Source organism: Ruminococcus sp. J1101004sp1_RTP21198st1_B9_RTP21198_201120 (assembly GCF_040924245.1).
GTDB classification, from domain to species: Bacteria; Bacillota; Clostridia; order Lachnospirales; family Lachnospiraceae; genus Blautia_A; species Blautia_A faecis.
In genome coordinates this window covers 1-57,671 of the sequence record NZ_JBCOMI010000020.1, presented here as the reverse complement: position 1 = coordinate 57,671, position 57,671 = coordinate 1, and the positions used below count along the sequence as shown (strand labels likewise).

Genomic DNA, 57,671 nt, shown 5'->3' with positions numbered 1-57,671 from the left:
TGCCCAAAGGCCGCTTTTGCGCCCGCGCATAAGCCCCATGGATACACAGAAAACCAGCATCAGATTAGGAGTTACAGAGCCAATAGAAATCAGATCCATAACCGTACACTGCAGAAGAAAACATATTACGATCGTAAGAAAATAGACAATCTTACCCTTCATCTGCGCCCTCCTGTCCGTCTGCCGCACTGCTGTCAGTACTGCCGCTACTCTCCTGACTGCTGTCGCCAGAAGTACTGTCAGAACTGCCGCTGTCAGAATTGCCTTCCACCTGCGCAGTTCCGTCTACCAGATCCTGCTTATTCACAGTAATAACAAATACATCTTTCAAATGAAGGAAATCCACAGGTGTTACAATGGTTCCTGTCTTAGTCAGATTATTGCTGTCTACCTGCACTTCGCTTACATATCCGATAAACAATCCTTCTACAAATTTCTCACTGATATTGGAAGTAACAATACGTTCCCCGACAGTCACCTTGTTCTCCTGATCATAAAGCTGCTCAAAGCGAAGCTTTCCTTCATCAATCAGTTCCAGGTCTCCGTTTACAATACAGTTATCAGAAGTGCTTACAGTCATTGCACTTACGCTGCTGCTGTCATCAATAATGGAGCGGACAGTAGCCCAGGAGGAACCAACTTCTGTGACAATTCCAACAAGCCCCTTGCCTGCGATCACATTATTATCGACCCTTATCCCATCATCAGAACCTTTGTTGATCATAAAGGTATCGTACCAGTTTCCAGGATCTTTGGAAATGATAGTCGCAGCCACCTTCGGATAGTCCTCATAGGTCTGATCCAGATTGTAAAGTTCTTTCAGTCTCTGATATTCCCCCTGATCCTGGATCAGTTTGTTATTCTGTGTAGTCAGACTGTCCAGTTCTGCCTTCAGCTCTTCATTTTCAAAAAGCAGATCCTGTTTGTCCTTGAAACTGTCCCTAATAGAACGGACCATACTGCCGATCTTTTCAATGCTTTTTTCAAAAGGGACTATGACAATTCCCGCTGTTTCCTGCAAAGGAGCTGTGGAAATACCTGAAGCAAATGTAGCCACAATACAGCTCAGACAGAAAAGTGTCATAATCGCCAGCAAATGTTTACTTTTCAGATTTATGCGAAATCGAAATTTTTTCTTAAGGTTTTTCATAAAATGGCACCCCTAAAAATTTATGATTTATAACTGTTCAGTACCTTCACAGTTACTATAATTTTCTTTGTGTGATGGGCTGAGCCCATTTACGAAGTTCTCTGTCGTGGATGATCTTCTCCAGACCTTTTACAGCTGAAGTTTCGTAAAGATCTGACAGGTTAAAAGAATAGCCTGTGTAACTTGCCAGATATGTATCTATATGAGGGATTCTGGTGCTCCCTCCGGTAAGGAAAATGCCTTCTTTCGCAATGTGGTAGGATATCTGCGGCGGGATACGTTCCAGAAAAACCTTCATCTGGGCACCGATCTCATTGACACAGTTCATGATTCCCGCATTGACTACATAGGCAGAAATAACCTCTTCCCTTGGAAGACCGGAAACACTGTCAATTCCTACAACCTTACGTGCCTGCTTATGCTGGTCTGCAAGCCGTCCCATTACCAGCTTCAGCCGCTTCCCGGTACGGGTACCGATCTGAAGATTATAACGCTTGCGTACTTCGCTGCACACGGCCTCATTCATCTGACGTCCGCCAATTGGAATCTTCTTGTTTATGATAATACGGCCTCCCGTAATAATGGAAAAATTCGTACTCTGGGCACCAATATTTACGATCATGCTTCCTGCATTGTTCTCCAGATCCACACCCATAGCTATGGCATCTGCAATAGGAGCCTCTACCATGTAAACCCTGTTCTTCCGCAGCCAATGTCCATTCGCCACCTGATAATAAGCTCTTTTTTCAATAGCAGTCATGTCCAGAGGAACTGCAAAGTACATGACAGAGCCTATTCCCAGAATTTTATCAATTTTTTTCATCATACTGTAAAGTACAATTTCCTGCAGTTCCAGATTGGCTATCATACCAAAAGCCATCGGCGAACTTACGGAAATATCAGAGGGTGCTTTCTCAAACATTTCATACGCTTCGTTGCCCACGGCTATGATTTTGCGGCCCTTGGCCGCAATCATGTTCTTCTCAATGTAGCTTTTATTTCGAATCATGGAATAGACCTTGACGGAACTGCTTCCAAGGTCTATTCCATATGTTTTTTCAAACAGCATATATCTGTCCCTTCATCCTTACTATGCCCTGCAAAAACAAATACCCGCCACTGGTTTACAGACGGCGTCAGCACTTCCGGCGGATCATTCCTCCGGCATCATTCCCTGTTCTTTAAAGCTAATGTATCTCTGGTCACCGATCACAACGTGATCCAGAAGCTTCACCCCAAGAATCTCCCCAGACCGGTAAATACGCTCTGTAATTTTCTTATCACATTCACTGGGCGTAGGATCTCCGCTTGGATGGTTATGAACCAGGATCACACTTACAGCGTGAAACTTCAATGCTTCCATAAAAACCTCCCTTGGAGTGATCAGAGTTGAATTCACGGTTCCCCGGGAAAGCATCTGCTCACCAAGAAAATGGTTTTTTCCATCCAGCAGCATAACGATCAATACTTCCTGCTCTTCGTGCCGGAGACGTTCCATATAGTATTTTGCTATCGTGATGGGTTCGTTAAAAGAAAGTCTTGGTCTGGCAACAGCAGACGCCATCCGCTTGGAAAGCTCCCCGATACATTTCAGCTGGACGGCCTTGACTTTCCCGATTCCGTTCACCTTCATCAGATCCGGAATGGACATATGTAAAAGTCCCAGAAGTCCCGGATAGGAGGTATCTTTCGTAAGACTTAAGATTTGATTGGCGAGTACAAGAGAATTGCAGCCTTGTACACCGCTTCTCAGGATCACTGCCAGAAGCTCGCTGTCGCTGAGCACGGATGGTCCCCACTGCAGACATTTCTCATAAGGACGTGACGACTCCGGCAGTTCTCTGATGGTCTGTTTCATTTCATTCATATCTTTCACCTGCAGTTCTCCAGGACTGACAGGATACTGCTCACACCATACCCAAAGCATACTTCGCGCAGCTTTGCCAATGAACAGTAATGGGACTGTTCTTCATGCCATAATAAGCAGATTCTTCTTATTCCCCGAGACACAAAGACAGTTTTCCCCGCATTGTGTTTCACAATGCAGACTCATTTTAGCATAAAAAAGGAGAGATGTACACTCTCTCCTAAAAATTTCTAAACTTTTTAGAAACAGCTTCCGCTACTTTTATGCCATCCATAGCAGCAGAAGTAATCCCGCCTGCATATCCAGCGCCTTCCCCACATGGGTAAATCCCCTCATAGTTTGCTTCCAGGGAATCCTTATCACGGACAATACGCACCGGAGATGATGTTCTGCTTTCCACGCCGGACAACACTGCATCAGGACGGTCAAAGCCTTTGATTTTTTTTCCAAAGGCAAGAACACCCTCTTCTATGGAATCACCGATCTCTTTTGGAAAAATACTGCGCACATCACCTGGAACACAGTCACCCTTAATACAAGGTTCTACATCTTTAAGTCTTGTACTTGGCTTATGATTCTGATAATCTTCAAACAACTGTACCGGAACCTTACCATTTCCAGCTTTCCACGCTGCGCGTTCCAGACTGCGCTGGAATGCTACACCGCCCAGTGGACCCTCTTCTGGAAAATCAGCCGGAGTCACCGATACGATCAGCGCACTGTTTGCATTGCGGCTGTCCCTGGCCTGATAGCTCATACCATTTACAGCAAGCATCTCCGGTTCCGAAGAAGCGTTCACCACATAACCTCCCGGACACATGCAAAAGGAATAAACACCACGGCCATTTTCACATGTGTGAGTGACTTTATAAGCAGCTGCTCCAAGTTTCTCGTTTTCCTCTTCCCCATAAAGAGCTAGATTGATCATGGACTGTGGATGTTCCATACGTACACCTACTGCAAAAGATTTTGGTTCCATATAGATTCCTTTTTTCTCAAACATGAAAAAGGAATCTCTTGCGCTGTGTCCAACTGCCAGCACACATACCTGGGCCGGAATCCTTTTTTCCCCATTTATCTCAATTTCTTTTAACTGACTGTTTTCAAAAAAAAGATCTGTCACTTTGGAACGGAACTGGAATTTGCCGCCCATTTCCTCAATTTCATGGCGAAGAGTCTCCACCACGCCAACCAGCACGTCTGTACCAAGATGTGGTTTCTGCTGATAGATAATTTCCGACGGTGCACCCGCCTGCACGAAACGCTTCAGTACTTCATGATTTCTTCCTGAAGGATCTTTTACCAGAGTATTTAATTTTCCGTCAGAAAAAGTACCAGCACCACCTTCCCCAAACTGCACATTGGAATCCGGATCCAGTACGCCATTTTTCCAGAAATTCTCGACCGTCTTCTGACGGACATGCGCTTCCTCTCCTCGTTCCAGAACCAGGGGGCGATAACCGGCCTTCGCCAGATACCAGGCACAAAAAATTCCGGCAGGTCCGCTTCCTACAATGACCGGCGGATATTTCAGTTTCTCTTCACCAGGAGATGGAAATGTATATTCTTTTTTCTGAGTTAACATAATGTTATTATTGTGAATTCTTCGAAAGATCTTGCTTTCCTGGTTTTTATCCTGCAAAAACACATCTACCGTATAAACAAATTTTTTATCCTCTTTATGACGGCAATCCAGTGACTGCTTCACTATTTCGTAAGTGAAGCCTTCATTTTTCAGACGAAGCTCCTTACGGATCTTTTGGCTTAACTCTTCCGGGGTATGATTAATTGAAAGTTTCAGCTGGGTAATTCGAATCATGTTATTCTCCTTTTTCAAACACGCTCTGACATTTTGCTGGCATTCACTCCTGCAACATAACCGCTGGACCAGGCCCACTGCAGATTGTAACCGCCACATTTCCCATCAATGTCCAATAGTTCTCCTGCGAAATATAAGCCTGAATTTCGTGTGGATTCCAAGGTTTGGGCGTTAACCTGTGTAGTATCAACGCCGCCTGAGCACACCTGTGCCTGTTCAAAAGACTGATAACCAGTCACTTTAAGCGGATAGCTGCTGATTGCTTCTTCCAGATCATTTGCTGACAAAAGCACTTTTGCAAGCTTATCCGGGAAAAGTCCGGTCAAAAAGTCTTTTTTTCCTTTATAGGGGCAGTTTTCCTTTCGTATTTTCAGAAAAGCTTTCAACTGTTCCCGGGAAAATTCTGGCAGAAAGTTTAAAATCAGAGTCACATTTTTTCCCTGTTTCAGTGCACGGATTCCGTATCGGCTGACCTGAAACACCGGAATTCCGGATACGCCATAATCAGTAAGCTGTAGTTCTCCTGTTTCCTCTGTGACTTTTTTCCCATCCACAAGCAGCGTAATTCTGCCTTCTGTGCGGACACCTGCCCAGCCGGAAAAGCCTGTATTCTTGCATTTCAGGGCAGTTAAAGCCGGGAGAGGCTCTATGAGCCTGTGTCCCAGTGCTGCGGCAAGCTCATAACCGCTGCCATCGGAACCGGAAATTGCAGAAGCTTTGGAACCATTGGAAAGAATAACTGCTTCACCCTCGTATATCCAGCCTTCTACCTGAACCTTCCAGATATCCTGTTCCTTAAAAACACGTTGTACTTTTTGGTTGGTCTTGATCTTTACCCCAAGATTCCGTGCTTCCATACACAATACCTCAGCAACGCTTGCTGCCTGTCCGCTATGCGGATAGAGATAGCCGCCGTTTTTATTCACAGGATAAATTCCAAGCCGAGTAAAAAATTTCACCGTGTCTGCTACCGGAAACTGGTTCAGAACTGCCTGTTCAAAGCCTGGATTTTCGCTTCGATATGCATCAGACGGCACCTGGATATTGGTAAAATTACATTTGCCGTTTCCTGTAGCGCAGATCTTTTTGCCTGGTTTTTCATTTTGTTCCAATATGGTTACAGCGGCCCCGTTTTCTGCAGCTGCAATGGCAGCCATCAACCCGGACGCCCCGCCGCCTGTAACGATAACACGTTTTTTCTCCATATAAACTCCCGTTTTTTACATCTGTTTTAAAGAACTTATGGTAACGGTTCAGCGCTTCACAGTTACACGCCTGGCATTGCACGAAAATTCATGTTTTTCATGATTTCACTGTAATTTTACCAAATCCTGCTCCACAAGTTTCTGCAAGGACATCATAACGCCAAGTTTTGCATGCTCCCAGGTAAGTCCTCCCTGGAAATATACGGCATATGGCTCTTTCACAGGTCCATCTGCGGAAAGCTCAATAGAAGAGCCCTGTACAAATGCGCCAGCCGCCATAATGACCTGACTGTCATAACCTGGCATATCCCATGGCTCCGGATCAACATAACTGTCAACCGGGGCAGCAGCCTGAATCCCCTTACAGAATGCGATCAGACGCTCCGGACTTTTTAAAGTCACTGCCTGAATAATATCCTGCCTTGGCTCTGTGGAATTTGGAACCACGTCAAATCCAAGCTTTTCATAAATATTGGCTGCAAAAACAGCGCCCTTTAACGCACCCTTTGTCACCATCGGTGCAAGGAAAAATCCCTGATAGAAGGAACGGTTTACGCCAAGTGAAGCTCCCACCTCAGCACCAAGTCCCGGACAGGTCATACGGTAAGAAGCATTTTCCACGCACTCTTTGGTTCCCGCAATGTAACCGCCAATTGGAGCAAGTCCGCCGCCCGGGTTTTTGATCAAAGAACCAACCACCATATCTGCACCAACATCACTGGGCTCAATCGTGTCAACAAATTCGCCGTAGCAATTGTCTACCATACAGATCACATCAGGCTTAATGCTCTTTACAAATGCAATCAGCTCACCAATCTGCTTTACTGAAAAAGAGGGGCGTGTCATATAGCCTTTGGAGCGCTGAATCTCAACCAGTTTTGTCTTCTCATTGATTGCTTTGCGGATATTTTCATAATCGAAAGTTCCATCCTCAAGAAGATCCACCTGACGATAAGTTACTCCGTATTCTGCCAGGGAGCCCTTGGATGGACGGATACCGATCACCTCTTCAAGAGTATCATATGGCTTTCCGGCTGGTGCCAGCATTTCGTCGCCTGGACGCAGGTTTCCAAAAAGAGCAATGGCCAGGGCATGTGTTCCACACGCAATCTGCGGACGCACCAGACATGCTTCTGTGTGGAAGGTATCCGCATAAACCTTTTCCAGAGTATCACGGCCGTAATCGTTGTAGCCGTAACCGGAAGAAGAGCCGAAGCACTCCTCGCTGACGCGGTTTTTCTGCATAGCCAGAAGAACTTTCATCTGGTTATATTCTGCTGTTTTGTCAAAATGTTCAAAACGCTCCTTTAAGGATTCTTCTATTTCATGGCAAAAATCGTAAACCTGGGAAGAAATTCCCAGCTGCTCGTATAATTCTTTCATAATAATTCTTTCCGTCTGTCTGACGGTATTCCTCCATTTTTTGTTATTTTCAAGGCGGGCGATCCCCCCTGGGAAAAATCTGATTATTGAAGTAACTATTCTCCAGTTATTCCTCTTTCATGGCAAACGCTCAGCATATACTCCAGCATTTTATCCTCGTTATACCCGAACTCATCTTTATTCACCCACACTGTTTCCGGCTCTCTGCGGAACCAGGTGAGCTGGCGTTTGGCAAAGTGCCGGGTGTCGCGCTTCAAGATCCGCACAGCCTCTTCCAGCGGCATTTCTCCATCCAGATAGGCCAGGATTTCTTTATATCCAAGACCCTGCATGGAAACCATACCTCTGTGATAGCCCATGTCCTTCAGCTTCTGGACTTCTGCCACAAGACCGCTGGTCATCATTTCATCCACCCGCTTATCAATGCGTTTATATAAAAGCTCCCGTGGTGCATTCAGCACAAAGTATGCCAGATTATAGGGGCTGGTTCGTTCCTGCTGCTCCTCATTGTGTGCGGAAATAGGGCTATGGTTCTGATGATAAAATTCCAGTGCGCGGATTACACGCTTCGTGTTGTTTTCGTGGATCACTTCGGCGCTTTTGGGATCCACCTCTGCCAGCATCTGATGAAGATATGCAGCACCTTTTTCCTGGACAATCGCCTCCAGACCGGCCCGGTATCCATCGTCCTGCTCAGCCTGGGTAAAATCAATGTCTCTGGTCACCGCCTGAATATAAAAGCCGGTTCCCCCCACCAGAATGGGAATATGTCCCCTGGTGTAAATCTTTTCCATGGCATCCTTTGCCATCTGTTGGAAACGCACAATGTGAAATTCTTCCTCTGGCATCAGCTCATCCACCAGGTAATGGGGAACTCCCTGCATTTCTTCTGGCATGATCTTCGCAGAGCCAATATCCATATATTTATAAACCTGCATGGAATCTGCAGATATGATCTCGCCGCCAATGGCTTTTGCCAGAGAAATAGACAGCCTGGTTTTTCCAACTGCAGTGGGACCGGTAAGGACAATAAGAGGTTTTTTCATAATCTCTCCTGTTTATACAATTCGCTTAAATTTCTTTTCAATTTCTGTCTTTGTCATCGCAATGATAGTGGGACGGCCATGAGGACAATTATATGGATTGTCCAGAGTAAGAAGCTCGTCGATCAGCTTATCTGCCTCCAGAGCAGACATCTGATGATTTCCTTTGACAGCAGATTTGCATGCCATTGTGGCAAGTCTTGCTGTGAAAAGGTCAAAAGCATCCTTTGCACCTTCTCCTCCCAGATTGTCAAGCATTTCCAGAAAGAGTTCTTCTTCATGGAATCCGTACAAATTTGTCGGAACTGCACTGATACAGTATTCCCTTCCACCAAAGGGTTCAATCTCAAAACCGTATTTCCTGAAATATTCTTCGTTGGCTTTTAATTTCGCCTGTTCATCCATGTTCAAGGTCACCACAAGCGGAGGATTCAGATATTGCGATTCAATGGACTGTTCTTTAAAACGTTTTACAAAGCGCTCATAATTTACCTTTTCGTGAGCTGCATGCTGGTCGATAATGTAAAACTGGTTTTCAAATTCCACCAGCCAGTAGGTGTCAAACAACTGGCCAATCAGCTTATGGCGGCTTCGGGATTCTGGTGCCAGAAGTTTCTCCTGAAAAAGCTCAAGCTGCTTTCCCCCAACGGATGGATATTCTGAGCCTGGATCACTCTGTCCAGGCTCAGATTTATCTGGTATCTCATAGTTTACGGATACAGCAGTCTCTGCCTGATTATCGGCTTCATTCATTCTCTCAACCGATATGTTATCTTCTGCCGCTTTTTCATCTGCACTTTTATCCGCTTTTTCTTCTGCTTTTTCATCCGCTCTTTTATCTGCCTCCGCAGCCTCTTTTAAAGTTCCTGCAAAAAGAGCTTCCTCTTCCTTGCTAAATGGCTTCGCCTGATAAATTGCCTGCTCACGAAGCACACTGCTGGCCTGACAGCCAGAGCTGTTTACAAGGCTTCCAGATGAATTTATTTTTCCAGTTGGAGCTGTTTTTTCAGTTAGAGCTGTTTTTCCAGTTAGAACTGTTTTTTCAGCAGCCTGTGAATAGCAGCTTTCATTATTCCCTGCGCTGCTTCGACCAGCTTTTTCAGCAGCACCTTCACAATGAAGTTCCGTCCTGCGGCTTTTCTCAAATGGCTCCGGAACTGCTCCGCGGCTTACTGCTGCCACCTTTGATTCCCGCTCCTCTTTTCCCACTGGAACAACCGGTATCAGTTCTCTGTGAAGAAGCGCATTGTGAACAGCCTCGTAAATGGCATCATACACCTCCGCCCCTCTTGCAAAACGAACCTCCAGTTTCCGGGGATGAACATTTACATCCAGATCATTTCCTGTCATCTGGATCTGCAATGACACAAAAGGAAATTTATGCTGCATGACAAAGCCCTTATATGCATCCTCAATGGCCTTCGTAATAATATTGTTTTTCACAAATCTGCCATTTACATAGTAGTTCTCAAAGCTTCGGTTTCCTCTGGAAACCTCCGGTTTGCCGGCGTATCCCTCAATTTTCATAAAATCATTTTCGTAGAAGACTTCCAGAAGTGCTTTCGCCATATCCCGGCCATATACATTATAAATAACATCCTTCACATTATAATTGCCGGAAGTATGCAGTTTCACCTGTTTGTTCTGAATATATTTAAAAGAAATCTCCGGATGGGAAAGAGCAAGCTGTTCCATCATAGTTCCAATATAATTTGCTTCTGAAGAATCAGATTTCAGGAACTTGCTCCGGGCCGGTGTGTTGTAAAAAAGATTCCGAACCAGGAAAGTAGTTCCATCTGGAGCTCCCATTTCCTCAAGGCTTTGTTCTACGCCGCCTTCGATCACATAACGCACGCCGCTGATAGCAGAAGGAGTTTTTGTGATCAGCTCCACCTGGGAAACTGCGGCAATACTGGATAAAGCCTCACCACGGAATCCCAGTGAGGCTATGTTTTCCAGATCTTCTACTTTTTCAATTTTGCTGGTAGCATGACTTAAGAATGCCGTAGGTACCTGAGCAGCCTCAATTCCCCCTCCGTTGTCTGTAATACGGATCAGCTTCTTTCCTCCATCTGTAATCTCTACTGTTACAGCAGTAGCACCAGCATCAATGGAATTTTCTACAAGCTCCTTTACAACAGAAGAAGGGCGCTCTACCACCTCACCTGCTGCAATTTTATCAATGGTATGTTTATCTAAAACTGCTATTTTTCTCAAGTTTTTCTCTCCATATAAAAGCAGGTTGACCGCTTCGGTTCACAATACGGACATGTCGCCTGCCGGTGACAGCACCATATATGAAAGTCAGCTGTCAGTTACCATCTGTTCTTTATCTTATTCTGAAGATTGTATAACGTATTTAAGGCTTCCATGGGAGTCAGATTTCCAATGTCAATGCCTTTTAATTCTTCAATAATGTCATTGTCCTGTACAGTGTCAAATAATGACATCTGCGCCATATCCATTTCTACCTTCGGCTTCTTCTTCGGTGAAGCCAGATCTTTTACAGCAGCAGTAATGTCTGCATCGCTTAATTCCTCAACCAGCTCTTTTGCACGGTTAATAACAGAATCCGGAACACCTGCCAGCTTGGCGACCTGAATTCCATAGCTCTTATCTGCGCCGCCTTTTACAATCTTGCGGAGAAAAACAATATCGTCACCTTTTTCCTTAACTGCAATGCAGTAGTTGGTAACGCCAGATAGTTTTCCTTCCAGTTCAGTCAGTTCATGATAATGTGTGGCAAATAATGTCTTGGCTCCACAAAGCTTTGTATTACTGATATGTTCAATCACTGCCCAGGCAATGGCAAGACCATCAAAGGTACTGGTTCCACGGCCGATCTCATCCAGGATCAGAAGGCTCTTGGCAGTGGCATTTCTAAGGATATTGGCAACCTCAGTCATTTCTACCATGAAAGTACTCTGTCCGCTGGCAAGGTCATCTGATGCACCTACACGAGTAAAGATTCTGTCTACAATTCCAACCACAGCCTTATCTGCCGGAACAAAGCTTCCAATCTGCGCCATAAGTACGATCAACGCAGTCTGACGCATGTATGTAGATTTACCTGCCATATTGGGGCCTGTAATAATGGAAATTCTTTTTTTAGTATTGTCAAGGTATGTATCGTTGGCAATGAACATATCATTATCGATCATCTGCTCTACAACCGGATGACGGCCACCTTTGATATCTATAATTCCGCCTTCATTTACCTTCGGGCGTACATAATGATTGCGCTCAGCAACAAGCGCCAGGGATGCAAACACATCCAGACCTGCAATTGCCTTGGCTGTACGCTGGATTCTTATCACTTCCTGGCCAACTTTATCACGGACATTGGAAAACAGCTCGTATTCCAGGGCATAAAGTTTATCTTCAGCGCCAAGGATCATATTTTCAAGGTTTTTCAACTCCTCGGTAATATAACGTTCTGCATTTGCAAGAGTCTGTTTACGGATGTAGTTCTCCGGCACCAGTTCTTTAAACGTATTGGTTACCTCAAGGGCATAGCCGAATACACGGTTATATTTGATCTTCAGGGATTTGATTCCGGTACGCTCACGTTCCTTTGTTTCCAGCTCTGTAAGCCATTTTTTTCCATCTGTGCGGGCACTGCGGAATTTATCCACATCTTCGTTAAAGCCTTCACGAATAATGCCTCCATCCTTCTGGGCAAGGGGCGGTTCATCTACAATGGCGTGCTTGATCAGATCTGTAATATCTTCAAGACTGTCCATGTCCTCGTAGATTTCTTTCAGAATCGGTGCCTGAAAGTCCTTGAGAACCTGTTTAATATAAGGAATCATTTCCAGAGAGGACGCAAATGCTACCATATCTCTTGGATTTGCAGACTTAAAGCTGATGCGGCTGACCAGACGCTCCAGGTCATACACTGGATTGAGATATTCCCGGATCTCATCGCGGAGCATCGGTTTCTCATTCAGCTCTTCAAGAGCTTCCAGTCTGCGATTGATCTCTTCTGCATCGATCAGTGGCTGTTCCACAAAGGAGCGAAGAGTACGGGCACCCATGGCTGTTTTAGTCTTATCCAGTACCCAGAGAAGAGAACCTCTTTTCTGCTTTTCACGGAGGGTCTCCACCAACTCCAGATTTCGTCGGCTGGAGCTGTCAATCAGCATATAACGCTCTGCCGTATAAGGACGGATGGTAGTCATCTGAGAAAGTGCAGTCTTCTGCGTTTCCTTAAGATACAAAAACAGCGCTCCGGCAGCTATGATTCCACTGTCATAATCGCTGATTCCAAGGCCTTCCAGATTGGTTACGTGAAAATGTTCCCTTAATTCTTTTCTGCAGGTATCATCATCGAAATACCAGGCATCCAGGGAAAAAATACAAATTCCAAGACGTTCTTTCAAATCGTCTGTGTCAACCCCACTCATAAAAAAGGAATCATTACATATGATTTCAGCCGGACTGAATTTGTTGATCTCATCAACCAGTTTCTGGCTATTTGGTACTTCTGTAAGGAAACAGTCACCTGTGGTAATATCCGCTATTGCACAACCAAAGCGGTCTGCTATGGAGACAATTGACATCAGATAATTGTTCTTTGACTCATCCAAAGAAGTTGCATCTAAAGTAGTTCCGGGAGTAACCACACGGATAACAGCACGCTTTACAAGTCCTTTTGCTTTTTTCGGATCCTCTACCTGTTCGCAGATTGCAACTTTATGTCCCCGTTCAATAAGACGGTTAATATAGGTATCAGCTGCATGAAAGGGAATTCCACACATAGGAGCACGTTCTTCCAGACCGCAGTCTTTACCGGTGAGCGTCAGTTCCAGCTCCTTGGATACCAGAAGTGCATCATCAAAAAACATCTCGTAGAAATCCCCGAGACGATAAAATAAGATGCAGTCTTTGTATTCTTCTTTTGTTTTGCAGTATTCCTGCATCATGGGCGACAGTTTCATGGTTTGCGCTGAATCCCTTAATTTATGCGGGTTTGAAGCACCTGAAATAGTAGTTTGACCCCCATTTGACCCCCGGTTAGTATTTTGTATGTTATCAGTAGTATTCTTCATAATTTTCCTTTATTCTTTTTCTGGCACCGCCGGAACTTTTCCCTCATCGTATTTTGCAGCAAATTTTCTAAATTCATCTGCCACATAATCCTGTTCCAGATGTGTATAATAGTTCGTCATATTTACGCTTGTATGTCCCACAATCTTACTCACCGTAAATGGAGACATATTAGACTCATTCAGTTTGGTGACGAACGTATGCCGAAATTTATGGGGATATACCTCATAAAGACGAGGTTCCCTATTTTCTTTTTCAGCTAATTCGATCTCTTTTTTTTCAATTATGCTTATAATACGTGAACATTCCGCGTTTGCATATTGAGGAAGAAAAACCCCTCCTGGTTGTGTTGTGAATACCAGATCCGGAAAATCTTTGAGGAAAGGATTTTCCTTTCCCCATGATGATCCGCTTTTTTCTTTATCCGCAATCTGCTTTTTCTCCCAAGAGTGAAATGCCAATTCAACACCCTCTGTCATAGGAATCCAACGATAACTTGCCTTTTTCTTAGGCGTCGTTATCTGTTTAACTGACTCTGGTTTTTCTAATCGATTTTTTCCTTCATCAAAATAAATCGTCGTTCTATTCAGTGTTTTATATACACGAATTCGATGACATTCAAAATCAATATCAGACCAGCAAAGTGCTGTAATTTCGCCAATACGCATTCCAGTATTCAAAATAATATAAAATAGTTCATAATATCTCGTGTTTTTTGCTGCATCAAGAAATGTTTTAATTTCCTCTGGTTGAAGTATTTTGCTTTCATCCTCCAATATTGGATCAACTGTTACTTTTTCGGATTTTTCTATTGCAATCCCTTTACAGGGATTCATTGGAATCATTTGATTATCTACCGCACTTTGAAGTAATTGCTTTACAATTGATAAAGTATGGACAACTGATGATTCCGCATAGCCATCGTTTTGCATTCCTTCAACCATATTGTAGATATGAGAGGGTGTGAGGCAATCAAGCCTCACAGAGCCAATAAAATCTGCACCCCGCTCAAATCCATCTACATATCCACGAACCGTATTAGCTTTAATTCGCCCAATTTTGTAAAGTTTCATCCATTCATCAAACCATTCAGAAACTTTATATTTTTTCGCTTTATCATTATAACCCAGAATATATTTTGCTTTTTCCAGATCACGTTTTTTCTTTAGTTTTGCCAAATTTCTATCATATAAATATTTTGGTTTCGGGGAACCTGGTATATAATATTTGGCTTGATAACGTCCGTCCTTCCTTTGCGAAAGTCCACTTCCTAATTCTTTGCCTTTCAAAGATTTTCCCATACTGTGTTCATCCTTTCCAGGCCAGATTTCAAGTACATCAGAATATTAACACGTTCTTAAAAAATATTCAAGTGTCCTGTTCCTCCAACCAGTGTTCGAATTTTTTTCTGTGTACAAGTGTTCTGCGCCCAATTCGGACGCAGAAATCATTTTCAGCCATTATAGTACGAACTGTTTTTTCAGATAACCCAGTTAATTCACAGGTTTCTTTTACTGAAAGAAGAAGTTTCCCATTTTCCTCCTTTGTGTCGTTCTTTTTTCTCATACCTACATTTCCTTTCACATATCAAATTCAACTACTACAATGTACCTTACTCCCGTAATGCCAATATTTTTTCTATTGCTTCCTGTCTTGTTATGCCTTCTCTTTTGGCTTTTATTGCAATATACTCTTGCGCTACACCATATGCTTTACAGCAAGCCACAAAGCTTTTGTACACTTCTCCATGGAAATGGAATTCTTTTTCTATCCTCGCTTGATAAGTAGCAATAACAGCCTCTTCAAAAGAACAGCTAGTATCTCTCATGCGCTTAAGTACCAATTTTTTTTGTATTTTTAAATCATCATAGCAACTGGTTTTAGAAGGATATTCTTTTCCCATTATAACGACTTTTTTAGGGACTCCCGGTTCAAAATTCGTCTGTCTTTTAAATTGCTTTTCTTTTGCTTTCCGATCCTTTCTTTTTAAAAAGTATTCCACAGCTTCTTCGGCAGAAACCATTTTTTCTACCATTCTTCTATAAACATCCTTATACCGTATCCCCTGTTCTTCACAGCACTGGCGAAGATCATTATAAAATTGATCACCGACTTTCAGTGCCACATTTTGAAACACTTCTTCTCTTTTGGCATAATAATCGGCAGCTTCCGTAATCGAGCATTCATTGCGAAGTGCATATCCATAAAGAGTTCCTTCTCGGATTCGCAGATCAGAACATAATTCCTTTATATTTTCATAGCATTTACCATTTTCCAATGTTATGTTTTCAATATCTCCGGTGCCAAAAAGCCTTTCTTTTTTTTGCTTTAGGTTTTGTAACGTTTCCTGCACACTGCAATCACTGTTCATAATTTTTGCCAAAACTCGTCTATATGGAAATTTCAACATCCTACAACATTCATGCAGATCCGCATATTTTACTCCATCAAATTCTATAACATCTGTTCCTAGTTTTTGCTTAACTTCCAAGCAGTGTTTGATGGCTTCCTCTTTTGAACAATTATATCTTGAAGAATAATTGTAAACATCATAATACTTTATTCCGTACTGTCTGCACTGTTCTGCAATGGACTTATGGCAAATGGTGCTATCATAATCATTTTTTCTTCTTACAGGATGCTGTATGAGGTAATAGTTAAGAGCTTCAGCTAATGAAATATCCTCTGCAATACATTTTTGGCGTACTTTGTCTGCTTCTAAATTGTAATTCCAACAGCACTTCACAAATGAATCGTATTTTTTTCCTTTGTAAAAAAAAGGAGAAGGATTATATACTTTTTGATTTCCGGCCCTGTTTTCAGCTTTTTTCAAACAATAATTTAGTGCTACAGTTTTTGATCTTCCTGTTTCTCTCATACAACGTCTCACAGTGCATTCAGGTATTCCCAGCTCTTTACAACACTCACGAAATGATGCATAATTTTTGCCTTTATACTTGAAGCGCAAAAGATTTGTATGATTAATTGAGCGCTCAAGAGCTTCCTGAACTGTATACCCGCATTGATACTGTAATTGCTGAACGCTATATTTGTTTATTTTATAAAAATCGCAACAGGTATCTAAGCTAAGCCATTTCCTATTACGAAAAACAAACTCCTTTTTCTGTTTATTCTCTAACATCTGGCTTATAGCTTCCTCAAACGTACAGTTATAGTCGTGTGCATGCTGCAATACTCCCAAATATCTTAATCCAAGTTTTTCGCAGCAATTCTTTTTTCCCGAATATGTAACACCATCATATTCATAACTAAATTGTTCCCAATATTTCGATTTTCGTTTCGGTTTATGCATTTGAACATGATCCTTTCCTTGATTCCAAATTGACACAAAACAGGCAATATTCCCCCTTTCGTTATTTTATTCACGGCATTAGCAGAAGTAATATAAAAAACACCCTAAAACCATTATCCTTATGATTTTAGGGTGTACTAATCACACTATATTAAGCTCTTAACATCTTGATCTCCATCAAGATAAAATATCTGCAGTATCTGCTGCCAAATGCCATTTTTATTATACCATCCAACAATTTTGTGTCAATTCCACTATAGTTTCATATCTGTAGTATTTTAATTCCACCATTCTAATTCTTTACAAACCATTTTCTTCTGTACCTCATTGCAAAGAGTTCCAAACGATTGCGCATTTCTTCATGACAATTATGTGAGCGAAACTCTCCATGGATCTCTACAAATTGCTCCGTATAATCCTGTGTTATATCCACCAGCCAATCAGATACCACCACTGGGATCCAATCCACATTTTCGCGAAACCTTTTTACAACGATTTCCATTTTATAGAATTTTTCACTACCATATTGATAACAAAGCTTAAATTCCGTTGCAATCCTCCCTGTCAGGGTAACTTGATTATTTCCATTTTTCATAGTATCTTTATCATCTTTCTTTTGTTTTCTGGTTTATGCTGCATTTTCCATCAAATCCTCTTCCAGAATATCCGCAAGCAGCTTTCCAGTAAAGCCAAATCCGTTCACCTTTACTTTCTTTTCCCGCAGATCCTCAATTTCTCTCTTTCGAAGATCACGGCTTTTTATCGAAAGCATCTTATCTTCCTTATTTAGTTTACGCGAAAGCTGTTTCTGCCAACGCAATAAAAATTTCTCGGCCTGCTTAATATCCGGGTTCTGCCTGTTAAAATATGTCCGTTTCTGGCGTACTGTCCCATCTGGTTCCACTTCCAATGTATAATATGGCTTTTGGGGTGCATTCTTTTTTCTCAGGAACAAAAGATAAGACTCCTGTTTTACCATACGCGCAAAATAAGTATCTTTTCCGATGATGCAGTGCTGCAGTTCTTCTCCTTCTTCCAGAATATCCTTGATTTTCCGCGGTGCCACAATTTGGAAAGTATGATCGCTATATTCATATTTTCTCAGGTTCTCACAGACGTTTTCTATACCAGGAAATTTTTCTGCAATCTCTTCGGCTTTTATATCCATTTTCTTCTCTATCATCAATTGAACCAGTTCGTTATGCCGTTTTTCCAGTTTTCTCACACGGTATATAATTGGATCCTTCACGTCCATACCAAGCTTTAACGCCATGTCAAGATAGTCTTGCCAGGTACCAATAAGCTCCTTTGGCTTTTTTTCGCTTTCTTTTGCCTGTTTTTCCAAATAATTTTTTATCTGTTCCGGGCTCATCCGATCCAGTACAAACAAAAGGTCTTCCGGACAGATCTGCCATTTCGAGAACCAGGCAATCACGTTATCTTTTATCACTTTTTCAAATCCCTTTTCATAAGTCAACCATTGCAGAAATACTTTTCCACCATGATTATTGCGAAGGCGGTTCAGGCGGAACTTATCAATCCCAAGAGCATGTCCAAGCGAATCTGCTTCCTTATAAAAAACAGAAGTATTGTTTTCTATGATTTCCTTTGCAAGCTCATTCAGCCCGGCTTTTATCAGCTGCTCCAGATAAGGATATTGCTTTAACCGATGAAAATAGGCTACCGGCTCTACTGTTTCACTTTTTCTGACCAGCTCATGGAATCCGCTTCTTTTAAGCTGATTATTTTTTATTCCATGGAGTGACTTTTTGTAGATATGCCCCGGATAGCGGGGTTCATATCCCCAATTCCCCCAGCAATAAGGGTTGTATGTATTCAATGACCCATGGATCCATCTGTTCTCTTCTGTCCCATGATAATAACCCCAGTAAAATTTTTTTTCGTTAAGGTCTTTATCAAATACATATCGTCGCAGCTCTCTCCAGTTATAAACTGGTTTTGTATAAGCAACCATGTCATATTTCACATCTGCCCTGAATTCACGAATAACAAAATTATCACCGCATGTCTGCAAAAGATATGCAGTTTCTTCTTTTGACTTTACCATGCGCTGTCTTCCCACTGCCTTATATTGGATCTTATGCCTGCAGTTAGGACATTTTCCCGTCCTGTTGTGTTTTACGCCATTCACCACCACATTCTTTTCACACCATGTACAGTAGCCTGTGATATTTTTCTTCCGGGAGTATTCATAAAAAATGTAATTCTGTGTAATTCCCACTCTTTTCAGCCATTTCTCCCAGTCCTTCGGAGTTTCCCTGACGTATTTCATAACCTGGTCCCAGGCGGTTGTTCGTTTTAAATGTTTCTGTATCTTTTGCCTTTCCCGTACCTGTTCTTCAAAATGAAAAAGGCCATAACATACATTATCTTTTTTATATTCCTCACCCAGGGTTTCCCATATTTGACTGCGGCTGTTTAGATCACACCAGGTATGATCTCCCTTTACCCCTTTAGGCAGTTCAATTTTATCCAGCATTTTATTGGTCCATTTCTTCAGCCGGTAATCATATCCTATGAAGCAATCATTTTCCTTATCAATGAACAGGGTATATAAAGGTCTTCTTCCGCCAGCAGTCAAAATATCTGTAACAAAAAAACCAATTTTTAAGATATTTTCGTCCATTTCTGCCTGAATGAACAAACCAATTGGATATTCCATTCTCTCATAAGCCATATTTCCGATAGCTGGAATATCACTTTCTGCCGCCAGAACCATCTCCTCCGATGGTTCCAATACCTTCATTTTTTTAAGCTTTCGTTTTTCCATCTAATTTGTCCTTTCCGAAGTTATTTTATAAATCCAGGGTTAACTGCTCAGCCTCATCCTTATGCTCATTTGCCGTAACCCACTCCTGTTGCAAAGCTTCAATCTGTTCGGCAGAAAGTCTCTTCTTCATAAATCTTTGTTCTGTATCATTCAGAGACTCCCAGCCCTTTTGCACAATCTTTCTTTTTGTCTGCTCCAAGCGTTTCTCTTTTCGTTTCTGTTTCCACTTCTTCTTCGCTTTCGCAAAGTCTGCTTCATAGCCAATGTATATTCCGGCTTTTTTATCCTCAGTATCCTGTGCCTTATCTCGCGTCAATCGCGTAGCAACTCTAACATTCAGAATTTCCACCTTCAAATCCGGATCGTACAAGGCCTGCATAGAATAGCCATTCCACCATTCCTTATCAAAAATATCCTCCTGTTTTCTTTTTACAATTTCCTCACAGATATCGACCGAAACCTTGCTTTGCAAAAATTTCTTTCCCCTTGTGATCGTCACTACAGGCTCCCCGGCAAAAAAGGTATCATCTTTTCGGATTGTAGATACCTTTAAATCGTAGTATATATTCCCTGTCTTTTTGGAAAGAGGTCTGCCCCGCAGCATACAATACTCTCCTGGTCCGCACATGCACCTCATCGGATTATATTGCAGGCTCCATTCCTGCTTCTCGTAGTTATAAGACATATGCATCTTACAAATACAGTTTTTATGCTGTTCCTTAAATTTCTGAAACAATTCTTCCTTTTTCTGATCTGCCTGGTCTTCCAAATATTCTGCACTTTTTTCATACTGGTAATCTGATACCATATGGCAGGCACAGAAGCCGAAGTTATCTTCCCTTAATAAGGGATGATTCTGTTCACAATTTTTCTTATGCCATGGACACCGAAAAACGACATTATCATTTTCAAAGCAGAATGTTTCCTCCAGGTAATCTATATCGTTAATACATTTTTCCCAACTCACGTATAGACCACAGCCAGACATAAATGCTTTCTTTTCCAGATAATCTTTGGTATATATAAAACCGCCGCATGAATTTTCAAGTGGTGACTTTCCCAGCCTTCCGTTTCCGATTCGAACATAGTCCGGATAGTGTTCCGCCGTATATCCTTGAAGAAGCAGCTCCTGTGTCAACAAATTGTATTCGTATCCCTCGGACATTTTCTTCTCCTCTTAACAAAAGATACGGCAGGAAATTCCCGCCGCATCTCGTTCCTTATCATTTAATTTTCCTCATCCATACGGATTGTTGTAACTAACATTTTCAGACTGCCTTGAAGCATAATAAATTTATCCTTTTCCCTGCAGTAATAATAGACCTTATCTGTTAAAAACTCCTTTTGGAATGTCATTCTCGAATTGGAAGTTCTTAATAAATTCTCAAGTTCTTCTAAGCTGCAAAGTTTTGAGCTGTGTATCAGGGCTTCATGCACACTGCTAAATACCACATAAAAATCCCCATCCATTAATTCCACCAGTTTTTTTATCACTTCTGGATACAGGACTGCCACAGCTCCATTTGTGAGTCCTTTTACGCTAAGACAGATTCCCTCCTTCTTTTTTTTATCTGAAATAAAATAGGGATCCACATTCATGAAGTCATCACCAGCATACCCCGGAGTGTACATCATTTTTTTGAAATCATAGATTCTTGGAGACAATATACGATAACTGTTTAAAAGAGCATCGTGTAAAACATCGTCTTTTTCCAAGCCCCATGTCTCCAAATATTCCGATCTGACTTTCAAATATGTAATCCCATTCTTCAAGGTTCCTGCATGCACATATAACGTGATTGCAATGTCCCCCATTGTTTTATATACGGCATTTTTCAGTTCATGCCTGTGTTTTTCCAGGTTCAAAAGCCCCAGAAAGAGATGTTCCCTGACTTTTTCATAGTCATTCAGATATCTGGTATTTTCCATATTTCCTGCTCTATCCAGGTCACACTTCACCCTTGCTTCTATGTTTTCCATAGAAGTTCCTTCTACATAATCCTGGTAAAGTTCTTCCACAAAAATCCCGCAGATGTCTTTTCCGGAATCCGTTTCAGCGCAGACTACAAATAACCGGTCCCCATTTGCGGTTATTCCGGTCTTTTCTTTTTTCTTAAGGAAAACATAGTCCTCTGGAAGATGAGCATCTTTTATGATCCATTTCCGTAATTTCTGGACAAATTCTTCATACGTTAAACGCTGACACATATAAAGTTTCCTTTCTTATAATCCGTAAAACCTTATCATTGCTATTTACAACGGAAGCCTTTCAACACAGCTTGCCGGTAAAGTTACCTTTGATACCACCTTTTTCCATTTCATTATTTTCCGGGCACCTCTATCATAGTAATATATTTCATCTGACAGATAATCTTCGTCCGGGGTAGCCTCTTTAAGTGTCTCTTTTAAAATTCTTTCAAGATCTTCCGGACAGAACATCCTCTTAGGATGAATCATTGCCTCATGGACGCTTGTAAATAAAATGTACAAATCACTTCCCATAAGCTGTGCCAGTCTTTGAAGGACACCAGGGTAAAATACGGAAATCGCTCCATATTCTTTTGTATTTGTGGAAAGTCGAACCCCCATAACTTTATCACTTTTCGATAAGCAGAATGCTCCATTCTCCATAAAGGATCCTCCCCACTTGTTCTCATCATTAGTACAAATGAGAGGGGGTGCCATCTGGCAGGTATTTTTAAGTGCCTCTTCCATAACAGCCTCTTTTGTCATTTCCCATTGTTCCAAATGCTGATTTTTTATCTTTATGTCTGTAAAATACCCGTTCGTGTTACTAAGCATCATATACAGGACACAAGCGATATCGCCAACATCCTCATGCACGGCATCTTCCATCTCAAGCGAATGCTCTTTCTTGTTAAGAGGTTTTACAAAAAGGTATTTTTTGATTTTTTGATAACTGTCAGGAGTCATCTTGCCCTCTAACATGCTAACCATTTTTAGTTTCTCGATTTCCTCCTGTACAGAATATAAAATTGACTCCATCGAACTCCCTTCCATACAACGCTCATATAAATCTTTCACGTCAATACCGCACAGTTGTTTTCCACTTGAATTTTCAAATGCCTCCACAAATAAGCGATCCTTATTATCTATGGCTTTCTTTTTAAAAAATATTTGCTGTTCCTGTAAGTTCAAAGCATTCAAAAGCTGTTTTCTTAATACCTCAACAAATTCCAAATATCCTAACTTCATCGTAATAATCCTTTCTGCGGCTTCTCTATGACCGCTGATCCAGCATTCAACTTTCAATCTGCAATTCCGTACCATTGATTTTCCTTATATCTTGTGCCATCCACACAGAGCTGGTTTACATATATAATCTCATTGCTGTCAGGTTCTTCCTGGACAAGAATAAGAAGATCATTTTTCCTTCCTTTTGCTTTTGGTTGTTTGCCGCGTACAATTACAAATCCATTATTGCCCACACCTGTTTCTTTACAAACCAGGCTGCACCATGGGCGGTCCGGATGTATTGCCATATACGCTGCTCCCCGTAGTAAAAGTGTTGGAAAATCCAATTCTTTTATCAGTTCTATCTTGGTGCATGAAATTTTCGTATCCCTGTCATCTTCATCCAGATCTCCAAATGCTTTCACTACAAAATACCTAGAGTTCCTCCAATTCGGATAGTGAACAAGACAATCCAGTGGATTTTCCGCACAATGGAATCCATTCTGTCTGCAATTTGCTTCCGTTGTCTCATTGATCCCATATCGTTTAAATTGATAACCCCTGCAACTTAAATTTTTTTCAAACCCTTTGTATGCAATCATATTCAGGCTCCTAAATTAAATAAAGAAAGCTGCTCCGGTTCTTCTTTCTTTTGCGCTGCTGGCTTTGCTGCCACCTTTGCATCTTCCGAAACATCTTTCTTCGTATCTGCATCTTTTGATTTTGCTGACAATGTCCTGATTGATTCCGCTCTTTTCCAGGCTTTCTTTATTGTATCTATTTCTTCCTGTGCTTTTTTCTCCATGTCTTTACGGTCGTCCAACAGGTAATAGTCTATTACCCAGGCAAATACCTCTGTAGAGCCAATCGCTATACCAGCATTTTGCCCCACACCAGTTTTTCCCTCTTTTTTTGCCTTTTCCAGCGCCGTCTCATATGCTTTTTCATGGACATACTCGAGACAGTGTCTCAGCGTCTTATGGGGCTGGAGGATCACATCTTTCATAACCGGATCTTTTCTGGCAAGGTCTAAAAGATACGTGCCAAGCACGGTCGCATACCCTGAATCCTGCAAAAGAAGCATTTCTTCTGTCAGTTTTTCGGTTACTGAACCGGATTGCCGGGTCAGCAAAACCTTCAGCAGAAACTTCCTTTTTCCCGCTATAAAAGCATCTGTGTCCTCTTTGGATATGAAACATTCTTTTGCAAGGCTTTCAATTGCCGCTACATTTTGACAGGTCCGGTAATGTTCTGCCAGGACATTTACTTCCTCTATGCTTTTCGCCAATTTTTCCAGCATATAAAGTTCCTCCCGTCATTATGCCGCTTTGGATGCATGATTTTCCACATTTCCTCCAGCTGCCTCTCTTTGCATTTCCTGGGATTCCTTGTCAAGCTCATTCACCAGATTCAGCATTACCCGGCGTACCCAAAGGTTTCCATTCCACTTCTTTTCAAGGGCCTCCGCACTCTCAACAATGTCTTTCCACACACTATCATCCAATGCACGATGTCTGTATTTCTTGTAAAATGGATAGATCTCATACATAGCCTTTTTAACATCCACATAAATAACAGAATCCACATTAGACAACAATCCCATCAGAACCGGATGCCTGTCATATTTTTGGATCAGCTCATGGATCCCAACAGGTCTTTCTCCTGTATACAAGCCTAAAAAGTCATTAAATATCGTTCCAACTGTATTTATATTTCTATGTTCCATTCATATCCTCCTCTGCTCTTTTGATTCTTGCTGTTACGGTTTCCGGTAAGCATTCAAACGCTTCTGCAATTGCATTTTTACTGTATCCTTCCAGAAACAGCTTTTTCATCATTTTTTCCTGCTCTTTTTTCTTCAGCTTTTTCAGGGAGGAATCCCTAATCTTATGCTTCAGAATTTTTTTACTTAACGGATGATCCGGTCCATACTGATAGATCTTCCAGGCCTCCGCTGCATTTAGTCCGCAGACAATTGCCATTACCAGGCAATAATAGCCTGCATACTCTTCATTTCTTATGCCCTCACCTTCTTTATAGTTCTAACATTTTTCGGTTCCCGGCATTTTCCATTTATGCATGTCCTCCTTTCTTTTCCTGTTCCATGTTTCTCATCCGACATACTTCTATTTTTTTCGAATTATCCCTCTTCTCCTTCCTTTTGTATTTGCTCCCTTTGCCTAGATTCTGAATTTTTGACAACAAAAAAAGACACCAAAAATCCATTCCAGTTTTTTGATGTCTTTCTATATTTCTCAGATCTATTGTCTCAAATGATTGCTCCCGGTATTTTGCCAGGACTAAACTTCTTCTGCATAGGGTGCTATGCATAAACGATAATTCAATTATAGGATAACACAATATATAGTGCGTGTCAATGTTGCATTTCCGTATATTGTGTTTATGCGTTTGTTATGCGTTATCTAACATTTTCCAAATCCAAGCATCAGGTTCTCCATAACATAGCAGTCCTCTATCACTTTTCCTCTTCATAATAATAAAGGGAGTGCGTTTTTAATGTTGCATAAGCATAAATACGTTTTCTGTCATCTGCAACCAGCACATAGGTCACACCACGCCCATAAACAGAATCATCCCTGGCATAATCATACAGATATTCATTCATATCATCATTTCCGCAATCGAATTCCTGGATTATTTCATCTGAAAGATCCGCCTCATTTAATTCTACATGTTCTAAAGTTGTTTTTTCACTATCCATTAGGGCATTTAATTCGGCTAATGTTTTCTTATTAATATTGTTTCGATAATACTGACAATCATTAAAAGAATCCCTCGTAAGTCGATTTTCATTAAGCTTACTAAAGAATGCTCTTTCTTTTCCCTGGGAAATTAATGTTCCACGACTTATTTTCTGTGGCATTGCCATAGTATCAGCCTCCTTACTTATCATTCTTTTCCTACTATTATTATACTGTAAATTTCGTAAAAAAAACATCTGGAAAACATTGCCAAAATAGAGAAACAGATTTTGGTAAATTAATTTGCCAGTTGAACTATTGTAACATTTTTTTATATTTTGTAAATCCTTATTTTGCTGTCAGTCTGTCAAGGCATCTTTTTATATCCTCTTTTTGCATGCATTCAATGGTCCAGGTGCGTTCTTTTGTCTCCGGCAGATAACTAAGCACTTTCTCCCAGGGAAGGTTTCCGCTTCCAAGCCCAATGTGGGAATCCCGGTCGCCGCAGTTGTCATGGATGTGGACATGACTTACATAGCGAGCCAGGTTTTTCGCCCACTCCCTGACATCCAAAGAAGAATAACAGTGCGCGTGCCCGATATCCAGACACAGCTTGAAGTTCGGCTGGTTCACCTTCTTATACACATCCAAAAGAAGTCGCCAGTCATCATCAAATACATTTTCCAGCACGACTTCAAGTTCTGTTTTGTTTTTCATAAATTCCTTCCAGAATTTGGCGACATGCTCCGCCCAGTATTCTTTGTAATAAACATACGGGTTCATGCCAGAATGAAAGACAATCTTCTTAGCTCCAAGTTGAAGCCCCGCCTCATAGCACTGGTTGAATCTTGTCATGGTGGCTTCCCGCACCAGGCTGTCGTATGCACAGGGGTTCACATCCAGAAATGGGCCATGAAGAATCAGATCCCTGGTCCCTATCTCTTTCATCTTCTCCCAGTACGTTTTGATTGAATCCGAAAGCTGATCCAGGTTATCCGAAATGGAAAAATCAATGCTTTCGATCCCGGTTCCATACTCTTTTACCAATGCTTTCATGTCATCATCTAAAACTAAATGGCTAATATATATCATTTTTTCCTCACTTTTTTACGAAGCTGCTCCTGCCTCTTTTAAATGGCAGAACAGGCAGAAGCCCCGCAAGGCCTTGCTGCCTGTTCCACTTTTTATTTTACTTTGATCTTAATTTTTTTCGATTTGGAACCTGATTTTACCGTAATAGTGGCAGTTCCTTTTTTCTTTGCAGTGATCACACCTTTTGCGGTAACGGTTGCCACCTTCTTATTGGAAGTGGTATAGGTTACCTTATGCAGGGAGGTGATCGGGCTGATGACTGGCTTTAAGGTCAGCTTCTTGCCTTTTTTCAAGGTTGCCTTAGACGCAATGCCTGTGATCTTGGTTGTCTTCACCGCCGTCTTTTGAACAGTCACATTAATCACCTGTTTTTTACCGCTCGCCAGGGTGATGGTGACTTTTGCTTTTCCAGCCTTTAAGCCTTTTATGGTACCTTTGCTGGTCACTTTTACGATCTTTTTATTGCTGGTAGTCCAGCTCTTGATGGAATCCCCATTTGCCAGACCGGTTACCTTCACTTTTGTGGTAGACTGTTTTACCTTCAGCTTAATGCTAGAGGCCGTTACCTTGATGGTGGGGGTAAGTTTACTTCCCACTGTACGGGTTTCCGTTTTTCCCTTGTTGCTGGTGCGCTTCTGGGTTTCCGGGGCAAATACGGTTGCCCCCGATACGGTTGTCCAGGGGCCAAATACCTCCGGGACTTCCGTTGGTGTCGGAGTCGGCGGAACGGGTGTCGGGGTAGCTGGAACCGGAGTTACAGTTGGTGTCGGGGATGGAGTATCGGTACGCTGTACCACAATCGTATAATCCGTTGTCTTTCCAGACTTTGTGGTTACGGTAACTTTTACCTCTGCTTCCGCCTCTGGATTGGTCTTATCAAAATACATGGCAATTCTGTGTGCTGCGCCACTTCCAGTTACTTTTCCAAGTACCGTTACCTTGCTGGTACCGCGGATTCCCACAGCGGTGACGGATGCGCTGCTGTCTGCCGGTTCTGCAAAGATATTTAAAAACTCCCTGCTCTCTTTATAGATTGCCCGGTAGCTGGTTGTCGCGCTGCTAAATTCCGGGGACAATGAAATCCGGTTTGCCGTATTGGAGTAGGTATTGCTGGTGCTAAGCGTCATGTTCGCCAAAACCGGCGTAGAAATATCCTGGGAAATGTGGAAGGTATATTCCCGGCTCTTTCCCTGGCCGCTTACGGTTACCTTTATATCTGTGGAGCCGCTGCTTACATCCGCCACAAAGCTTCCTGCATACGCCTGTCCATTTACGGTTATGGTACAGCCTTCCGGTGCTTTCAAAGCAAAGGTTACCTTGCTGGCATTCTCCGCTACCGTTAAGTTATATTTTAAGGTATCCTTTCGGAAGGCAGAAGGCCAGGTTACTTTTCCAGTATCTGCCGTGGCTGTCACGCTGTTTAAATATGCCCCGTTGGTTTCCAGAGCCATCAGGTAATTGGAATCATTTTTGTAATAAAGGGTGCCTTCCCGGTCTGCGCAGATGGTACTGATACAGTATTCCTGCTGGTCACTTGCCGGACGGAAAAGCTCTACGGCTGTTCCGGAAGTCTGTCCCGGTTCATCGGATAACATATAAATACCGCCTGGTTTTGCATTGTAGGTAAAGTACAGATAGACTCTTCCATCTGCCTGTCCATCTCCATTATAATCCTGGTTTTCGTAGGCCGTGGACAGAAGAGGCGCTGCCTGGGGATAGCCTGGAATGGATACGTTGTATGCCAGGGAAATCCCGGAAGCGGTTTCATTTAAGACTGCAAAATGGTGACCACCATCGGAATTGAACTGGCCACCGTTTCCGCAGACACCTACATAGATCCTTCCCTTATAAACAACCGGGGAAGCGGTTGCCATGCCGCCAAGGTTATAGCTGCTGGTGCTTCCAAAGGTGCCGTCTGCATTCATCTGCACACGGTACAGATACCCGCCTTTGGTGGTGAAATATACATAACCATTGTTATAAACAATAGTGGAACGGATATCCCCATGGCTTGTCATCTTGTCCAGGAGCAGTCCGGTGTGAGTGTTCACAGAATATAAAATGGCGGAATTGGTATCTGTTCCTTCTGAAGAACCGTCGTCGGAACCAAATACCAGGTAATCGGATGAGGCATAGGAACCAGCCCAGTAAAAGCCGCCCTTATGGTTGTATTTCCAGGTGCAGTGTTTAATTTCTATTCCTGTGGATGGATCCTCGTCTGTAACAGACAGACAGAAATAAGAGCCTGCTGTAGTCTCGGAGTTCCAGGTTCCCGTGTAAATATATCCATCCTTATACGTGATCGGGGAAAGTGTCTGACCACCCAGGGACTCACTGATCCATAAAGACTTTAAAGAAGTGGCACTGACTGCCTGAATCTGACCGCCTCCGATCTGTGCAAACAGCATTCCCTCTGCATAGGTAAGAGGAATCATGGCATACTGCATGTTTCCAGAGAGCTGTTCGCTGGTCTGAAGGATTTCCCCTGTGTTTTTATCCAGCTTATAGATAAACTGTCCAGACGCTACATAAACTGCTCCGCCCAGGATCAGTGGTGGTGTGATGGCAGCCTCCCAGCCCACTCCGATCCTTGTGTTCCATTTTAACAGGGTGGAATCCGCACTGGTCGGGGTACTGCTTCCGGTAATGCCGTTGTTCGTATCACTATTTCGGAAATTGATCCAGTCGTTATCCGTGATCTCCGGCTGTGTGGCATCCTGTTTTACCAGTTCTGCGGTAATATCGCTAACCTCGCCGCCGGTAAAGCTGCCCTGTTTAGAAATATAGCCATACTTGGAGATGTTCCAGGTATAAGCTTCTCCCTGGAGGATATTCTCATAAACCATCAGGGAATCGGCGGAAGGGGTAAGGCGCTCCCCATCCTTGTCATATACGCTGATGACCGCATCCTCCGGGGTTACCTGGAAACTTACTTTGTCACTTGTGCTTTTATGCACCAGGATGGTGTAGGTTCCTGTGGAGGTATAAGTCTTTTCTGCCAGGGCAGGATCCGCATAGGTGTTTGCCTCTGACATGGAGAGTGTCACTTTGGTATCACCGGTGTCTGCCAGTGGAACGCTCACAGCTGTATCTGTAGAAGAAAACGGAACCTCTTTTACTTCGCCTGTGGTTACATTTTCACTGGAAATGGCAAGCTGATACCAGTTACCGGAAAATGCCTTTGGAACCACCTGTAAAGAAGCAGTCGAAACCACTACCGTTGTCTCGTAGTCCCTTGTAGTTCCTGTGGTATCAAATTTGGGAAGGATATTTTTTGCCAGGTCTTTGTCGTCCGGCAGGTAGGCCTTGAGATCGGAAAGGTCAAGACGGCGTTCTACCAGGATCTGGTAAACTTGTTTGTCACCTTCTGTTCCTGCGGTAATGGTATAAAGTGCTCTTTTTGAGCCATTCCCTCCTGAGGAAAAGACAGAGGCACTCACGTTGTAACGTGTCCCGTCTTTATAGGCGCTTGTGGATAATTCCAGGTTCTGTTTCTGTCCATCCAGCCCGGTGGTTTCCAGCTGAATGGCGGAACCATCTGGCGCATTTCCAGCCAGATCTGCTGTGATCCAAAAAGATGCGGAATCCATGTTGGAACCATACTCTGCTACATAAACCTTGCCACCAAACTCTGCGTCAAGGTCGGCAGAACGCTTCAGGGCTACGGTGGATACTCCGTTCTGACTGGTGTATAAAGTCAGGTTCTGAAGGTAGCCGCCCTCATCCTGCATATCGGATTCCAAAAGAGTCGTGGGATCCGCTTCGCCTTCAAACCCATCCTGGGAATCCGGTGCCACAAAATCCTCTTCCCCTGAAAAGTCCTCTTCTGCTTCCCCGGAGGTAAACCCGGTAAATTCAGAAACACTTGCAAATGAATCCTCACTTTGTCCGCCATCTGGGTTTTCTTCAGGTTCTTCTAAACTGCCTTCAAAAGACCCTGCCTCGTCTGTAAAAAATCCATCCTCTTCTGCGGCATAAGCCGTGTTTACCGCATACACCGGAAGGTTTCCAGCTAACAGAGCTACAGACAAAAGTCCGGTCAACCATTTTTTCATTGTTGGTTTCATTCTGTTCTCCCTTCTTTTCTTTGCTTACGCCGTTATTTTTGGCTTTTTATTGTTTCTCTTTTTAAACCGTTTCTTCGCCGTTACAAAAAAGACGGCAAAACCAGTTTCCAATACTGCAATCACCAGAAGAAATTTTGTTGCAAGACTTGCTTTTTTGATTCCTCTTGTTACACTTCCCGCAAAAGATTCCTCCTGAGCCTGGTTCTTTCCAGTTGTATTTGTAACTGTGGTTTTGGTTTCTTCGGTAAAACGGTCTGACGCCTCACTTTTTTCTTCCACCACTGGAGAAGGAGCGACTTTTTCCATCACCTTCTCCCCTGCTATGGTATAGCCAGGCTTTAAATCTTTTGCATATTTTTTCCTAGTCCGCTCTGTCCACTTCGGGGATTCTATCTTTTGGGTATCAGCTGTCTTGATATTTCCAAACAAAGAAGTCTGTTTCTCCCCCTGGAGCTTTAAGGATGCCTTGATCTCCCTAGTGGTTTTCTCGCCCTCTTTACCGCCTGCTTTGGATCCCTCCACCAGTTTTAGATTAGATAAGGAGCCCTGGCCGCTTTGTCCTGGGATAGCCGCCTGGGACTTATTTCCGCCATGGTCGGAGCCATGCACCAGGTTTCCAGGGGTACCGGCTATTTTTATATCCGGGATCCGCATGACTAAAGAATCACTTACGTTCCCAGCTGCATCCTTTACCACGATCACCAGATCTTTTTCCCCGGAGGATAATCCAGTCAAGGTAATGGTATTGGTTCCGGCTAATACTTCTGTTCCTTCCCCACCTGTATCCAAGGAAGGTACCTTTGCCCCTGCCTCAATCACCTGGTAATAACAGGTTCCCTTTTCAGAGGTCTTATAGACAGCGGATGCAGTATCTGTGGAAATACGGCTGGCACTGATTTTTTTTAGTACCGGAGCTGTCGTATCGGTAAGTTTCAGAGTAATATAATAGTCTCTGGTTGTTCCATCCTCGGCTTTTACCTCCAGACGGACCTTTGCCTCTTTTTCCTGATCTGCAAAAAAGATTTTCCAGTAAGAGCGGTCTTTATTATCCTTGTTTCCCGTAATGGTCTCATCTTTTTCTACTGTTCCTGCCTTGATGCCACTGATGGCATAAACCTTGACAGAAGCTTTTTCATCCTCCACTTCTGGCCAGATATTCAGGCTCTGGCGTTCACCATCATAGGAGGCTTCAAATTTTTCCTTGTCCGGAGCCAGATCCGGGCTTAATTTTAAAATTCCTTTTCCGTACTTGTCGGAGCTGGAAACATACAGTCCCTTTAAGGCTGTGTTGCTGCTAAGAAGGGTGATGGTATATTCCGTCACCGCAGGATCTGCCGTGATCTTCTGGTAGAATTCCTGGTACCCTTCTTTTCGGACATAGAGTTCATACGCCTGTCCCTGTAAAAGAGAATACCGTCCATTTTCTTCTGCGGAAACCGGGTTTCCCTCTGCATCCAGGATCACCACACTGGCATCCCCCGGCTCAACTTTTAATCCCACGCTCACCAATGCCGGGGTTGGCGTAACGGTCGGTTGTGGAGTCTCGGTGGGAGCTGGTGTCTGTGTTGGTGCTGTGGTCGGCTCCGGAACCGGCGTTGCTGTCGGTTCTTCTGGAGTTTCGGTAGGAGCTGGTGCCTGTGTAGGCTCTGGCTCTACGGTCGGTTCCGGTGCCTGTGTGGGTTCTGGCTCCATGGTCGGCTGTGGTTCTTCGCTCGGAGCAGGCTCTGGCTGTTCCGGTTCCGAAGGCTCTTCCTGCCCCTCTTCTTCGCTTTGTATCACCACTTCTTCTTGCTGTGCATATATCTCATAAGGGACACTTCCGGCAATCAGAGCTGCCGTTAGGGTTCCCATTACCAATCTTTTTTTCATTTACCAATCCCCCCATGTCTCGCCGTTTACTCCGCCACCTACGTCGGCACCGGAATAAAGGGAAAATCGAAGTCTTACCTCATCCCCGTCCGCCGGGAAATAGGAAGACATTCCAACACTCATGTATTCACCGTTCACGGAATACAGCCAGCCAGAGTCCATGGTAAAATCAAACTCTCCAAGCCAGTTGGAATCGTGATCGGATAACTGACAGTTTACTTCCTGCAAATGTGCCATCAGGTCATCCGGAATAGCCGCATTTGCGGAAATGCCTCCCCTTCCGATTGCTTTTAAGTAAAAGCCGCTGGTGGCATCCCCATTGTTTCTCCAGTCAAAACCTGTGTTCTGCAAAAGCCGCAGCAGAACAGAGGATAACTGTTCTCCCTGGTAATAGTCAATAGATGTTGCTGGAAGGATGGTTCCAAGCCCTACCGTACCCGCTTCAATACTGATGGTGATAGAGCCTGCCACCTGTGGACCTGCGTCTTCTCCCTTATACAGAGTAAAAGGAGGTAAGGTAGTGGCATAGCCTTCTTCGTCTGTCGCCTTGATCTCTATAGTGTTGGCACCCTCTGCCAGCTCCAGGCGATAGGCCAGGATTCCAGCAGCCGGTTCTCCCTGGCAGGAAAGCCGTTCCCCATTTCCAGTTACCGTAAGGGCAGCTGCGCCCAGGCTGTTTCCATAGTGGTCGGTTGCCTGGATGTAAAAGGTACGGTAAGAAGCATTGACGGTCTCCCCATCGGTAAGGTCCGTGGCAATCTTCGGGTAGTTATCTTCTACCGGTTCCTCTGGGCTTTCCGTAGGGGCAGGTGTCTCCGTAATCTGCGGCTCTTCCGGTGCTGGTGTAACAGGCGGCAGATCCTCGTTCGGAGTCTGCGCTCCGTCCTGGTTCCGGTTATCATCGGTATCTGGTGTTTCTGATGGCTGCTCGGAATTATCGGGATCATCCTGGTTATCATATTCAATCGTATTGCTTTGATTCTCTTGATTTGGGTTTGTATTGTTATTATTTTCTGGTGCTTCCGTCACCGTCGCCTGGGGTGTGGGCGTTACGCTCTCCTCCGGCTTAGGCGTTGGTGTCACCGTCTGCGCCACTGGTTCTTTTGTCGGCTCCGGTGTAACCATAGGAGTCGGTGTCTCTTCTGGAAGAAGCTGTGCCTGTTCCTGCTGTTCTGCCACTTCCTCGCCGTTTCCGTCTGTGTTGGAACCGGCATAGGCAAAACCAGTTCCCAGGTAACCTTTTAAGGAGCTGTCTGCACTGATTCCCTGCACCGGGTTTGGTACTGCCTCTGGCTCACTTTTTAATACGCCCTGTGCAAAAACGACAGCAGCCAGAAGAAACACTGCCACAGGAATGAGCGCTGCCAGTATTTTTCTTTTCTTTTTTTCTTTCATAAACAGCCTCCTTTCCTGTCAATAAAGTCTTTCAATGTATTTCATGATCCATCTGTCATACCAGCTTGCAGATGCTTTTAATTCCTTTTTTAAATGCCGGATACAGCTTGCCGTATCGTGGCGTTCGGAGGCTGATACCGGATGGGTGCTAAACGCTGCCTTTTGTCCGATCTTTGTGACTTTTTTATAGAGTAATGTTGTTTCCTGGGAATACTGTTCTCCATGCTCATATAACGTTCTGGCATAGCCAGCCATCGCCCGGACTGCCATTTTGGTATCCTGGGAAGCAAAGCACTTTCTTCTCTTTCGGTTTGTAACTGCTCTTAGGAATATTACAGCCAGGATAAATAAGAACATAAACGTATCAAATACGATCAAAAACAGAAGGAGGAATTTTTCGATTCCAAACAATGCCAGCTTCAAGCTGAAATTGGTACGGATGTTCTCTTCCACTGGCGGCTGTGATTCTGTCTCCGGGATCGAAGCTGCCAGTTTTCCTTTGGCTTCCAGTCCTGTTTTTAAGTTGGCTTCCTCCATGACGCCGTAATAGGAAGGTGTCATTTCAAGAGGGATCCAGCCAAGCCCGTCCACGTAGATCTCTGTCCAGGCATGTCCGTTGGTGCCTGGGATTTCAATGGTGTCCCCAGCCTGTTTTCCTTCTATATCCTGCGGCGTAATTAAGTACCCTTCCACGTACCGGGCAGGAATGCCATAGTAACGGAACATCAGAGCCGCTGCTGTCGCAAAATGGACGCTGTGCCCGATCTTGGAGGTGGTTAAGAAATTCTCGGTAAAATCCCCGTCTTCTGAAAATACATCGGTCTGGGAGCTGTAGGTCATGTTCTTTTCCAGATAGGAACGGATCCTGGTGATGGCCGTATAGTAATCCGTGTGTCCCTCGTCACGGTTTCCGCCATCTCCAAGTTCTGTTTGAAACAGGGTTTTTAAGGAAGCTGGAAGAGCGGTATCTTCCTGATAAACAAAGGTATTGTAATAGCTCTCCTGGCTTCGGTAGATGCTGACGGCATCCACACCGCCCTCGCCGGCACTGTTGCCAGCGGTCAATGTCTGATAAACCTTTGCCCCAAGGGTGGTAAAATCACTTACCAGATTTCCAAGGGAGGAAAAGCGGTAGGTTCTTTTTCCAAACAGCCCTCTGGCATTCAGGGTGCTGTCCGCCTGGGCGTTTTCGCCCGTATAGCCCTCTGGAAGATCCGTAAGCTCATAAGGAGTATAGAGGTATTTGCTGCTTGCAGTTTTATTCTTTATGGTGATGGTTTCCGCCCCACTGGAGAGGGAATCATCCTGAATCAGATTTCTTGCATTCTGAAGCTGGGTTTCCCCATAGAAGCCATCCTTATGAAGCCAGTAAAACAAGTCTTTTTCTTCATAGGCCTTTTCCGTGGAAATGCTCTCCCAAGAGGAACCGTCGTAAACGCTTCCCACAAAACCGCGCAGGTATAAAGAAGATGGCTGCTCCATAGTCACCTCCAGTGCAGTGTCAGAAGACGCACTCCAGGATCCCATCTGCTTTAAATTTCCGTCCGGGAGGGAATTGGCTTTCTGTCCTTTATAGCGGAGCCTTAAAAGTCCATTTAATGCCTCTTCTTTGGCATTTGCCACAAGCTTAGAATCCTGGTAATCGTTCTTTGGCACCAGATTTTGAAGGAATCCCCCTCCGGCAGCAAAAACCAGAAGAAGCCCAAGTGCCCCTGCACAAAAAGCGGACACGTCAGAAGCGGTACCGGATTTTTCCCCTTTGTTTTTGGTCATATAGTTTAATTCTAACAGGGTTCCCACGTAAAAGCCAAGACAAAGCCTGGTATCTGGAAGCAGGCTGGTTTTTACCAGAACCACCGGAAGAAGTGCTGCAAAAAGAAGGAGCAGCACATATAACCGAAGCTTCAGGATTAAGAAGCCAAGCAGCCCACATGCAATGCCAAGGAAAATAAGGACTGCCAGCTCTTCATTTGCATTCCCAGATTCCTTTATCTGGTAAATGGTAAGGTAAATCCCTGCTTTTTTCCCAAGAACATTTGCAAGCTGGTTCCAAAGTGAAAGGAATCCATTTAAGAGCGCGCCTGAAAAAACGGCCAGGCAGATTCCAGAAGCTGCACTTAATGAGAAAACCGCAGCCCAAAAATGTTCCCGAAGCCTGAAAAGAAAGCCACAGAGAAGGACGGTGACAGCGACACTCACCAAAAAAGGAATCCCATTCACAGACGGAACCAGGGTATGCAAAAGCGCAAAGGTACCCACGCCGTTTACCAGAAAAATCAGGATACTTTCCAGCAGGATACCGGGCAGGTATCTTCTATGTTTTTCTTCTTGTCTTGTGATCCATACTTCCATGTGATGGTTTCTCCTTTATCCGCTGTGATTCCACAGCCTACAACGGTTACCTCCCCCCGGGTTCGAAGACTTGTTAGGTCTTCCTCCTCTGGGGTACCTGTAATATAAATATAATTTGCAAACTTCTGCTCTCCCGGAGTGTGAAGATATTCCGTGATGGTACAGGGGCTTTCCCCCTCCCCTGTGTGACGGAGGAATAAATAGAGAATATTTTCATAATCCTCGCGGGTGCGTATTTTCTCAATGTAAAAATGTCCGGTGCTGTGGTCAAAAACACCAGCCTGGCAGGAAATGCCCTGTTCTAAAAAGCTGTTTAAGACTGCCGCAAACACTTCTCCAAGCGTCTGTGCTACGGCTGGGGCTTTTTCTTTTAAAAATGGCTCTGCCAGGATCAGGACCGTATCATCCACCGGGAAGCTTCTCTGGCGGATCATCATTTTATCTAACTTGCCCGTCAGCTTCCAGTGGATCTGACGAATACTGTCCCCCTCCTGGTATTCCCGGATATCAAAGGTCTCCCCAGGATCATCCCCGGGACGGGCTCCGGAATAGCGGAAGCTCTCCATGTCAAAGCCCTCTTTTGTGAGAAAACGAAAATCTTCCTTTTGCTCACAAGGCATCACCACCGTACTGGCGGACAACTCAGCCTTCCTCTTCTGCCCTGCCAGACCAAAGAAATCATAGGAGCGCCAGGTGTGTAAGGTGGCGTAAATACAGCCGCACCACTGGCTTTTTCCCTGGAAGTCAATGTTTTTTTTCCCTCTTCCTTTAAGGGAAAACGAAAATGGAAGCTCCATCTGTTCCCCAGTAAAACGATTTTCCAGATGCAGGCTGCCTTTTCCTAAAAATACCGGAAGGACAGAGTCATTCACGATCTGCAGCTTTCCTTTCCAGATTCCATCCTGTTCCGCTGCTTTTGGGAGCTTTAGCTTCATGGTGATCTTTTTTCCGAAAAAGAAACCAAGCAGCAAAAAAGCCACTACCGCAAGGGCAGATAAAAGCAAAAGAACGGCATATACCCAGGCTCCAGTAAAAATGGCAGCCAAGGCAAGCAGTATGAACCATATGAGTAGTAAAATCCTGTTTTTCATTATCCCTCTACCTTCGGTGCCGGTGTATCCTTTAAAATCTCTTCTAAAATGTCCTTCGCACTCTGCTCCTGGTATCTGGCTCTGGAATCCAGAATCATGCGGTGTGCGGTTACATCTGTGAATACTTTTTTTACATCTTCCGGGATCACATAATCCCGTTCTTCCATGAATGCAGCCGCCTTTGTCATACGGCATAAAGCCAGGGTTCCACGGGGGCTAAGACCAAGTGTAATCATAGGATGGTTTCTGGTGGCTTCCGCAAGGGTTGCAATATAGTTCAGGATGGAATCTGCCATATATACCTTTTGTACCTGATCCTGTAAATCTACGACTTCTTCTTTTGTAATAACTGCTTTCGCCCTCTCCAACGGATTGGCTGTCTGCCGGTCCCGAAGCAGCTCTACCAGGTTTTCGTGATCCGGGTAACCCATGGAAAGGCTTACCATAAATCGGTCCAACTGGGATTCCGGCAGCATCTGGGTTCCAGAAGAGCCCGTGGGGTTCTCGGTTGCAATGACTACAAAGGGCTGGGGAACGGGATGTGTCTCGTTATCCACCGTTACCTTTCCCTCTTCCATGACTTCCAGAAGAGCTGCCTGGGTTTTGCTGGAGGTTCGGTTGATCTCATCCGCCAGAAGCATGTTGCACATCACCGCACCTGGGCGGTAGATGAATTTGCCTGTCTGTTTTTCGTACATGGTAAATCCGGTTACATCGGAAGGGACTACATCCGGAGTAAACTGGATCCGGTTAAAATCCATTCCCATAAAACGGCAAAGTGCCAAAGCTGTGGTTGTCTTTCCAACACCAGGAACATCCTCCAAAAGCACATGTCCTCTTGCCAGCACTGCCATGATGATCTTGTCCGTAACTTCTTTTTTTCCTTTTATAATGGTTCCAAGCTCCTTCTGAAGCTGTGTGATCTTATCTGCCATTTCTTTCCTCCTGCCCTTTTTTCACTAACTGATCCAGGTTCTTTTTCTTGTGTGTCAATTGGATTCGCTCATATCATAAAAACTGGTTTTGCCATTTAAAAACCGGCTATATGCCGCCATTGCACAAAACGCCTGGTCGGTAGCCATGGGATCGCTGTCCCCATCTAATACATGGGAAAAGCTTCCATCTTTTTTATAATACTCCATCAGGGTGTCGTAAAGCCCTTTTTCCTTTTTCTGGAAACGTGCATCCTTGTTGCAGTCGATCCCATACGTGCTAAGTGCAAGGATCACCTGGGAAACGGACTCAGAGCTTTTATCCCCATACGCCTCATAGCCGCCATCCTCTGCCTGCGCGTCCGCTAAAAATTCCACGCCCCGGTCAATGATGGCACTGATTTCTTCCTCTGTGGCATAGGGCTCTAAACACTGTAAGGTCATGGCAGTCAGATCCACATCTGCGGTATCAGAGCTGTCATCTAAGGAAAAGCCTCCATCCGGTTTTTCCTGGTCTACAATATAAGTCAGATATTTCTGTTCCAGTTCTCCGTTGGTGTCTGCTCTGTCTGCGTTTAAAGCAAGAAGGGCAAAAACAGCACCATTTAATCCTTGGGCTGTAACGGAATCAAAGTCTTCTAATGGCTTCACAAGATCATAGCCGCCAATATCAGCAGGATCGATTCCAATTGCCCGGGAAGCCAGTATCGCCCGTGAATATTCCGTATAACGGTTTTCGCTAAGTACGCCAGATTGTTCTTTCACCCGTTTTTCCAGGTTCGCCCTATATTTTTCGTAATAACCGTCCTCTGCCTGCTCGCCGGAGCGTGCCAGTGCGATCACTGCCCACTCACCGCCAAGGGAGTCAGAAGCCGGGGAGGGAATGCTTGTCTGTTCGTAAGAAGCCGTCTTCTTTAGCGCTTCTTCTAAGGACGGTGTCCCACCACCGCAGCCGGATAACAGGCTGATGGCAGCTGCCGCCGCCAGTATTCCGGCAAAATAACATTCCTTCCTTTTCTTTCTGGGATTTAACATTTTTCGTTTCTCCTTCTTTTAAAAATCAAATTCCACTTACATCTATTTTCAGATTATCGGTTCTCCGGTTCCTGTATCAGTCCATATTTTACCTTGATCCGCTCCAGTTTTTCCAGAAGCGGGCGGCTAAGGAGCCACAGGAAAATCACCGTGGAGACTGCGTGTACCAGATCCACAGGCGCGCCTGAAATGTAGTAAGCGATCAGGCTGCTTTTGGTAATGTACCCGTAGGACATAAGAACACTGGCAGGGTTCATAATGCCGCCATAAATTAAAAACACACTCAAAAATCCATAGATACAAAGATCTAACTTCCTGGCTTTTAAAATCCCCTTCTGGTATAAAATCCCGGCAAGAAATCCGATCATTCCAAAGGAAAACATCTGCCAGGGTGTCCAGGGACCCTGCCCCATAAACATATTGGAGATCAGCATAGTAAGGCTTCCCACCAGAAAACCTGCCTCTCCGCCAAAGGAGATCCCGGTTAAGATAACGATGGCAGCCACTGGCTTGAAGCTTGGTACCATGAAAAAAGCGGCGCGTCCTGCTACCCCAATGGCAGCTAATACAGAGATCACCATGATCTCTCTTGCCTTTGGCTTCCTGCCTTCAAACATCATGAAAAAGGGAAGCATAGCGGCTATCACCACGATCAGACTGCAAAGCAGGTATTTTCGTCCTCCCCAGATTTTCACGGAAAAGAATAACAGGATCGGTACTACGATCAGCATAACTGCAAATGCAAACCAGGTACGGCGGCTCACCTTTCTCTGCCGGTTCATCTGACGGATGATCATTCCGTCTGATGGAAGAGTATATTCTTCTAATTCATCTGAAGCCTCCCCTTTTCTGTATGTAAAAAGATTAAGTTTTTTCTGGTTTTCGGATCCGGCAGTGCATGATGTATTCTCTTCCTCGCCAAAGAACTCATCCAAAAACTGGTCTAATTCTGATCCAGCAAGCATGCTACCACATCCTTCCCAGTAACTGCCTCTGGAAACAGTCCCCGCGCCATACGGTTTGCCGCAGTAGTATAGAAGTTATTTCCAGCGAAAAAGTCTCTTGTCTTTTTACTTGTCACAATATTTCCCTCGAAGAAAAGCCCTGTGGTATCCGCATATTCTGCTACAAATTCCACATCATGGGAGATCATGAAAATGGTCATTCCATGGGACTGCAGCTTCTTCAGAATTCCACCAAGCTCTTCTTTGTATTCCGCGTCCATTCCCTTGGTAGGCTCATCCATAAGAAGGATCTTCGGGCGAAGGAGAAGCACTTTTGCAAGGGCAAGCCGCTGCTGCTCCCCACCGCTTAAATCATAGGGATGACGGTCAAGCAGTCCATTCAAATGGGTAAGACTGACGATCCCTTCGATGGCTTTTTCCTTTTTCATAGAAAGGTTGTACTCTTTGGACAGCTTTTCCTTCTTTCCGCCGATCACGGAATACAGGTCCTCCAGTACGGTCTTTTTCAGGAAAATGCTCTGGGGATTCTGGGGCATTACCCCAAGATATCCGCAGTACAGCTGATTATCCTTAAAGGAGCGGAGGTCTTTCCCCTCCAGATAAATTCTTCCTTTATAGGGCTGATGAACACGGCTAAGAAGAGACAACGTAGTACTCTTTCCTGTTCCGTTTCCGCCTACAAGGGCGTAGAATTCTCCTTTTTTTACTTCTAAGGACAAGTCTCTTACTACGTCGGGACTATCCTTTTCATAACGGAACCATACCCCCTTCATCTGGATGGCTGGTTCTGGTGTGTGGTTTCTCGATTTCAAGCCTGCAAGAATCCCTTTTCCTTCGGATCCTGCTGTTTCGCCAGGAAGTTTATTATCCTGGGCATGAGTGGATCCGGCAAGTCTTTGGTTTGCCTGCTGGATCTGCTCTTTGGTAATTCCTTTTTCTTCTATATACTCCTGGATCCACTGCCTTCCCTGGCTTACGGTAAGGGGGCAGGTAAGACGGCTCCTGGTCTCCCCATATATCTGCATGGGAACCGGCATGGAAAGAAACATGCCATGCTTTTGCCTGCCAAGGGCTGTCCCGATCTCCCTTGGAGTTCCATCCATAAATACGCCGCCTTCATCCATCACAAAAATGCGGTCTGCATAGGGGATAATATCCTGAAGCCGGTGCTCCGTCAGCAGGACTGTGGTTCCAATATCCCGGTTTATTTTCTTGACTGTTTCCAGAAAATCCGAAGCTGCAATGGGATCCAGCTGGGAAGTCGGTTCGTCCAGGATCAATAAAGACGGGTGCATAGCCATCACCGCTGCCAGATTAAGCAGCTGTTTCTGACCGCCTGATAATTCCGCTACATTTTTGTAAAACCATTGCTGGATTCCAAAATAGCTTGCCATCTCTGCAACCCGAAGACGGATGGTGGCATTGTCACAGCCCAGGCTTTCCAGGCCAAAGGCAAGTTCATGCCATACTTTGTCCGTCACGATCTGGTTATCCGGATTCTGCATGACAAAACCGATTTCCTGGCTCTGTGTCCTGTGATCGGTGTCTTTCAGGGAAACACCCCTGTAAAGGATCTGCCCGCTTGTATTTCCAGCGGGTGCCAGTACCGTTTTCAGCTGACGGAGCAGCGTACTTTTTCCACAGCCGCTTCTGCCGCAGACCACATTTAAAGTTCCTTCTTTTATTTTCAGATTTACATGTTCCAGAACCTTGTGAGAACATTCCGGGTATGAAAAGCTGAAATCCTTCACTTCTACAAGATTCATAAAACAGTTCCTTCCTCTTCCAGAGTTTCATAGATTTTTTTGTAAGTCATTTCAAGATCCGCAACACTTTTCCTTCGACTGCGTGAAAAGCTGATGCTTTCTATTATATCGATTATTATTGGAAGAAAACAAAAAATGCCAAAACTTACATAAGTAAGTATCGTCCACGCTTTAGAAGCAACTACTGGAGCCTCATATCCATTTATCGAAAAACCCGCAAGAATAATTCGAGGATCATAAGTAGCATAAGAGGCTCCTCTCATACAGCCTGCTGTGAACACTGCAAATAAACCGATCATAATTCCAAAGACATACTTATCTTTCCGTGTAAAATGATAAATAGAAAAAGCACTTCTTCCTTTTAATCCATACCCCCTGCTTCTCATGGAATCTGAAGTTTCTATGGCGTTTTCCAGTGCCCAGGTAATAAGTATGGATAACATATTTAGCCCTGCATGGATTCGGTCAAAAAGCTTTCCTTCGGAAATGTCTTTTCCCATGGCTTTTTGTCCATTTCGGATAAATTTGAGTTGCCCCAAAAACCTCGGAACAAATCGCAAAGCCATTGATAAAATAAGTGAAAGTGCAGGGATCAGTTTTCCAAATAAATAAATAAATTTGTCTGTTGTCATGATCTTGTTATAACAAGAAAACCATTGAATGACAACGAACATTACCGCCCCAAGAACGATACCATATACAAGCGATTCAAGTGTGATCCAATTTCCACTGCTTTCTACATAATAGAGCATAGTGACTCCATAATGATTAAAAAGAGGGTTCATAAGTGCTATAATAGTCAAACAAGGTAGGGTAAAAAGGAAACTTTGCTTGGCTGTTTTTTTCCAGCCATTTAAAAGCACAGCATATGAAAAAGCTCCTGCGTAAGATATTCCAAGAAAGACAGGGTGCTGATTAAACATTGAAAAAAGCAACACCACGCAAAAATAGAAAAAATTTATAAATGGATGATATAGAGAAAATGTGTCGATCATGAAATTCTCCGCAGAATGATCGATTTTAAATCCTTTTTCATTTATCAATAATGCTTTTGGCACTGATATACTCCCTCTTTAATCCGAATTCATCACAATAATGGTCCATTTTACTACCCTTATAACATCGGATCGTACAACTTTTATTGACAATCCAAGGACCTATATATTCTGGATCATGATGAATTTCCAGATATACCAATTTGCTGCAGCCATGAAATACCCACCGGCCAATTGACTTCACACTTTTAGGGATAAAGACATATTTTAAACTGTTACATCGAAAGAATGCGCTGTCTCCTATTTCTTCAAGCTTATCAGGAAGGTGAAGTTCTTCAAATCCGCAAAAGTAAAAAGCTTCATCCCCTATTTTTCTGAGCGTATTTGGAAAAATGATTTTTTTCAATTCTTTACACCTATAAAAGGCACGTCTTTCAATTCCCTTCGTTTTTTCTGGAAGAACAACCTCATTTAACTTAACACATGAATCAAAAACTCCTTCTTGAATTACTGTGCAATTACTATTTTTCTCAAATTTTGCAACTCTTAGATTATTACATTCCCGGTAACATTGTGCCCCTATGCGTTTCACGGAAGATGGAAAAATAGCCTGTCTTAAACTATGATTTTCTGCAAATGCTCTTTTCTTAATTTCTATAAGAGTATCGGGAAAATCAATTCCTTTTCGAAACTGACAGCTTTCAAAAGCCTGTTTTCCAATTATTTTGCATTGAGGCGAAAGTATTACTTCCTTCATTCTGCCGGCATTTCTAAAGCATCTATCATCAATATAAATATATTGTTCAGGGATTCTTTTGATCAATTCCTTTTGTTGCTCCTTAGCTTTTTGTGCGGTATAATTTCGTTTATCTAAACGCACGGTATTCCAACTGTTTTCTCCTGGGTATAAAATCATTTATGTCTTTCTCCTTTTGCTTTTAGGCAACAAAAACAGAGCCTCATTGTACACATGAGCCTCCGACCTCTATACAACGTGTTGGATATGCTGACTCAAAACGTTTCCGCACAGTCTTTCACAAAAGACTAACGTTTTATACAGGGAAAAGAAGTTCCGGAATCGCACCGGATTTCCTTAAATCGGTCTTATAAACCGAACCACGCCTGGTTATTCTGTTTTTGCCTTTCTTTCCCAAAAAACAATCTTTTAATACATTTATAAATGTATATGTCCGCGTTTAATAAGATGCTTTTTAGAATTTTTGTCAAATTGATATTATTCTACCACTATTAATTAGAAAATTATAACAGTTTTGCCAATAACTGTCAACAACAGGCATTTCCATCGTGCAAATAGGCATTTCCATCGTGCAAATAGAGAATATACATTATTGTCTCTTTTTAGACATACGAAAAAAGTCCAGCCGTCAACTCTTAGAGAATAAACAGCTGGATCTTATTTTACGAGAAAAGTGCCTTTACGAAATCATTTTTCTTCGTAATGATTTCCTACATCGTCTCCGAGATTGCAAGTATACACCCATTCAATCTTGTCTCCATCCTTAGGTTTATATGAAGACGCTCCATAATTTGGAAACACTCCATTTACACTATACATCCACCCTGACTTTTTGCCGCAGTCGAATTCATAGAGTTGATTGATTCCTTCAACATAATAGCTGTTATACAAAGGCGTGTATCTGGAAGAAATTTGTATTCCATTCTTTTCGCAAATGTCCTTTAAAATATCAAACACAGTTTCACCCGTTGTAAATTCCACGCTTGTTGATGAAAGAATCCAGCCGTCATTTGGAATAAATTCTTTTTTGGTTTCCTTTAGGTCGTCCATGTTATCAAGCACAGCTCGACAATCAATAGATATGATACATGCAGCCGGTTCCCCGGAATTTTTATCAGTTCCACAGCCAATAGCGAAATTGCTGCTAAAAAAGAGGAAACAACAAAGGATTATAGCAATTCTTTTTCTTATTTTTATATCGTATTTCATAATTTCCTTTTTAATTTATCCTGCCCATTTTCTTTACCTTTATATTGCAACAGTAGAAGACATACGAATCTTCTACTGCTGCTTGTTTTTATTTGACAGTTATTTTTACTTTTTTTGTAACTTTTCCAGATTTTACCGTAATTGTTACTTTACCTTTTTTCTTTGCTTTTACCACCCCATTTTTCGTAATGGTTGCGATCTTCTTATTAGAAGTGGTGTAGGTAACCTTCTCCTGGGAAGTGATTGGAGCAACAACTGGTTTTAAAGTAAGACTCTTGCCCTTTTTCAAGGTGACATTGGTTTTTAAACCAGTTATCTTCGTAGTCTTTACTTTCGTACTTTGTACTTTCACCTTTAAGATGGCTTTCTTGCCACTCTTTAATGTTACAGTGATCTTCGCATTTCCAGTCTTCTTACCAGCCTTGATCTTGCCGTTTTTATCCACGGTCACGATCTTTTTATTGCTGGAAGTCCAGGATTTCACGGAATCACCATTTGCCAGACCAGTAACCTTTACTTTCGTAGTGCTTTGTTTTTTCTGAAGTTTAATGGACGTTACATTTAATTTCATGGTTGCGGTCAGCTTGCTTCCGTTATCCCGTGTCTTTTTAGCACCGCAGATGGTACAGATACCCTCCTGTTTCTCCGGAGCAAATACGGTGGCCTGGGAAATGACCGTCCAGGCAAAGTTATGATCGTGCGTAAGCATCGGGATCAATTCTGTCTTAGTTACCCCGCATACAGTACAGGTATAAACCTTTTCCCCGGCTGAAGTATAGGTGGCCTGCTTGGTGACGGTTCCAGTATCATAGGAATGCTGGCTGTTTTTTGGAATAACTTCTGTTTTTGTATAGCCGCACACCAGACAAGTAAATTCCTTCTTTCCCTCTGCTTTACAGGTAGCTGCAGTTATTATCTTACCATCTCCGAAGGTGTGCTTCTGATAGCCGCCTTTTTTGGTATTATCGGTAATATCACAGGTCCCATATCTGGACACACATTCATGCCAATGGAATCCTGAGTCATAAGACCAGCTTTCCGACCACTCATGTTCATGTTCTTTCCGGTAGTCATCTGTATAATGGAAGACAATCTCGTCCCCATCTTCCAGATACTGCTCTTTTACGCCAAGATCAGAATGGATACCATTTAAAGTATACATCCATCCACTATAATCCCCGTTTGTAAATTCAGCAAGTTCTGGTTCTCCTGCCTGGGTGATTCCGGCAATATAATTTTCTTCTTTTGCAGAACGATAGGTCATGTTATTTTCTGCAAAAGCAGTCTTTAATACTGCAAGCACATTTGCATTTCCATCTACCTTGTAATCTGTCTTTTTGATCCAGGTTTCCAGGTTACCTTTATATAAGGTATGGCAGGTTCCATCTGTATCACTGTTATGTACGCTGTCTCCAAGAAGGGTAAGGCTGACGGTGATCGTTCCTGCATTTTTCTTCAAAACAGTTACGGTCAGCTGGGTAAAAGCTTCTTTATAAGAAAGCTTTAAGGTCTGCTCGCCACGCTGATTTTTGTTATATCCTTCAATAGTAAGATCTGTCCACGGGATTTCCTGTTCGGTACCGTCACTGATAAGGGCTTTTACCTGCATTCCGGTAAAATCAAGGTCTTCCCCAATATCAAATGTAGTACGGTAATCGCCGCTAAGCTCCAGGGAATCTACTGTAATCCGCAGACCTTCTGTAGAAAACAGTTTATCCATATCTGCCCCGAGAGGATCGTCAGTACGGTTAAATCCGGTTTTCCAGCCACAGCCGTTTACATCCGGGCAGTCTGTAGTACCATTTTCTGTATTAAAATAGGTAGATCCGCTTGATGTCTCATGGGAAGTGTTACTGGTATCAATATATTTTACGAATCCAATACCACTTGTAGCTCCGCAATCCTTTGAATAATAATTATTCGAAATCGCATCGATCCGGTTCAGACTGTCATAGAAACCAATGATTCCGCCTATATAGGAAGCATTTTCACCAGTAGTCTGGACTTTTCCTGTGAAGGAATTATTTCTAAGGGAATACTGACAGTTATCCCAGGTCTGTGCCACATAGGTATCTCCACCTAAAATTCCGCCAACTTTATCAGAACCTGTGACAGTTCCCTCAGACACACAATTATTAATGGTAACCTTTGTTCCATTTGGAGCTGAAGAACTATCATATCCGCCACCAACAATACCTCCGGCATGCTGCCCAGAAGCAGTTACTGTACCATAGAATTCAGATCCGATGACTTCACAGGTTCCCATAGCATTATCACGGGTTCCAATGATACCACCTACATAATCCGTTCCATAAACATCTGCATAACTCACACAGTTCTTGATAGTTCCCTGCATGCGCCCTGCAATGGCACCGATCTGTCTTTGGTTTTTGTCATATCCAATGACAACTCCCTTTTCAATAGTACAGTTTGTAATGGTTGCTACAAATGCAGCGGAACAACCGGCATAACCATTTACAGTCTTATTTGCTCCCAGAAGACCGGATTTTAAGGTACTGGATCCGCTCTTTAAAGTTACATTATCAATCTCAACTGCACTACCAGAAAGGCCGACACCTTCAAAATTATTAACCAGACCATAACCAGCAATCTTCTTTCCATAGATATTCAGGTTACGAATTCTAGTATTTCTGACATATCCAAACAGCGGAAGTCCATCCTCTGGAACTGTAATTGTGTGACCGGCTCCATCAAAGATACCACTAAAAGCATTTAAGTTTGCACCTTCCTGCAGGTTTACCCTACCATCCTTAGTAGCACCGATTGGTTTCCATCCATCTGGAAGAGTAATATCCGCATCCAGTTTGAAATAAGCATCGGAAAAAGCAAATCCGTCTTTATTTACTTTTTCACGCAATGCTTCCAGATCCGAAGCTGATTTAATAAGGTAAGGGGATTCTTCTGAGCCATTTCCTTCCCAAGGCAGAGGCTCTTCTGTGACGATGACAGCAACTGGATCAGAAACTATTTTTTCACTGGTTAAAGTATTCGCTTCTGCTTTTTTCCCTTGTTCATAAAATAAATCGTTACGCTCATACCAAATTTGGCAATAATAATAGGTGGTTCCAGCTTCAGAAACTGGCGGTTTATAAGAACTTTTGGTTGCTCCTGCAACAGCGATTCCACTTTCATTATTGTTTTCAGTATTTTCATACCATTGATACTGCGCATTTCCTTGACCAACTACTGTTTTTAAGCTAACGTCTAACGTTTCTGTTAAAGGTTTTCCTTTAATCCAGGAAATAGACTGTGGTTGATTTTCTATCTCTGGAATTTCAAGTTCATTTGATACTACTGCGATTTCTGTAAATTTACTTTTTGAAGAATATGTTTTTCCATCAATTTCATAATTGACAATGCAGCAGTAATATCTTGTAGAGAAAGTGGAATCCGTGGGAACTTTATAGCTTTTTTCCTCACAATCAACTTTAACGTATTTATCAAAACTAATATAATCAGGAACATAAACCCGATCTGGTAAAACGACATAATACCATTGATAACTTAATACTCCTTCTTCAGGGTTTAAAACATCTGCATTTGCCGTCAAAATAGGAGATTCGGAATTCTCATAAACATCTCCGTATTTTCCAGAAATATTTATGGTTAGTTCTGGAGTATAATCTATATTTCCAGGAGTTATGGTTATCGTATAGTTTGTATCTTTTGATAAGTAATTTATATCACTTTCTTTTAAAATGAAAGAAATTCTGCATTCAGCATAATGTTCCCAATCTGGAAAAAAGCGGACACCTGTAGAGATAGAAACAGTTTCTGCCCCGGTAACATTAAGCCTGTTTGTGTTATAAAGGACTTCATTTATACCACCATAACCTGTGTTTACATACAAATCAAAATATTTTGAGTTTGAGGGGACATTTATTTCAAGATTCTGATCTTCTATCGTATCTTTTAACCCAGATTCAAGTTTGTGCCCCCAAGAATCTTTCACTTCTACTTTTGTCAAATGGGCCCTATAATATATCGGAACTTTTACATATTGCAAAACAGCTCCGTTTTTTCGAATTTCAAATCCAATTGAAGAAGTGACGTTCGAGCATTGAAAAATAACAGTATTCTTTAAGTAAGTTTCTTTTCCTTCTGTAAGTTTTACTCGATATATACTTCCATTTTGTGGATCTGAGTAAACAGCATAAGCAACAGTATCTTCTGGAACATTATCTGTAAGCTCAAGTTTTGCATAGAATTTTCCATCATGCAATTCTGCCGGTAACCATAAAGATGCTGTTTCATCTAAAGGAGAACATTCAAATTCTTTTTTTGCGTCTGCTTTTTCTATAGCCAAATGTATCTTATTAATGTAATTTCCAGATTGTTCATTGGACGGAACCACTGTAACATTTGAATATGCAGCTGAAATATCCGTTACTTCTATGCCTTCAGATGTTGTTATAAGTTTTTCGGCTGTAATAAAGTAAGTGCGGCCTGCTTCCAGTTCTGGAAGCGTCACTTTTCCTTCCGAATCTGTTAAAATTCCTTCTTGCTTTTTCCCATCAATATAAATATTTGCACCAGAACAATTTGAAAAGCTTACGCCCACATCGTTACATTGTTTTAACTGTAACGTAATTTCCTGTCCTTGCGTAAATGTAGGTGATGTTTCCGTAAAAAAGGCAAACTTATCTTCTCCCTTTCGTGCCTGTATATAAAAATGTAGCTTATCTCCATTTTGAACTGATCGACTAAGAGCAGAACCCGGATTACTATTATCATAATTTAAAGCCGACTTAATGTATGGAACATCATCTTTATTGTAGCCCCACAATTTGTATATTACACCATCAAAGATTCCTTCACTATCCGCATGATAATCATATCCAGCTTCTGAACCACCTGGATAATAGAGATCATGAGCCAACTTTAATGCGTCATCCATGTTATACGTACTTTTACCTGTGAGTGTAAGAGTACGTCCAGCCATTGGATCACCGTCTTTATCATTTAGAAATTTACCATCTTTACTGATACTTACAGTAACCTGTATTTCTTGGGCTTCTTCGTTAGATTCTTCCGGATCGGTTCCGTCATTAAAAAGAGCATTCTCCTCTTCTGACGGGTTTTCCGAATCGGTAAAACCATCATTTTCTGTTTCTTCTATTTTCTCATCATCGATAAAATCGGTGTTTTCTTCCTCTTCAACATTAGCAGCATTTTCCGTTTCTGCAAAATCGTTATCTGCAGAAATATTAGTTTCGCTGATCCATCCTTCCGCAAACACGTTTACCGGAATTTGCAGAACCAACAAAAAAACAAGCAGCCAACTGGCTAATTTTTTCCATAGTCCTATTTTTTTCATTTATTTCAGACTCCTTCCCTTTAAAAAAGGCCCCTCTTCCTTACGGAAGAAGAGCCTCCATTATTGGTGCTTATTTTACTTTTACAGTTACCTTTACGGATTTATTTCCGGATTTTACAGTGACCTTCGCTGTTCCTTTTTTCTTTCCGGTTATGACACCATTCTTAGAAACAGTGACGATCTTCTTGTTGGAAGTGGTGTAAGTAACTTTCTGTTTGGAGGTAAATGGAGTTACCACTGGTTTCAGGGTGACTTTTTTGCCCTTCTTAACTGTTACTTTTGTATTAGCTACGGTAACCTTTGTGGTCTTTACAGCAGTTTTCTGTACCTTCACAGTTACAGTCTTTTTCAGACCACTTGCAAGAGTAATCTGGAGTTTTGCAGTGCCAGCCTTCTTTGCTGTAATCTTGCAGGTTCCATTTACTTTTCCTTTTACGGTAAAGATTTTGGTATTGGTGGATTTCCATGTTTTTACAGAATCACCCTTTGCAAGACCTGTTACTTTTAAGCCAGAAGTGGACTGTTTTACTTTTAACTTTATTGTTGTTGCATTTACTTTAGCTGTTGCTGTTAAAACAGTACCCTCTTCTTTTGTCTCTTTCGTACCGCAGGTTTCACAGATTCTTTCCTGCTGCTCTGGTGCAAGTACAGTTGCATCAACTGTGACTTTCCATTCACCAAACTTATGTCCAAGTGCCGGGATTTCCTCAGTTATAACATCACCGCATTTGCTGCAGGTCTTTGTGAGGCTTCCTTTTTCAGTGCAGGTAGACTCTTTTGTTACCTTGGAAACATAGTCATGTCCAAGTGCAGGAATTTTCTGGATATCTTCTTTTCCATTGCAGTCTTTTCTAGTACAGTGCTTGCTCTGTTCACCCTCTTCTGTACAGGTGGCTTTTTTATCCACTGTATAGTCTTTGGCGAAATCATGTCCAAGTACTGGGATCTCTTCTGTAATAACATCGTTGCATCTGTTGCAGGTTTTGGTGAGAATTCCTTTTTCAGTACAGGTAGCTGCTACTGTTGTTTCAACATAATCATGTCCAAGTGCGTCAATTCTTTGAACATCATCTTTCGCTTCACAGCCTTCTCGTGTACAATGCTTGCTCTTTTCTCCGTCTACAGTACAAGTTGGTTCTATATCCACAATATACTCTTCAGAATAGAGGTGACCTAGAGCAGGAATTATATTATCTGCATTATTTTTATCGGAATAATGTTTCCCACAAACGTTACAAACACCGGTTTCCTTCCAACCTGATTCAGTGCATGTTGCCGGCATTGCTTCTACCGTATCTCCTCTATAATGTATAGAAGTTGCTTCTGTATAACCAACTCTAATAGCAATAGAGTTCCATTCCGATTCACTTCCATAGTAACAAATAGAAGCTAAATTAGAACAATTGGAAAATGCAGATCTTCCAATTTTTTTCAATACAGAAAAATCAACATTTACAATAGCTGTAGACGCAAAAGCACTACGACCTATAGATTCTGTACCAGAAAAATCAAACTGGTTCAAATTTGTACAATACTGAAATGAATAATTACCAATTTCTGTGATAGATTCAGCTTTAAATGAACTTAATTCACTACAGTTCATAAACGCCTTTGCCCCTATTTTAGAAATAGGCGAATCACATACAAAAGAATTTAACTGTGAGCATTTTTCAAAAGCAGAATCTCCAATATTGGGCTTGCCTTTAATCGTCACTTCTTTTAATAATCCGCAACTAGAAAAAGCAGTTTTGCCAATTGTTACTTCTGGTTTTTCAAAGGAAACCTTTTCTATACTTGTATTAGAAAGTGCAGCCTGTCCTAATGTTTCAACCGATTCTAAATTAATTGACTGTAATGACGATACCTTGTAAAAAGCAGCATATCCAATTTCCTTTACAGACGAAGCTAAAATAACATTTTTTATGTTGGGATAAGCGTTTAGATGATTATCAAAATTATTCTCTCCTATTTTGGTAATGTTATCTCCAATCTCTATTGTTACCGCATTAGCAACTTCTGCATTTTTTAAATACCAATTGCTAGTACTTCCATCTTGAGTATTATCAGGTAAAGCTGCCGGCTCAGAAGCTTTAAATGATAACACTTTTGTTTCACTGTCGTATTTAAAAGATATTTTGGATTCGTTATCTAATGGAGTCCAGTCATTATTTGATTCATCATTATTTGATTCAACTTGTTCTTCTATTTGTGAAGAAAATGAATCGGTAATCTCTTCATCACCAGATGTAAAGTCATCAGAATCTTTTTCTAAAAAATCCGATATACCAGTGCTTTCTTCAACTTGTTCTTCACTGTAAAACGAATCCTCTAGGGCTTTTGCGCCCGTGTTAAGAGGCGCAAAAGCTAACATTGCTAAAGAGACTAAACATATCGAACAAATTTTCTTTTTCATTAGTTGTTACCTTCGTTTGTCCAAAAGAAATGAGTTGTATCGTAACTCAATACCATAGAAACGATTTCTTTGTCGTTATTCGCTGTTTTTACAGGAACATATGTTTCTCCAAGAGTTGTTTTGGGATATGAAGATGTATTTTCCAGCTCAATGTCAGAGCCCGGGTACCACATCCATGAGCTGCCTACCCATGTAGCGCTAATCATGTTCTTATTGGAATCATATTTGGGATTGGTGTTTTCACCTTTAATACCCACTTTTTTTCCGCTGATGACAATATAGTCCAAATACTGGTCGTTTTTTTCATTCCATCCCAATACATATTTCCCATTGTAATTTGCAACCGCTTCATCTAATGCTTCCTTATAAGTCATATCAGCTTCGATTCCGGAAACTTCAAGTACTGGTTCAGTTCCATAAGTAGTAAGAGTTGGTTTTCCAAGATAAGTATTATCAGATTCACCCTGTGTCCACTCTCTAAAATATACTTTTAATGTTGCCGCCTGAGCTGCGACACCAGTGCTAAGAGTCATTGCTGCTGCGAGTGCTACTGAACTAATTTTTTTGATCATTTTGTTCATCATACTTGATTTCTCCCTTCTTGAGACAATTAATTGTCTTCTACACATTTTAGTTTTTAGAAATAGAGTTTCATTTGCCTTAGCCTTAGGCCCCTCCTTCCTTTTTCTAACCATTCTCCAAATTCAAATACACTTAAGCATCGGGCAAGTGTTTTGATTATAGAAAACGGTTTTTAGACAATAAAAGCGGAGTCTTCCTGACCGCAGGAAGCTCCGCCTATACAACGTGTTGGATATGCTGACTCAAAGCATCTTTGCTTCACACAGGTAAACACTCATTGGTTTAGTTCCAGAGTCACACTGGATTTCCTTAAACAGATTCACATTTGAATCCGACCGCGTCTGGTTATGTAATTGCCACTATCAATATAGCATTTGTTCACAATTTTGTCAATAAATTTCAACAAAATATTTTCTTTATCCAAAATAATTTTATTCAATTTTGTTTTAACTCACATCCGGTATATTACAGAGGCTAAAAGATCGGCCTGATACCGATAGTGATTTTCCACGTATCAGCGGGGATACCGATTACTCCGCACACCACTGCCGTTAAGCTTCTTCTACAATTCCTCCCACTACCTACGCTTCACTTAGAGGTAGGGATTCCTTGCTTTTCTGCAAACCGTCCTCCCTTCTAAAACGGCTACATAACTAATATGTAACACATCAATAAAAGGGAAAACATTTTTTTCTTTGGCAGGTTATAACTTAGTGGTGATTTGAAGGGGAGGTTGTTTGAAAACTGATTGTTGAAATAGTATCAAATGTGACTAAATAGTATTAGATGGCAGCACAGGTAAGAAAAAAGTTATTACATAATACCAGGTATCATGTAATAGTATTAAAAGATCAATGAAGGGGACAAAAATTAACCTGGAAACTGTCACATTTGGTGTTCAAAAAAATTGTTGGTTCCGTGTGTTATTGAGTGTTATCTAGTGTTAAATGGTATCAAATGACACACAATATCATGTACTGGATGATACTACATAGCACTATATGATGTAAATGCGTTTAGATGGAAACAGCATTTCACAGACATCCGGGAACGTAAATGCAACGCGCACATTCACATTTGGATCAATATTCCCATTTTCGTCACATTTCATAATAGAATTAACTTCACCACCTATATATCTAGCGGATTTGTCAATTTTGAGCAATATTTCATCATTTAAAGCTAAACTAAAAAGTCATTAAATATCGTTCCAACTGTATTTATATTTCTATGTTCCATTCGTATCCTCCTCTGCTCTTTTGATTCTTGCTGTTACGGTTTCCGGTAAGCATTCAAACGCTTCTGCAATTGCATTTTTACTGTATCCTTCCAGAAACAGCTTTTTCATCATTTTTTCCTGCTCTTTTTTCTTCAGCTTTTTCAGGGAGGAATCCCTGATCTTATGCTTCAGGATTTTTTTACTTAACGGATGATCCGGTCCATATTGATAGATCTTCCAGGCCTCCGCTGCGTTCAGCCCGCACACAATTGCCAGTACTAGGCAATAATAGCCTGCATACTCTTCATCTTTTATGCCATCACCCTCTTTATAGTTCTAAAGTTTTTCGGTTCCCGGCATTTTCCATTTATGCATGTCCTCCTTCCTGTTCTGCAAGAAACTTTTTTACGCCTTCCCGATCATATTCTGCCAGCTTTTCCAAATCAAAACGCACCAGCCGATAATCACAAAATCCAGAATGCTCCACTCTTTGCAGCACTTCTCCAAGCTTGTATTTTCGGATAAACGAAAGCTTATACTTGCACTCAAAATCTGAGATAAATGCTTCGTTTATTTTTATATTCTCAGCTGGCAAGCTTACTGTTAAAATGTCATACAGTTCCTCTTCCTGATCTTTTTTCTTGATCATTGCGATAAAAAGCCTGTTTTTGCAACGATAAGAATCCACTTTCAAAATGAGTTCTTCTTTGCACAGACTTCCTTCGTATTCCAAAGTTTTCTGTTCCATGTTCTTCCTCCGATATGCTTATATTTTTTTTGAATTATCCAGTAACTCCTTTCCATTGTATTTGCTCCCTTTGCCTGGATTCTGGAATTTTTGACAACAAAAAAAGACACCAAAAATCCATTCCAGGTTTTTGATGTCTTTCTATATTTTCCAGATCTATTGTCTCAAATGATTGCTTCTGATTCGCACCAGAACTAAATTTCCCTGTATAGAGTGCTATGCATAAACGATAATTCGATTATAGAATAGCACAATATATAGTGTGCGTCAATTACATGTTTCCATATATTGTATTTTCGTTTTCTCTGACAGTCTGCAGCTTCATGTATCAGGAGCATCGTCTCTCCATAAACCATTTATCAAATTCATAGTATAAATGACTCTCTTTTCCATTCACCATTACGGTGTAACAAATTCCGGTTCCACCTGCTTTTCGACTAGCACAGCGCTCCCTTGCAAGAATACGGTCCACATGATATTTTTCCCCATCTTCCCAGATAAAGTCCACCGGGCTCATAGTTCCATCTTTGTCAAAATTGACAAGGACATCCACATATACTTTTGCATTTTCCATTTACCAATTACCTCCCATTAAAATACCCTATCGGATGAACCGTGTGGGAACTTTGTGCATCCAGACTTGCAAGAGCTTTATCCTGATACATAAAAGCTTTTTGCACACTGAAATAGCCAAACCGTCTGCGGATGTCATCCACCGCCTGATCCATTTTCTCCTGTTTTTCTCGTTGTTCCTCGCTCACAAATAAGTTAAACTGTATAGGAATATCGGATAATACCAGACTTTCTGCACGAACGCCCAGGCTTCTGATCGGATGCTGCCAGTTATAATGTTCTCGAAAGAGCTCGTTGGCAGCTTTCATAATCTCATTTGTAATATCCGTGGGACGCTCTAACTTTTTCTGCCGGGAAAAAGAATATAACCCATTATCCCGGATACTGATGGATACCACCTTGCATTTAAACCCATGTTTTCGAAGCCTGGCTGCAACACTTTCCGCTAACGCCATCAATACAATCTGCACATCCAGGTTATTTTCCAAGTCCCTGGGAGTTGTGGTACTATTGCCAATAGATTTAACAGGTGCTTCATATCCCTGGGGTGATACTGGCGACTCATCCCATCCATTTGCAAAAGTATAAAGCACCAGACCCATTTTTCCCAATAAACGTTCCAGAAATTTAGGATCCGACAGGGCAAGCTCGCCAATTGTTTTAATCCCATAACGGTTTAATGTATTTCTGGTAGAACGTCCGACGTACAAAAGATCTGCAGCCGGAAGTCTCCAGAGCAGTTCTTTGTAATTTTCCTTCGTAAATGCCGTAATCCCATCAGGCTTTTTGTAATCACTTCCAAGCTTGGCAAAAATCTTATTCCAGGAAATCCCAATGCTGACTGTAATTCCCAGTTCTCTTTTCACCCTCCTGCTTATCTCCTCTGCGATTTTCCTTCCGCCCCCTTTTAAAACTGTGCTGTCCGTAACGTCTAACCAGGCTTCATCACATCCATACGGTTCAACCAGATTCGTATACTCTCCATAGATTTCCCTTAACATAGAAGAAAACTTTAGATACAGATCCATCCGGGGTGGAACAATCACAAGATCCGAACAGGCTATTTTTGCCTGCCAGAGTGCCTGTCCAGTCTTTACCCCCTTTTTCTTTGCAATGTAATTGGCGGTCAATATAATCCCATGCCTGGCTTCCGGATCCCCGCCTACAGCCATGGGACACCCGGCATATTCCGGATGGTATAGCATTTCTACACTGGCATAGTCGGGTAAGAGAAGAGCATTACTGTCCTTCCCTCCCCTAAGAACCGTACGTGATAGTTTCCCATCATACGGCTCAAGCCTTATAAAGCCTATTGCTGCCACAATAAGCCGGTTGTATATCATTCGTATACAAATTTGAAATTGCTGTAGGATTTATTTTTGCGTTCAGCGAAGTATTCCATCCAAATTTCATCGTAGGGATTCGCTTCCGCTTTAATACGTGTAAAACGGGTAATGTTTGTGTCGGTTGCATATACTAATGCGAGATAATTATCCTCCGTCAGCTTTTCAGAGAAAGTCCAGCTACGGTTTCCGATTCTGTGGAAATATTTATCTCTTATCCATGCGGCTGGTTTGTTTTTATGTCTACGTCGGCACCATCTCCATAGCGCCTTGAATGTCTGCCAGTCCACATATCTAAATGCAACCGAAGATACGTTATACTTCTGAAAGTTCACTCATCCTCTGATAATAGGATTCAGGCATTTGATCAGATCGGATTGCTTGCCCGTTCGGAACTTCTTAATTGTTCCACG

The 57,671-nt window shown here is 42.4% G+C and carries 44 protein-coding genes (1 of these 44 running past the window's edge); all 44 read right to left on the bottom strand.

Annotation, left to right across the window (positions count from 1 at the left end):
• A protein-coding gene (mreD, locus tag AB5618_RS14110; RefSeq protein ID WP_148463012.1) for a rod shape-determining protein MreD crosses the window boundary here: on the bottom strand, positions 1-162 show its beginning. Its footprint begins 366 nt before the window's first position; only the first 162 of its 528 coding nucleotides appear in the window; the start codon lies at positions 160-162; the stop codon falls past the left edge of the window.
• Positions 152-1,150: a rod shape-determining protein MreC gene (gene mreC, locus AB5618_RS14105; RefSeq protein ID WP_148463011.1), complete on the bottom strand. Its 999-nt coding sequence runs from the start codon at positions 1,148-1,150 to the stop codon at positions 152-154. Before mreC ends, mreD begins: the two co-directional genes overlap by 11 nt.
• Positions 1,151-1,205: 55 nt before the next feature.
• Positions 1,206-2,219, bottom strand: a complete 1,014-nt coding sequence (locus AB5618_RS14100; protein WP_148463010.1) for a rod shape-determining protein — start codon at positions 2,217-2,219, stop codon at positions 1,206-1,208.
• An 84-nt stretch (positions 2,220-2,303) separates the two neighbouring features.
• Positions 2,304-3,017, bottom strand: coding sequence for a DNA repair protein RadC (gene radC / locus AB5618_RS14095; protein ID WP_330590270.1), 714 nt, complete (start codon positions 3,015-3,017; stop codon positions 2,304-2,306).
• A gap of 220 nt (positions 3,018-3,237) precedes the next feature.
• Positions 3,238-4,836: an FAD-dependent protein gene (locus AB5618_RS14090; protein WP_148463009.1), complete on the bottom strand. Its 1,599-nt coding sequence runs from the start codon at positions 4,834-4,836 to the stop codon at positions 3,238-3,240.
• Between the two features lie 14 nt (positions 4,837-4,850).
• Positions 4,851-6,041 carry an NAD(P)/FAD-dependent oxidoreductase gene (locus AB5618_RS14085; protein WP_148463008.1) on the bottom strand — a complete coding sequence of 397 codons (1,191 nt, stop codon included), beginning with the start codon at positions 6,039-6,041 and terminating at the stop codon, positions 4,851-4,853.
• Between the two features lie 105 nt (positions 6,042-6,146).
• Entirely contained in the window at positions 6,147-7,424 is a 1,278-nt protein-coding gene (locus AB5618_RS14080) for a methionine gamma-lyase family protein (RefSeq protein WP_148463007.1), read from the bottom strand.
• A 95-nt stretch (positions 7,425-7,519) separates the two neighbouring features.
• Entirely contained in the window at positions 7,520-8,470 is a 951-nt protein-coding gene (miaA, locus tag AB5618_RS14075; protein WP_148463006.1) for a tRNA (adenosine(37)-N6)-dimethylallyltransferase MiaA, read from the bottom strand.
• Positions 8,471-8,482: 12 nt separating this feature from the next.
• Positions 8,483-10,684: a DNA mismatch repair endonuclease MutL gene (mutL, locus tag AB5618_RS14070; RefSeq protein ID WP_148463005.1), complete on the bottom strand. Its 2,202-nt coding sequence runs from the start codon at positions 10,682-10,684 to the stop codon at positions 8,483-8,485.
• 98 nt (positions 10,685-10,782) lie between these two features.
• Entirely contained in the window at positions 10,783-13,407 is a 2,625-nt protein-coding gene (gene mutS, locus AB5618_RS14065) for a DNA mismatch repair protein MutS (RefSeq protein ID WP_243110374.1), read from the bottom strand.
• Positions 13,408-13,527: 120 nt separating this feature from the next.
• Positions 13,528-14,817 (bottom strand): tyrosine-type recombinase/integrase, encoded by a 1,290-nt coding sequence (locus tag AB5618_RS14060; RefSeq protein ID WP_148463004.1) that lies wholly within the window; start codon positions 14,815-14,817, stop codon positions 13,528-13,530.
• Between the two features lie 67 nt (positions 14,818-14,884).
• The gene (locus tag AB5618_RS14055) at positions 14,885-15,082 is read right to left on the bottom strand and encodes a helix-turn-helix domain-containing protein (protein ID WP_118580248.1); all 198 of its coding nucleotides are present in this window, start codon (positions 15,080-15,082) and stop codon (positions 14,885-14,887) included.
• 46 nt (positions 15,083-15,128) lie between these two features.
• Positions 15,129-16,829, bottom strand: coding sequence for a hypothetical protein (locus AB5618_RS14050; protein WP_148463003.1), 1,701 nt, complete (start codon positions 16,827-16,829; stop codon positions 15,129-15,131).
• A gap of 292 nt (positions 16,830-17,121) precedes the next feature.
• Complete coding sequence (locus AB5618_RS14045; RefSeq protein ID WP_148463002.1) at positions 17,122-17,424, bottom strand: hypothetical protein; 303 nt, start codon at positions 17,422-17,424, stop codon at positions 17,122-17,124.
• Between the two features lie 33 nt (positions 17,425-17,457).
• Positions 17,458-19,620 (bottom strand): PcfJ domain-containing protein, encoded by a 2,163-nt coding sequence (locus tag AB5618_RS14040; protein ID WP_148463001.1) that lies wholly within the window; start codon positions 19,618-19,620, stop codon positions 17,458-17,460.
• A 25-nt stretch (positions 19,621-19,645) separates the two neighbouring features.
• Positions 19,646-20,785, bottom strand: a complete 1,140-nt coding sequence (locus AB5618_RS14035) for a hypothetical protein (RefSeq protein ID WP_148463000.1) — start codon at positions 20,783-20,785, stop codon at positions 19,646-19,648.
• Positions 20,786-20,847: 62 nt separating this feature from the next.
• Positions 20,848-21,828 (bottom strand): DUF5688 family protein, encoded by a 981-nt coding sequence (locus tag AB5618_RS14030; RefSeq protein ID WP_148462999.1) that lies wholly within the window; start codon positions 21,826-21,828, stop codon positions 20,848-20,850.
• A 45-nt stretch (positions 21,829-21,873) separates the two neighbouring features.
• Positions 21,874-22,836: a DUF5688 family protein gene (locus AB5618_RS14025; RefSeq protein WP_148462998.1), complete on the bottom strand. Its 963-nt coding sequence runs from the start codon at positions 22,834-22,836 to the stop codon at positions 21,874-21,876.
• A 53-nt stretch (positions 22,837-22,889) separates the two neighbouring features.
• Positions 22,890-23,417, bottom strand: coding sequence for a hypothetical protein (locus AB5618_RS14020; protein WP_148462997.1), 528 nt, complete (start codon positions 23,415-23,417; stop codon positions 22,890-22,892).
• A 2-nt stretch (positions 23,418-23,419) separates the two neighbouring features.
• The gene (locus AB5618_RS14015) at positions 23,420-24,115 is read right to left on the bottom strand and encodes a Cas9 inhibitor AcrIIA9 family protein (protein ID WP_148462996.1); all 696 of its coding nucleotides are present in this window, start codon (positions 24,113-24,115) and stop codon (positions 23,420-23,422) included.
• Positions 24,116-24,133: 18 nt separating this feature from the next.
• Positions 24,134-24,541, bottom strand: coding sequence for a hypothetical protein (locus AB5618_RS14010; RefSeq protein WP_148462995.1), 408 nt, complete (start codon positions 24,539-24,541; stop codon positions 24,134-24,136).
• On the bottom strand, positions 24,531-24,797 hold the full coding sequence (locus AB5618_RS14005; RefSeq protein WP_179962572.1) for a hypothetical protein: 267 nt from the start codon (positions 24,795-24,797) through the stop codon (positions 24,531-24,533). The genes AB5618_RS14010 and AB5618_RS14005 overlap by 11 nt, the downstream gene beginning before the upstream one ends.
• Positions 24,798-25,291: 494 nt before the next feature.
• The gene (locus AB5618_RS14000) at positions 25,292-25,705 is read right to left on the bottom strand and encodes a hypothetical protein (RefSeq protein ID WP_148462993.1); all 414 of its coding nucleotides are present in this window, start codon (positions 25,703-25,705) and stop codon (positions 25,292-25,294) included.
• Between the two features lie 160 nt (positions 25,706-25,865).
• Complete coding sequence (locus AB5618_RS13995) at positions 25,866-26,609, bottom strand: sugar phosphate isomerase/epimerase family protein (protein ID WP_368366851.1); 744 nt, start codon at positions 26,607-26,609, stop codon at positions 25,866-25,868.
• A 92-nt stretch (positions 26,610-26,701) separates the two neighbouring features.
• Positions 26,702-30,676 carry a cadherin-like beta sandwich domain-containing protein gene (locus tag AB5618_RS13990; protein WP_368366850.1) on the bottom strand — a complete coding sequence of 1,325 codons (3,975 nt, stop codon included), beginning with the start codon at positions 30,674-30,676 and terminating at the stop codon, positions 26,702-26,704.
• A 24-nt stretch (positions 30,677-30,700) separates the two neighbouring features.
• Positions 30,701-32,545 (bottom strand): hypothetical protein, encoded by a 1,845-nt coding sequence (locus tag AB5618_RS13985; protein ID WP_148462990.1) that lies wholly within the window; start codon positions 32,543-32,545, stop codon positions 30,701-30,703.
• Positions 32,546-33,940 (bottom strand): DUF4430 domain-containing protein, encoded by a 1,395-nt coding sequence (locus AB5618_RS13980; protein WP_148462989.1) that lies wholly within the window; start codon positions 33,938-33,940, stop codon positions 32,546-32,548.
• Positions 33,941-33,958: 18 nt separating this feature from the next.
• On the bottom strand, positions 33,959-36,292 hold the full coding sequence (locus AB5618_RS13975; protein ID WP_148462988.1) for a transglutaminase domain-containing protein: 2,334 nt from the start codon (positions 36,290-36,292) through the stop codon (positions 33,959-33,961).
• Positions 36,217-37,383, bottom strand: coding sequence for a DUF58 domain-containing protein (locus AB5618_RS13970; RefSeq protein WP_148462987.1), 1,167 nt, complete (start codon positions 37,381-37,383; stop codon positions 36,217-36,219). The genes AB5618_RS13975 and AB5618_RS13970 overlap by 76 nt, the downstream gene beginning before the upstream one ends.
• Complete coding sequence (locus AB5618_RS13965) at positions 37,383-38,318, bottom strand: MoxR family ATPase (protein WP_148462986.1); 936 nt, start codon at positions 38,316-38,318, stop codon at positions 37,383-37,385. The genes AB5618_RS13970 and AB5618_RS13965 overlap by 1 nt, the downstream gene beginning before the upstream one ends.
• A 54-nt stretch (positions 38,319-38,372) precedes the next feature.
• Positions 38,373-39,350 carry a prenyltransferase/squalene oxidase repeat-containing protein gene (locus tag AB5618_RS13960; RefSeq protein ID WP_148462985.1) on the bottom strand — a complete coding sequence of 326 codons (978 nt, stop codon included), beginning with the start codon at positions 39,348-39,350 and terminating at the stop codon, positions 38,373-38,375.
• Positions 39,351-39,403: 53 nt separating this feature from the next.
• Positions 39,404-40,315 carry an ECF transporter S component gene (locus tag AB5618_RS13955; RefSeq protein WP_207745112.1) on the bottom strand — a complete coding sequence of 304 codons (912 nt, stop codon included), beginning with the start codon at positions 40,313-40,315 and terminating at the stop codon, positions 39,404-39,406.
• A complete protein-coding gene (locus AB5618_RS13950) occupies positions 40,294-42,081 on the bottom strand; it encodes an ABC transporter ATP-binding protein (RefSeq protein ID WP_148462984.1) in 1,788 nt (595 codons plus the stop codon). Before AB5618_RS13950 ends, AB5618_RS13955 begins: the two co-directional genes overlap by 22 nt.
• Positions 42,078-43,139 carry an energy-coupling factor transporter transmembrane component T gene (locus AB5618_RS13945; protein ID WP_272092324.1) on the bottom strand — a complete coding sequence of 354 codons (1,062 nt, stop codon included), beginning with the start codon at positions 43,137-43,139 and terminating at the stop codon, positions 42,078-42,080. The genes AB5618_RS13950 and AB5618_RS13945 overlap by 4 nt, the downstream gene beginning before the upstream one ends.
• Positions 43,114-43,992 (bottom strand): leucine-rich repeat domain-containing protein, encoded by an 879-nt coding sequence (locus tag AB5618_RS13940; protein ID WP_195590242.1) that lies wholly within the window; start codon positions 43,990-43,992, stop codon positions 43,114-43,116. The genes AB5618_RS13945 and AB5618_RS13940 overlap by 26 nt, the downstream gene beginning before the upstream one ends.
• 528 nt (positions 43,993-44,520) lie before the next feature.
• A complete protein-coding gene (locus AB5618_RS13935) occupies positions 44,521-45,042 on the bottom strand; it encodes a DUF4430 domain-containing protein (RefSeq protein ID WP_148462982.1) in 522 nt (173 codons plus the stop codon).
• A gap of 88 nt (positions 45,043-45,130) precedes the next feature.
• A complete protein-coding gene (locus AB5618_RS13930; protein WP_148462981.1) occupies positions 45,131-50,380 on the bottom strand; it encodes an Ig-like domain-containing protein in 5,250 nt (1,749 codons plus the stop codon).
• A 70-nt stretch (positions 50,381-50,450) separates the two neighbouring features.
• A complete protein-coding gene (locus AB5618_RS13925) occupies positions 50,451-52,793 on the bottom strand; it encodes a leucine-rich repeat protein (RefSeq protein WP_148462980.1) in 2,343 nt (780 codons plus the stop codon).
• Positions 52,793-53,377: a hypothetical protein gene (locus AB5618_RS13920; protein ID WP_148462979.1), complete on the bottom strand. Its 585-nt coding sequence runs from the start codon at positions 53,375-53,377 to the stop codon at positions 52,793-52,795. The genes AB5618_RS13925 and AB5618_RS13920 overlap by 1 nt, the downstream gene beginning before the upstream one ends.
• Before the next feature lie 1,226 nt (positions 53,378-54,603).
• A complete protein-coding gene (locus AB5618_RS13915; protein WP_226815952.1) occupies positions 54,604-54,861 on the bottom strand; it encodes a hypothetical protein in 258 nt (85 codons plus the stop codon).
• A 100-nt stretch (positions 54,862-54,961) separates the two neighbouring features.
• On the bottom strand, positions 54,962-55,342 hold the full coding sequence (locus tag AB5618_RS13910; protein WP_173736684.1) for a DUF4313 domain-containing protein: 381 nt from the start codon (positions 55,340-55,342) through the stop codon (positions 54,962-54,964).
• 328 nt (positions 55,343-55,670) lie between these two features.
• Positions 55,671-55,916, bottom strand: coding sequence for a hypothetical protein (locus AB5618_RS13905; protein ID WP_148462976.1), 246 nt, complete (start codon positions 55,914-55,916; stop codon positions 55,671-55,673).
• Positions 55,917-55,923: 7 nt separating this feature from the next.
• Positions 55,924-57,237, bottom strand: a complete 1,314-nt coding sequence (locus tag AB5618_RS13900) for a DNA polymerase IV (RefSeq protein WP_294427326.1) — start codon at positions 57,235-57,237, stop codon at positions 55,924-55,926.
• 17 nt (positions 57,238-57,254) lie between these two features.
• The gene (locus AB5618_RS13895) at positions 57,255-57,593 is read right to left on the bottom strand and encodes a group II intron maturase-specific domain-containing protein (RefSeq protein ID WP_368366849.1); all 339 of its coding nucleotides are present in this window, start codon (positions 57,591-57,593) and stop codon (positions 57,255-57,257) included.
• Positions 57,594-57,671: the final 78 nt, after the last annotated feature.

Bases quoted from the DNA above. Each gene is read 5' to 3' on its own strand.
- mreC (WP_148463011.1), bottom strand. From the start codon at position 1,150: ATGAAAAACCTTAAGAAAAAATTTCGATTTCGCATAAATCTGAAAAGT.
- AB5618_RS14100 (WP_148463010.1), bottom strand. From the start codon at position 2,219: ATGCTGTTTGAAAAAACATATGGAATAGACCTTGGAAGCAGTTCCGTC.
- radC (WP_330590270.1), bottom strand. From the start codon at position 3,017: ATGAATGAAATGAAACAGACCATCAGAGAACTGCCGGAGTCGTCACGT.
- AB5618_RS14090 (WP_148463009.1), bottom strand. From the start codon at position 4,836: ATGATTCGAATTACCCAGCTGAAACTTTCAATTAATCATACCCCGGAA.
- AB5618_RS14085 (WP_148463008.1), bottom strand. From the start codon at position 6,041: ATGGAGAAAAAACGTGTTATCGTTACAGGCGGCGGGGCGTCCGGGTTG.
- AB5618_RS14080 (WP_148463007.1), bottom strand. From the start codon at position 7,424: ATGAAAGAATTATACGAGCAGCTGGGAATTTCTTCCCAGGTTTACGAT.
- miaA (WP_148463006.1), bottom strand. From the start codon at position 8,470: ATGAAAAAACCTCTTATTGTCCTTACCGGTCCCACTGCAGTTGGAAAA.
- mutS (WP_243110374.1), bottom strand. From the start codon at position 13,407: ATGAAACTGTCGCCCATGATGCAGGAATACTGCAAAACAAAAGAAGAA.
- AB5618_RS14060 (WP_148463004.1), bottom strand. From the start codon at position 14,817: ATGGGAAAATCTTTGAAAGGCAAAGAATTAGGAAGTGGACTTTCGCAA.
- AB5618_RS14055 (WP_118580248.1), bottom strand. From the start codon at position 15,082: ATGAGAAAAAAGAACGACACAAAGGAGGAAAATGGGAAACTTCTTCTT.
- AB5618_RS14050 (WP_148463003.1), bottom strand. From the start codon at position 16,829: ATGCATAAACCGAAACGAAAATCGAAATATTGGGAACAATTTAGTTAT.
- AB5618_RS14045 (WP_148463002.1), bottom strand. From the start codon at position 17,424: ATGAAAAATGGAAATAATCAAGTTACCCTGACAGGGAGGATTGCAACG.
- AB5618_RS14040 (WP_148463001.1), bottom strand. From the start codon at position 19,620: ATGGAAAAACGAAAGCTTAAAAAAATGAAGGTATTGGAACCATCGGAG.
- AB5618_RS14035 (WP_148463000.1), bottom strand. From the start codon at position 20,785: ATGTCCGAGGGATACGAATACAATTTGTTGACACAGGAGCTGCTTCTT.
- AB5618_RS14030 (WP_148462999.1), bottom strand. From the start codon at position 21,828: ATGTGTCAGCGTTTAACGTATGAAGAATTTGTCCAGAAATTACGGAAA.
- AB5618_RS14025 (WP_148462998.1), bottom strand. From the start codon at position 22,836: ATGAAGTTAGGATATTTGGAATTTGTTGAGGTATTAAGAAAACAGCTT.
- AB5618_RS14020 (WP_148462997.1), bottom strand. From the start codon at position 23,417: ATGATTGCATACAAAGGGTTTGAAAAAAATTTAAGTTGCAGGGGTTAT.
- AB5618_RS14015 (WP_148462996.1), bottom strand. From the start codon at position 24,115: ATGCTGGAAAAATTGGCGAAAAGCATAGAGGAAGTAAATGTCCTGGCA.
- AB5618_RS14010 (WP_148462995.1), bottom strand. From the start codon at position 24,541: ATGGAACATAGAAATATAAATACAGTTGGAACGATATTTAATGACTTT.
- AB5618_RS14005 (WP_179962572.1), bottom strand. From the start codon at position 24,797: ATGGCAATTGTCTGCGGACTAAATGCAGCGGAGGCCTGGAAGATCTAT.
- AB5618_RS14000 (WP_148462993.1), bottom strand. From the start codon at position 25,705: ATGGCAATGCCACAGAAAATAAGTCGTGGAACATTAATTTCCCAGGGA.
- AB5618_RS13995 (WP_368366851.1), bottom strand. From the start codon at position 26,609: ATGATATATATTAGCCATTTAGTTTTAGATGATGACATGAAAGCATTG.
- AB5618_RS13990 (WP_368366850.1), bottom strand. From the start codon at position 30,676: ATGAAACCAACAATGAAAAAATGGTTGACCGGACTTTTGTCTGTAGCT.
- AB5618_RS13985 (WP_148462990.1), bottom strand. From the start codon at position 32,545: ATGAAAAAAAGATTGGTAATGGGAACCCTAACGGCAGCTCTGATTGCC.
- AB5618_RS13980 (WP_148462989.1), bottom strand. From the start codon at position 33,940: ATGAAAGAAAAAAAGAAAAGAAAAATACTGGCAGCGCTCATTCCTGTG.
- AB5618_RS13975 (WP_148462988.1), bottom strand. From the start codon at position 36,292: ATGGAAGTATGGATCACAAGACAAGAAGAAAAACATAGAAGATACCTG.
- AB5618_RS13970 (WP_148462987.1), bottom strand. From the start codon at position 37,383: ATGAAAAACAGGATTTTACTACTCATATGGTTCATACTGCTTGCCTTG.
- AB5618_RS13965 (WP_148462986.1), bottom strand. From the start codon at position 38,318: ATGGCAGATAAGATCACACAGCTTCAGAAGGAGCTTGGAACCATTATA.
- AB5618_RS13960 (WP_148462985.1), bottom strand. From the start codon at position 39,350: ATGTTAAATCCCAGAAAGAAAAGGAAGGAATGTTATTTTGCCGGAATA.
- AB5618_RS13955 (WP_207745112.1), bottom strand. From the start codon at position 40,315: ATGCTTGCTGGATCAGAATTAGACCAGTTTTTGGATGAGTTCTTTGGC.
- AB5618_RS13950 (WP_148462984.1), bottom strand. From the start codon at position 42,081: ATGAATCTTGTAGAAGTGAAGGATTTCAGCTTTTCATACCCGGAATGT.
- AB5618_RS13940 (WP_195590242.1), bottom strand. From the start codon at position 43,992: ATGATTTTATACCCAGGAGAAAACAGTTGGAATACCGTGCGTTTAGAT.
- AB5618_RS13935 (WP_148462982.1), bottom strand. From the start codon at position 45,042: ATGAAATACGATATAAAAATAAGAAAAAGAATTGCTATAATCCTTTGT.
- AB5618_RS13930 (WP_148462981.1), bottom strand. From the start codon at position 50,380: ATGAAAAAAATAGGACTATGGAAAAAATTAGCCAGTTGGCTGCTTGTT.
- AB5618_RS13925 (WP_148462980.1), bottom strand. From the start codon at position 52,793: ATGAAAAAGAAAATTTGTTCGATATGTTTAGTCTCTTTAGCAATGTTA.
- AB5618_RS13920 (WP_148462979.1), bottom strand. From the start codon at position 53,377: ATGATGAACAAAATGATCAAAAAAATTAGTTCAGTAGCACTCGCAGCA.
- AB5618_RS13910 (WP_173736684.1), bottom strand. From the start codon at position 55,342: ATGGAACAGAAAACTTTGGAATACGAAGGAAGTCTGTGCAAAGAAGAA.
- AB5618_RS13905 (WP_148462976.1), bottom strand. From the start codon at position 55,916: ATGGAAAATGCAAAAGTATATGTGGATGTCCTTGTCAATTTTGACAAA.